Raw genomic sequence first — 55746 nt, forward strand, 5'->3', positions numbered from 1 at the left:
GACTCTGGATTGCTTCGCTACGCTCGCAATGGCGGAGTATGTTGCAGCAGCTTCGCGTCGAACGACTAGAGGAGTGGAGAAGTGACTTTCGTCGCGCGTCATGGGCTGTGGTCGGATGAGCAGAGGGACGCGGCGACGCGCATGCGCCGCATCGTCGAGGAAAAGAACCTCGAGGTCATTCGCCTCGCCTTTCCCGACCAGCACGGCATCTTGCGCGGCAAGACCATCATCGCCTCCGAAGCTCTCGCCTCGCTGGAGAGCGGCTGCTCCATCACCACCACCATGCTCGCCAAGGACACCTCGCATCGCACGGTGTTTCCGGTATTCACCTCAGGCGGCGGCTTCGGCATGAAGGAGATGGAGGGCGCGGCCGACGTGCTGATGGTCGCCGATCCCACCACCTTCCGCGTTTTGCCTTGGGCGCCGGCGACGGGCTGGGTGCTGTGCGATCTCTATTTTGGCGACGGCCGTCCGGTGCCGTTTGCAACCCGCGGACTCTATCGCAAGGTGCTCGATGAGTTCGGCATGCGCGGCTACGATTTCGTTGCGGGCCTCGAAGTCGAATTCCACATCTTTAGACTCGACGACCCGCACATGCGCCCGGAAGACGCAGGCCAGCCCGGCACGCCGCCTTCGGTGAGCCTGCTCAGCCACGGCTATCAATACCTCACCGAGCAGCGCTTCGATCAGATGGAACCGGTGCTGGAGATTTTGCGCCGCGACATCGTCGCGCTCGGATTGCCCTTGCGCTCGGTCGAGGTCGAGTTCGGGCCGAGCCAGTGCGAGTTCACCTTCGCGCCGAGGAAAGGACTCGAACCGGCCGATAACATGGTGCTGTTCCGCTCCGCCGTGAAGCAGATCGCGCGCCGGCATGGCTATCACGCCACCTTCATGTGCCGGCCGAAACTGCCGAACGTGTTCGCGAGCGGCTGGCATCTGCACCAGTCGATCGTCTCGCGCACGACCGGCGAGAACCAGTTCATGGCCAAAGAAACGGCAAGGAAAACGGCAAAGGACGACGGCGAGCCGCTTAGCGCGTTCGGCAAGGCGTACCTGGCCGGCCTGCTCGACCACGCCCGCGCCTCCACCGTGTTCACCACCCCGACCATCAACGGTTACAAGCGCTACCGCTCCTATTCGTTGGCGCCGGACCGCGCGATCTGGGGCCGCGACAATCGCGGCGTGATGATCCGCGTGCTCGGGGCGGCCGGCGATGCGGCGACGCGCCTGGAAAACCGCATCGGCGAACCCGCTGCCAATCCCTATCTCTACATGGCCTCGCAGATCCTGTCGGGCCTCGACGGCGTCGATCGCAAGCTCGATCCGGGCCCCTCCGCCGATACCCCCTACGAGACCAAGGCGCCGCTCCTGCCGAAATCGCTGCGCGATGCGGTTTCCGCACTCAAGGACGATCCGTTCTTCCGCGAAAAGCTCGGGCCTGAATTCGTCGACTATTACACCCACATCAAGAACACCGAGATCGATCGCTTCCTCGCCGAGGTGACCGACTGGGAGCACCGCGAATATTTCGAGGCGTTCTGATCCGTGGGCGCCGTCGTTCCGGGATAGCGCGAAGCACCAGACCCGGAACAGCGAGATTCCGGGGGTTCGGTCCTGCGGACCGCCTCCTGAATGACGGCAGGTCGCGCTCACACCGGCGTGAGGCCGTTTCGTCCCGCCGGTTCCGACGACATCGCAAACCCGCCCCACGAAGCCATTTTCCGATAGCGGCGAAAATCCCCGGAAAGAAAGCGGGCGCAGACTACTGCCCATGATGAACAATGGAGTTCGATCATGTTGAGTCAGTTGTTCAGTGTGATCTATCGCCTCTCCTGCCGGTCCACCCTGATCGAAATCGGCACGCACCGTCTGGCACGTTAGGCGCTGGCCGGCGCGATCAGGTAAGACGGACTGACCAGATGACGGGGATTCCCATGCGCAAGCTGATCCTGATCCGCGATGTCGCTGCTGGCGACGCAAGTGCATGCCGGCGGGTCGCGGAGCCTGAGCTTGGCGGCAACAAATCCGAACCAGCAGGCAGCCGAGCCGTCGGTCACATCGGCTGCACCGCAGGCTCCGGCAGCAACGCCGCCGGCAAATATCCAGACAGCGACCACCACGCCGACGACTACGACCGCGCCGGCCGCGACTGCGCCGGTTGCCACAGCACCTGCACAGTCAGCCGCAGCGCCGGTAACCAGCACGACCGAAGCGGCCAAGCCAAAGCGCCGCCAGCCCTCGGTCGAAGCGCGTGTGATCCGCGAATTGCATCGGCACGGGATTTATTGGTGAGAGCACCCGCCTTCTCCACCGTCATTGCGAGGAGCCCTTGCGACGAAGCAATCCAGACTGCCTCCTCGGAGATGGTCTGGATTGCTTCGCTGCGCTCGCAATGACGGGGAGAGAGCGGGGACTCAGATCCCCAAATATTTGTGCTGGAGATCCGGCGCGGCCATCAGCTCGTCGGAGGTGCCGCTCCACACCGTCTTGCCGCGCTCGATGATGTAGTGGCGGTCGCAGATGCGAGCGAGGTGATCGACATTCTTGTCGACCACCAGGATCGACTGTCCGCGGCTCTTGAGCAGCGACAGGCAATTCCAGATCTCCTCACGGATCAGCGGCGCGAGACCTTCGGTCGCTTCATCCAGAATCAGGAGTTTTGGATTCGTCATCAGCGCGCGGCCGATGGCGAGCATCTGCTGCTCGCCGCCGGAGAGCTGGTTGCCCATGTTGGCGGCACGCTCGGCGAGGCGCGGAAACAGCACGTAGATCGCGGCCAGCGTCCAGGGATTGGGGCTGCCGAAGCGATCGGCGGCGGCGGCCACGAGATTTTCGCGCACGGTGAGGTTCGGGAAGATCTGGCGTCCTTCAGGGACGAGGCCGACGCCGAGTTTTGCAATTCTGTACGACGGAAGCTGTCGCACCTCGGCGCCCGCAAAGCGGATCGCGCCTGATCGCGCCGGCGTCAGGCCCATAATCGAGCGGATCGTCGTAGTCTTGCCCATGCCGTTGCGGCCCATCAGCGAGACCATCTCGCCGGGCTTGATCGACAGCGACAGCCCGAACAGCACCTGGGAGAGGCCGTAGCAGGTTTCGATGCCGTCGACGTCGAGCAGCGTGTCAGCCATGATGCGTCACCACATGCTGATCGCCGAGATAGGCGCGCTTGACGTCCTCGTTCTGGCGGATCGCGGCCGGATCGCCGGAGGCGATGACACGGCCGTAGACCAGCACCGAAATGCGATCGGCGAGCGCGAACACCGCCGGCATGTCGTGCTCGACCAGCACGATCGAGACCTCTTTGCGCAGCTCCTGGAGCAGCTTCACCATGCGCTGGGATTCGGTGACCCCTAAGCCGGCCATCGGCTCGTCGAGCAGCAGGAGCTTTGGCTTGCTCGCGAGCGCAACCGCAAGCTCGAGCTCGCGGCGCTCGCCATGGCTCAGCCTGGACACCACGACATCGGCGCGATGCGACAGGCCGACGCGATCGAGCGCGGCATGCGCGGCATCGCGCAGGCCCCTCTCCTTGCGCGCGTTGGCGAAGAAGCGGAACGACGTGCCGGCATGCGCTTGGGCTGCCAGCGCGACATTGTCGGCGGCGGTGAAATCGAGCAGCAGCGAGGTGATCTGGAACGAACGGGCAAGGCCCAGCGCGCAGCGCCGATAGGCCGGCAGATAGGTGATGTCGCGCCCAGCCAGCGAGACGCTACCGGAATGCGGTTCGAGATGCCCGGTGAGCTGGCTGATCAGCGTGGTCTTGCCGGCACCGTTCGGGCCGATGATGGCGTGCAGCTCGCCGCTAGCGACGTCGAGCGAGACGTTGTCGGTCGCGATGATGCCGCCGAAGCGGCGCACCAGCTTTTCGACGCGGAGCAGGGGTTCAGCCACGGCCAGCCCTCCCGAGCGCACCCATGATGCCGCCGCGGCCGAACAGGACGATGAGCAGCAAGAGCGGGCCCATGATCAGCGCCCAGTATTCGGTGATCTGCGACAGGAACTCTTCCAGCAGCAGGAACACCACCGCTCCCATGATCGGGCCGAACAGCGTGCCCATGCCGCCCAGGATCACCATCACCATGAGATCGCCGGAGCGGGTCCAGTACATCACGGCCGGGCTGACGAAATCAGTGTTGTTGGCGAGCAGCGCGCCGGCAAGGCCGCACATCGTGCCGGATATGACGAAGCAAACCAGCTGGTAGCGCTTGGCCGGAAAGCCGATCGCCTGCATGCGCTGCTCGTTGGAGCGCAGACCCTGCACGACGAGGCCGAAGCGCGAATTGACGATGCGCCAGATCAGGAAGATGACGCCAAACAGGCAGGCGAGGCAGAGATAGTAGAACTGCGTGCGATTCGACAGGTCGACCAGCCCCGAGAAGTCGCTGCGCTTGTAGATGGTCAGGCCGTCATCACCACCGTAGCGCGCCAGGCCCGAGGCGACGTAATAGGCCATCTGCGCGAAGGCGAGCGTGATCATGATGAAATAGACGCCGCGGGTGCGCAAAGAGAGCGCGCCGATCACGAGCGCATAGATCGCGGAGGCAGCGAGCGCGACCGGAAACTGAATGAAACCGGAACCTACGCCTTCCTGCGCCAGCATGCCGACGGCGTAGCCGCCGATGCCGAGATAGGCGGCATGACCAAAGCTCATCATGCCGCCAAAGCCCATGATGAGGTTGAGGCTCGCGGCCGCCAGCGCCAGGATGATGATGCGGGTGAACAGCGTCAGGATGAAGATGTTGCCGGTCAGGTGCGAATAGAGCGGCAGCAGCACGAGGCCCACCAGCATCAGGGCCGTGACGGCCTTGCTCACAGTGAAAGCCTTCATCGACGACTGGCCGGAAACAGCCCCTCCGGCCGCACCACCAGCACGATCGCCATGAGGAGGTAGATCAGCATGGACGACAGCGCGGGCGCGGCGGTGGAGGCGGCGGCGCCGCTCAGCACCTGCCGCAGCAGGTTCGGCAGGAAGGCGCGGCCGAGCGTGTCGATCATGCCGACGAAGATCGCGGCGAGGAACGCGCCGCGGATCGAGCCGATGCCGCCGATCACGATAATGACGAAAGCGAGGATCAGGATGTTCTCGCCCATGCCGATCTGCACGGTGAGGATCGGCGCCTGCATCAATCCGGCAAGGCCCGCGAGTGCGGCGCCGAGGCCGAACACCAGCGTGTAGAGCAGCTTGATGTTGATGCCGAGCGCGCCGATCATCTCGCGGTTGGAGGCGCCGGCCCGGATCAGCATGCCGATGCGCGTGCGCATCACGCCGAGATAGAGCAACAGCGCCACCAGTAGCGCGACGACGATGATGGCGAGGCGGTAGGCGGGGTAGTGGATGCCGGGCAGGATCGGCACCGGCACGGTGAGCCAGGCCGGCAGCGGCAGCGCGAGGCCGGCCGGGCCCCAGATCAGCCGCACGGCTTCATTGAAGAACAGGATCAGGCCGAAGGTTGCGAGCACGTGGTCGAGATGGTCGCGGCCATAGAGATGCCGCAGCGCGCTCATCTCGAGCACGATGCCGAGCACCAGCGTCGCGCCCAGCGCCAGCAGCGCACCGAGCAGGAAGCTGCCGGTCCATGCCGCGAAGGTCGCGGCGAAATAGGCGCCCATCATGTAGAGCGAGCCGTGCGCGAGGTTGACGAGATCCATGATCCCGAACACCAGCGTCAGGCCGGCGGCGAGCAGAAACAGCAGCAGGCCGAACTGCAATCCGTTCAAGAACTGTTCGACGACGAGCAGCATCAAGACTCTTTCAGGCGCACGCGGTGTCGCGCCGATGTTCGAACACAGTCGCCATCAGTGAAAGAGCTCCCCCTGCCTGTTCAAGGCCGAAAAATGGGTAATGGCAGTATCGTTCCGAGGCAAGAGCGATTTGACACCAAACATGCACTTTGTTGCATCTCGGCGTGCGCGGCCGAAACCTGCTCGGCAATGCAAAAAGGTTGCCGCGCGGCATGGGGCAACCTGCCGCACCCAAACGATCACCCTCCCCCGGCAGGCCGAGGGAGGGTGCGAATATCGTCGAAATTCGGCGAGAAATGCGTCTAGTGCGACGTCATCTGCTGGGGAAAGTCGTCCGGTTCGGCGAGCACGCTGTTGGCCGTCGAGGCCTCGAGCGCGGCCATCCGGAACAGGTAGGCCAGCGTCGCCAATCCGGAATCGTCCGCCATCTGCGCCAGCTCGAGCGCCATGTCGGACATGTAGCCGAGGTTCTCGTCCTTGGTCTGCGCCATGATCTGGCTGTCCCGCATCAGGTTCGACATCTCAGGCGCTCTTTCGTTGCGCGGCAAGGCCGCGGAGGTTGGCACGGGCAATGCAGTCGATCCGCGGACCGTCCTGCTGGACGACGCTCGTCATTCCGATACGGTCACGCACGACATCGAGCGACTCCTGACGGACCTCGATCGTTGCCGCCATGGTCCAGGAATTTTCCACCAGCGCCGGCAATCCCAGCGGCGTCACGATGAATCCGATGTCGTTGAAGCGCGGCAACCACCACGTCTCCATGACGAGACAGAGACGCTCGATGCCCTGATCGAGACAGAACTCCTGCGCAGCCGCCATCAATTGTAGATTGAACGCGCCGTCGCGGCGCTCGCGCGACACGAAGAAGCGCGACCACTCCCAGACCAGCGGGTCCGACGGGCAACCACGCACCGCCGCGAGATGCGGGAAGACTTCGCTCATCATCGTCGGTCTGGTGGTGGGATACAGGCGGGAGCCGCCGAGCACCCGGCGGTTTTCGAGAGCCAGCAGGTAGACCGCGTCCTCATTGTCGTAGCTATCGATCTCGCGGCCGTCGGGCTTGCGTAGCGCCTCCCATTTCCGCTCCTCGACAAAAATCTCGTGACGAACCCGAAAATACTGTTCGAGAACGTCTTCGTAGAGATGCCGATTGACGGCAGAAATCACATGAATCATGAACTCCCCCATGGCTCGAAATGAGGGGGAGCCTCAGCGAAAAAGGCAAAGTCGACTATTGGGAAATTTCCCAGTAGGCGAGGATTTCAGGGATTGATGATTCTGTGGCGGATCGCGATCGCGACCGCATGCGTCCGGTTGACCGCACCGAGCTTGCGCGCGGCAGTTGCAAGATGCTCTTCCGCCGTGCGTTGCGTGATGTGCAGGATCTCGCCGATCTCCCAGGCGGACTTGCCTTGCGACGCCCAGGCAATCACCTCGCGCTCGCGTGGGGTCAGGCGCATCGACGGATGCGGCACCGGATCGAGCAGACGGCGAATGTGATCGAAGCCGTACATCCCGATCAAGTGCAGCGCCGGCTTGCTGCGCGCGTTGAGATCGAGGTGGACGCCACCGAGCGAGACGCCGGCCTCGTAGCCGGTCAAGCCGTGGATCGGCACGACGAAGCCGCGCGACATGCGGAAATCGGCGGCGCGCCGCATCACCTCCACCGCACCCGGCTCCAGCTCCGGATCGTACGGCGCCTCAGACCACTCGAAAGGGTTCACCGTCTGCCGGCATTTGCGGATCACGGGGTCGACACGGTCGTAGCTCTTTTGGATGTAGAGGTCGAACCACTCCGCCGGCCACTTCTTGGCGAGCACCATCTGGGAAAAGCGTTGATCGGGATTCGGCAAGCCCGTTACGATGATATGCTCGAAACCGTATCGGCCGAACGCGGTTGCAAGCGCGTCCATGGCGTCCGGAACCTTGGTATAGGCTCCCAGGCCTTCGATGAAGTCGAGCGCCTCCCGGCCATAGTCTACGGCGGACATCAGTGCATTTCCTGACTCTCGCCCTGCCGTATAGCACGTATTTGGGGGCTGCCTCAATTCGCTGCTCCCGTAGTTTGCCGGTGTTCCGTCCGCACTGAAGATTTAATCTACTTGTGGAAGAAGTGAGGTCAAGATACACCTGAACGCGTCCGTAGCGGGAAAACCACGATGCAAGACGAGGACATCGCCCTCAACAGCGTGCTCGGCCTGGAATTGAACCGCGTGTTTTTCGCCGTCCGCCAAACGGCAAACAAGCAGAAGATCATCGAGTTCGCGCGCGAGGTGCTGCAAAGCGAGCGCGCGGAGCTGGCGGACAGCCTCTTGCCCGAGGGCCCGGCAAGCTAGCCAACGCAGTTGCAGCAAACGACGCGTCCAGCGCGAGCGACGCCCTTGAACGTGCCGATTTTCGTCGAAACAGTTTGACCATTGCCTTCCCTTCTCCCCTTGTGGGAGAAGGTGGCGCGAAGCGCCGGATGAGGGGTTGTCTCCGCGCGTTCAAATGCGAGAGCTCGCAAGGCGGAGAGAACCCCTCACTCGTCTCGCCGCTTCGCGGCGAGCCACCCTCTCCCACAAGGGGAAAGGGAAGGCCCCCGCCACCACGATCATGCTTCGGATGCCCAGGACATGATGACGCTGCGCCAGGTTGAAGTGATCCGTGCCGTGATGGTGACGGGCACCATCGGTGGCGCGGCGAAGCTGCTCAACGTCTCGGCGCCGGGGATCAGCCGCCTCGTCAAATACACCGAGCGCTCACTCGGCATCCGCTTCTTCCAGCGCCAAAACGGGCGCTACTTCCCGACGCCGGAAGCCGAGAACATCTTCGAGCAGATCAACGGCGTCTACAAGAAGGTCGACGACCTCTCCGAGATCATCTCCAAGATCGGCCGCGGTGGATTGTCGGAGCTGCGCATCGGCTCGGTGCCGAGCATCTCGCAGGTGATGGTGCCGCGCGCGATCGAGCGCGTGCGTCGCCGCTATCCCGATCTCGGCATCGACATCAACATCCTCAAGCTCGAGGAAGCCATCGACTATCTGATGCTCGGCCGCGGCGAGTGCGTAGCGATGAGCTACCGGCTGGAGCATTCCGGGCTCGACTTCATGCCGCTCGCCTCGGGCGAGCTCTATTGCATCGTGCCGCCAGGTCACGAGCTCGCCGGCCGCAAGCAGGTCTCCGCCGCCGAGATCACCCGCTATCCGCTGATCGGCATCGATCCCAACGATCCCTACGGGCGGATCATGGCCGAGATCTTCGCGCGCAACCGGCTCGACTACAACATCACCATCCGCGCGCGCTTCGGCACCACGGTCTGCGCGCTGGTGAAGGCCGGGCTCGGCATCGCCATCATCGACCAGTTCACGGTGGCCCATGGCGGTTATCCCGGAATCGAGCTGTTGAAGATCACCGAGCCGACGCGGTTCGACACCTACATCGCAGTGAAGCGCGGCGCGCCGTTGTCGCTCCATGCCGAGTACTTCATCGACGCCCTGCGCGCTGAGATGCGCGCGGTCGAGCCGTCCCGCGGCAACAGCAAGGCCGGCCCGGCACGCGCGCGGAAGAAATAACATTATGTTAGGTTTGCCGGATAAAAGGGTAATTGTGTTACGCCAGGGAAAGACTATCGTCAGAGCTGGAATTGCGCGGATTTCCCCGCTAATGGCCGGGACCGGACGCTCCCAACGAGACGATAGCGAACCATGTCGAAGCGCGGATACGCCGCCAGCAAGAAGCTTCTCACCGGCCTGATCGGCGCGCCAATCGCGCATTCCGCGTCCCCCGCCATGCATGAGCGCGCCGCCGAGGCGCTCGGCCTGCGCGGCCACTACCAGCTCATTGAAGTGGCCGGCGCCGATGCGACCGGGCTCCGCATGATGCTCGAAGGAGTGCGGCGGCTCGGCTTTGCCGGCGTCAATGTCACTTACCCTTACAAGGAAGCCGTGGTCCCGCTGCTCGACGCGCTGGCGCCGGGCGCTGCCGCCATGGGTGCGGTCAACACCGTCGTCGTCAGGGACGGCCGGTTGACCGGCCACAACACCGACACCACCGGCTTTGCGCGCGCGGTGGCCCCGCTGCTGGCCCCGTCCGCCAATGCCGTCGCCGTGATCGGCGCCGGCGGCGTCGGCAAGGCGATCGCGTTTGCGCTGGCGAGCCTGGACGTGACCGACATCCGCATTTTTGACAGCGAACCTGCGCGCGCCGAGAAACTCGCCTCGCTGCTTGCCAAGCAGGGCGGCACGAGGATGGCCGGAAGCGTCGAGGATGCGCTCGATGGCGCAACCGGCCTCGTCAACGGCACGCCAGTCGGCATGCTGCCGAACCGCGACACGCCAGTGCCGGCGGCGCTGCTCAGGGCAGACCTGTGGGTTGCCGATGCCGTCTATTCGCCGCTGATCACGCCGCTGCTTGCCGCAGCGCGAGAGAAAGGCGCTCGGATCATGACCGGACGCGAGCTCGCGATCTTCCAGGCCGCCGACGCCTTCGAACTGTTCACGGGCCTTGCCCCATCGACCGAGATCATGGGAGAGGCTTTTGATACCGTGATGGCCGCGCGCAGCGCCGCCTATCAGGCAGCTTGAGACGAAGCGGCCGGGCACAAGGCCGCTTGCAAGATTTGAAACGGGAGGAGAGGACGATGAAATCAACGCTACTGGTGGGCGCGCTGCTCACCGCCATGACGGCAACGAGTGCCTTTGCCCAGGCGATCAAGCTCGCCGACGTCGCCGAGCTCTCGGGCGGCGGCGCCACCGTCGGCACCAATTGGAAGAACGGCATCGACCTCGCGATCGAGGAGATCAACGCCAAGGGCGGCGTGCTCGGCCGCAAGCTGGAGGTCACCCACGCCGACTCGCAGTCCAACCCCGGCGTCGCGCGCGCCCAGGTGCAGAAGGCGCTCGACGCCGAGCCCTATGTGCTGCTCGGCCCCGGCTATTCCGGCTCGGTCAAGGTCACCGCGCCGCTTGCCGCCGAAGCCGGCATCGCGCAGATCATGGGCGGCGAGGCCGCCGAGCTGACGCAAGCAGGCAACAAGTTCCTGTTCCGCACCTCGTTCGGCCAGCAATCCTCGATGCCGAAGGTCGCCAAATACATCCATGACGAGATGAAGGCGAAGTCGGTCGCGGTGGTCTGGGTCAACAATGATTTCGGCCGCGGCGGCCGCGACGTCATCGTGAAAGAACTCGACCGGCTCGGCTCCAAGGTGGTCGCCGACCTCTCGACCGAAGCGGGCCAGGCCGATTTCGCCGCCGACGTCGGCAAGATCAAGGCTGCCAATCCCGATGCCGTGTTCGTCTACCTGAACGAAGAAGAGAGCGCGCGCATCCTGAAAGAACTGAAGCGCCAGGGTGTCACCGCGCCGCTGATGGGCGAGACCACGCTGATCGGCCAGAAGGTGATCGAACTCGCCGGCGATGCCGCCAATGGCGCGCGCGGCCATGTCGGCCTCACCACCGACGCGCCGGTCGACCTCATCAAGGCGTTCCGCGAGAAGTTTTCCAAGAAGTACAATTACGTCCCCGATCACAACGGCCTGAAGGGCTATCTCGCCGTCTACATGGTGAAGGCCACCACCGAGAAGATGGGCAAAGTCGACCCGAAGAAGTTTGCCGACACGCTGCACGGTCTGACCATCAAGGCCGCGGACGAGCCGGGCATCCTGATGGACGTCACCTTCAGCGACACCGGCGACATCGACCGCCAGAGCTTCCTGGTCGAGGTGGTCGAAGGCAAGCAGGTGGTGAAGCAGGTGCTGCCGAAAGTGAAGTGAGGGACGTGGTCCTTCACCTCTCCCCGCACCCGTCTCGCCGAAGCTTTAGCGAAGGCGGATGCGGGGAGAGATGTCTCCTCTCCCTCTCCCCGCCCTTCGCGGGGAGAGGGTGGGGTGAGGGGTGCTCCGAGCAGACGGTGAGAAATGATCTTGCCGAGACGGTCCCTCACCCCGCCCTCTCCCCGTAAGAACGGGGAGAGGGAGACGACAGAGCGGGGCTAGGGACACGAGAGGAAACATGTCCAATCTGTTCGATCTTCTGGTCGCGGGACTCGCCACCGGCGCGATCTATGCGCTGGTCGCGGTCGGCTTCACGCTGCTGTGGCAGACCTCGCAGACCATCAATTTCGCGCAAGGCGAGTTCGTGATGCTGCCGGCGTTCCTGATGCTGGCGGTAATGCATGCCGGCGCGCCGTTCTGGCTCGCGATCATCCTCGGCATCCTCTTGTCGATGATCCTGCTCGGCCTCGCCTTCAAGATGCTGCTGGTCGATCCGATGATGCGCCACGGCGTGCTGCCGCTGGCGATCGCGACCATGGCGCTGGCGATCGGCATCAAGGAATCCGTCAAGCAGTTCTTCAGCGCCGAGGCCTCGCCCTTCCCGTCGATCGTGCCGACCGGCGACATCTCCATTCTCGGCCATGCGGTGTCGCTGCAAAGCATCGGCGTGCTCGTCGTCGCTATTCTCGCTGTCTTCGGACTGACGGCACTTCTCAACCGCACCTCGCTCGGCCACCAGATGCAGGCGGCAGCGCAAAACCCGACGGTGGCGCGCATCATCGGCGTTCCGGTCGAGCGCATGATCCTGCTGACCTTCCTGATCAACGCCTTCCTGGTGGCGCTGGCTTCGCTGCTGATCACGCCGATCTATCTCGCCAAATTCTCCTCTGGCGAAGTGCTGGGCCAGGCCGCCTTCATCGCCGCGATCGTCGGCGGCTTCAACCAGGTGCGCGGCGCGATCGCCGGCGGTCTCTTGATCGGCGTGCTCGACAATCTCGCGGCCGCCTATGTCTCGACGCAGTACCGCGCCGCCGTTCCGATGATTTTCCTGATCGCCGTCATCCTGTTCCGGCCGCAGGGCTTGCTCGGCCGCGCCGAGGAGCGCACCGTATGAGCGGCTTCGCCAAACCCCTGAAGATCGCGCTCGGCCTTGCTGTCATCGCTGCGCTGATTATCGTTCCCATGAACTTCAACCGCTACGGCCTGTTCATCCTGAGCCAATGGGCGGTGATGAGCATCGCCGCGATGGGCCTCAACCTCACGCTCGGCTATGCCGGCCAGGTCTCGCTGGCGCAGGGCGCGTTCGTCGGCATCGGCGCCTATGCGGCGGCGATCATGACCACCCATGGCTGGCCGCTGCCGGCGGCGATACTGGTCGCGATTGCCTCAAGCTTCGCGGTCGGCTGGGTGCTCGGCTATCCGGCGTTGCGCGTGCAGCATCACTACCTCGCCTTCGTCACGCTCGCCTTCTCCACCCTCGCCTTCCTGGTGTTCCGCAACGAGAGCTGGCTCACCGGCGGCATCTACGGCATCTCCAACATCCCGCGCCCGCACATCTTTGGGCTAGCGACCAACAAGCCGCTGCCGTTCTACTATGTCTGCCTCGGCTCGCTCGCGATCGTGTCGCTCGCAGTGTGGTGGCTGATCCGCTCGCCCTGGGGCCGCGCCTTCATGGCGCTGCGCGAAAACCCGCTGCGCGCGCAATCGCTCGGCGTCGACACCCGCCGCTACACGTTGATGGCGTTTGCGATCGGCTCGGCGCTTGGCGGCGTCGCCGGCGCACTCTATGCGCCGCTGACGCAATATATCGATCCCGTGCCGTTCAACCTGTCGCTCTCACTCGATCTGCTGATGATGGTGATCGTCGGCGGTGCCGGCTTCTATTTCGGCCCCTTCCTCGGCGCGATGATCGCCGTGCTGCTGCCGGAATGGCTGCGCTTCACGGAGGGCTATTATCTCATGCTCTACGCAGTCGCCGTCATGCTGCTACTGATCTGGTCGCCAACCGGCATTTTGGGAATTCTCGACCGCGCCATGGCGGCACGGCGGACCAAGGCAGCGTCCGCGCTGCGTGCCGTCGCAAAATCCCGCCTGGAGACGGTGCAATGAACGCGGTCCTCGAGGTTACGAATATCAAGAAGAACTTTGGCGGCATCAGCGCCGTCGACGGCGTCTCTTTCGATGTGCGCGAGGGCGAGATCCTCGGCCTGATCGGCCCGAATGGTTGCGGCAAGTCAACCCTGTTCAATTGCATCCTCGGCCAGCTCACGCCATCGGGCGGCGAGGTCAAGCTCGATGGCAAGCTGGTCACGGGATTGCGTCCCTCCGAGCTCAACAAGCTCGGGGTCAGCCGCACCTTCCAGCTGTTGCAGGTGTTCCCAAAGCTCTCGGTGCGCGAGAACCTGATCCTCGCGGGCCAGGAGCACCAGGGCAACATGGCCTCGCGACTGGTCGGCCGCTCCGATGCCGGGCTGACTGAGGCCGCCAACCAGATGATCGGCTTTTTCAAGCTCGACCATCTCGCGGACGAGCCGGCCGGCGGCCTCTCCTATGGCCAGCAGAAGCTGCTCGATGCCGCCATGGCCTTCATGGGCGGCCCGCGCCTCGTGCTGCTCGACGAGCCCGCCGGCGGCGTCAACCCGTCGATGCTGGCGGACCTCAAGGACCGCCTGGTCGCGATCAACCGCGAGAAGAACGCCACCTTCGTCGTGATCGAGCACAACATGGAATTCGTGATGTCGCTGTGCTCGCGCGTCATGGTGATGGCGGAGGGCAAGGTGCTGGCGATGGGACGGCCGGACGAGGTCCGGAAAAACCCCGCCGTGATCGAAGCCTATTTGGGTCATTGAAGGAGCGGACCATGAGCGACCCGATCCTCTCGGTTCACAATCTCGTCGGCGGCTACGGCAAGATGACGATTTTGAACGGCACGACCTTCGCCGTACCTCAAGCCACGATCACGACGATCATCGGCCCGAACGGCGCCGGCAAGTCGACCGTGTTCAAGGCGATCTTCGGCCTGCTCAAGCTGCGCGAGGGCAAGATCAGCTTTGCTGGCCGCGACGTCACGAACTTGAGCCAGCGCGCGCTGCTCAATGCCGGCATCTGCTACGTGCCGCAGGGCCGCAACATCTTTCCCGAGCTGTCCGTGCGCCACAATATCGAGCTCGGCGGCGTCGCTGCCGGGAAGGGCCTCGACCTGCCGAGGCGGATCGAGGCGGCACTCGACCTATTCCCGGCGCTGCGGCGGAAATCGACGCAGCAGGCCTCCACGCTCTCCGGCGGCGAGCAGAAACAGCTCGAGATCGCCCGCTCGCTGCTGCTCGAACCAAAGCTGGTGCTGATCGACGAGCCTTCGATCGGCCTGTCGCCGCTGATGGTGCAGCAGACCTTCGACATTCTCAAAAGCTTGCGCGACCGCGGCGTCACGATCCTGATGATCGAGCAGAATGCCCGCTCGGCGCTGGAGATTTCCGACATCGGCATCGTGCTCGAGCTCGGCCAGACCCGCATGATCGACGACGCCAAGCGCATTCTGAACGATCCCCGCATCGGCCAGCTCTTCCTGGGCGGTGCCATGGAAGAGAGCGCGGCATGAGCGCCAAGATACGCATCGCCGTTGCCGGCGCGGGCCTGATCGGCCGCCGCCATATCGAGCTGATCGAGGCATCGCCGGATTGCGTGCTGGCCGGCATTGCCGATCCTTCGCCGGCCGCTGGCGATTTTGCGCGGGCGCACAACACACCCTGGTATGCCGATCATCGCGCATTGCTGGAGCAGGAGAAGCCGGACGGGGTGATCATCGCCTCGCCGAACACGCTGCATCTGCCCATGGCGCTCGACTGCGCCGCGGCGGGCGTGCCGGCGCTGATCGAAAAGCCGGTGACCGACAGCGTCGCAGCGGCACGTCGCCTCTGTGAGGCGGTCAAGCGCAGCGGCGTGCCGATGCTGGTCGGTCACCACCGCCGCCACAATCCGATCATCAAGTCGGCCCGCGAGGCTGTCGCGACCGGCAAGCTCGGCCAGCTCACCGCCGTGGCCGGGCTGTGGCTGCTGAAGAAACCCGACGATTACTTCGAGGTCGCCTGGCGGCGCGAACAGGGCGGCGGGCCGCTGCTGATCAATCTGATCCACGACATCGACAATCTCCGCTTCGTCTGCGGCGAGATCGCCGAGGTGCAGGCGCTGACGTCAAACAAGGTGCGTGGCTTTGCGGTCGAAGACACCGCCGCGCTGCTGCTGCGCTTTGCCAATGGTGCGCTCGGAACGGTGACGGTCTCCGATGCAACGCCGGCACCCTGGAGCTGGGAGCTGACGGCGGGCGAGAACGCGGTCTATCCCAGACAGGACCAGCCCTGTTACGTCTTCGCAGGCACCAACGGCTCGCTGTCGGTGCCGACCATGGAGCTGTGGTCGTATTCAGAAAATCCCGGCTGGCACGCGCCCCTGGTTCGCGAGCCCGTCGCACTCTCCGCTTACGATCCGCTCGCCGAGCAGCTCAGACATTTCCAGGCCGTGATCGCGGGCCGCGAGCAACCGCTGATCTCGGTCGAAGATGCGATGGGCACGCTCGCGGTCGTGGAAGCCGTAAGCGAAGCCGCGCGCACGGGACGCACGGTATCGCCGGGCCGGATCATGGAGCAGGCAGCATGAACAAGCGCTCGATTGCAACGGTTTCCCTCTCCGGCGCACTGGACGAGAAGCTCCGCGCCATCGCAGCCGCCGGGTTCGACGCGGTCGAGATCTTCGAGAACGATCTGCTGTCGTTCGGCGCCAGCCCGCGCGAGGTCGCGCGCCTCTGCAAGGATCTCAATCTCGAGATCTGCGCGTTCCAGCCGTTCCGCGATTTCGAAGGCATGCCGGAGCCGCAGCGTTCGCGCAACTTTGCCCGCGCGGAGCGCAAGTTCGATTTGATGCAGGAGCTCGGCACCGATCTCCTGCTGATCTGCTCCAACGTTTCGCCCGCCTCGCTCGGCGGCATCGACCGCGCCGCGGACGATTTTCGCGAGCTCGGCGAGCGTGCGGCGAAGCGTGGCTTGCGCGTCGGCTACGAGGCGCTGGCCTGGGGACGCCATGTCAACGACTACCGCGATGCGTGGGAGATCGTGCGCCGCGCCGATCATGCCGCGATCGGCATCATCCTCGACAGTTTTCATGCGCTGGCTCCGGGATTTCCGACGCGCGCGATGGCCTCGATCCCCGGCGACAGGATTTTTCTGGTGCAGCTTGCGGACGCGCCAAAGCTCGAGCTCGACATCCTCTCCTGGAGCCGGCACTTCCGCTCCTTCCCCGGCCAGGGTGACCTGCCGGTCGGCGAGTTCATGGCGGCGGTCGCGGCGACCGGCTATGCCGGGCCGCTGTCGCTGGAGATCTTCAACGATCAGTTCCGCGCCGGTTCGGCGGCGCAGACCGCGATCGATGGCCTGCGCTCGCTGATCCTGCTCGAGGACCAGCTCGCACCAGATTGGCCAAAGCTCGCCCACGAGCCGCTGGCGCCGAAGGCCGGGAGCTACGGTACCGGCTTCGTCGAATTCGCCGTCAACGAGACCAAGGCGGGCGAGCTTGCCCGCCTGTTCGCGCAGCTCGGTTTCCGCAAGACCGGCAAGCACCGCAGCAAGGCGGTGGAGCGCTGGTCGCAGGGCAAGGTCGAGCTGGTGATCAATTGCGAGACCGACGGCTTCGCGCATTCGCATTACGTCACCCACGGGCCCGGCGTCTGTGCGATCGCGCTCGACGTCGACAATGCGGGCCTTGCCATGCAGCGCGCCGAAGCGCTCAAGGCGCGCACCTTCTATCAGCCGGTCGGGCCGGGCGAGCTGGAGATCCCGGCGATCCACGGCGTCGGAGGCAGCCTGCTCTATTTCCTGGATCAGGCCGGCAAGAACTGGGATACCGATTTCGAACCGGTCGCGAGCGAGACGAGCGCGGATGCACTGCTGGCGGTCGATCACATCGCGCAATCGATGCCCTATGACGAGATGCTGTCCTGGCTGTTGTTCTACACCGGCATTCTCGACCTGACGCGGCTGCCGCAGATGGAGATCGCCGATCCCAGGGGGCTGGTGCAGAGCCAGGCCATCATCAACGCAGACCAGAGCCTGCGCTTCGTGCTCAACGGTTCGTCCGCCAACCGCACACTGCCGTCGCGCTTCATCTCGGAGTTCTTCGGCTCCGGCGTGCAGCACGTCGCGTTCTCGTGCCGGGACATCTTTGCGACGGTCGCGGAGATGCGCAAGCGGGGCGCGGATTTCCTGGACATCCCTGACAATTACTACGACGACATCGAAGCCAAATACGACCTCGCGCCCGAGCTGATGGCGCAACTGCGCGCCAACCACATCCTCTACGACCGCGAGGGTAACGGCGAATTCTTCCAGGTCTATACCCACATCTTCGACGAGCGCTTCTTCTTCGAGATCGTCGAACGGCGAAACTATCAGGGCTTTGGCGCGGCCAATGCCGGCATCAGGCTCGCAGCGCAGGCCCGCGAAGTGCGCCCGTCGAGCGTGCCAAGAGCGTAGGTGTCTTCGCCTCTACCCGCCTGCGGGGAGAAGCCGACGCGCGTAGCGCGGCGGGTGAGGGGCACTCTCAGCGAGTCACCTGACAATCGGGGGCAACGCTCTTCCAACGCGTCATTGCGAGCGCAGCGAAAATCCAGAGTTTTTCCGCGGAGGGATTCTGGATTGCTTCGCGGAGCCTGTCATCGGGCCGCGCTTTGCGCGGACCCGTTGGCTCGCAATGACGGTGTGGGAAGCATCGAGGAATTCGACTGTCTCCGTCCCCGCGGAGGCTCCCCCTCACCCTACCCTCTCCCCGCAAGCGGGGAGAGGGAAAGAAGCAGCGGGGATGGGGAGAGGAAACAGATCAGCTCACTTCATCTTGCACTTGTCGTGGAAACGATCCTGATCGTGCTCGACGATGGTGGCGACGGTCTTCAGTGCGAGCTGGCCGTCGGCGTCCTTGACCACGTCCTGCAGGTAGAAGTTCTGGATTGGGATGTGGTTGTTGCCGTATTTGAACGGGCCGCGCACCGATTTGAAGTTCACCTTCTCCATTTCGGCCTTCATCGCGTCCTTCTTCGAGGTGTCGCCCTTCACGGCGACGACCGCGCTGTTGATCAGGTTCGCGGCATCATAGGACTGCGCGCCGTAGAAGGTCGGGCGCAGGCCGGTATACTTCTTGCGGTAGTCGGCGACGAATTTCTTGTTCTCGTCGTTGGGCAGATCGTTGACCCATTGCTGAGCGCCGGGCACGCCGAGCGCGTTGTCCTTCTGCAGCGGCAGCGACAATTCGTCGATCGTGAAGGCGGTGTAGAGCGGAATCTGCGCTTTGATGCCGGCCTGGGCGTATTGATTGAGGAACTGGACGCCGGCCGCGCCCGGATAGAACACGAAGATCGATTCGGCCTTGGAGTTCTTGGCCTTGGTGAGCTCGGCGGAGAAGTCGAGCTGGCTCGGCCACACCGTGTATTCCTCACCCACGACCTGACCCTTGAAGGTGCTCTTGACGCCGGCCAGCATGTCCTTGCCAGCGGCGTAGTTCGGGCCGATCAGGAACACCGACTTGACGCCTTTCTGGTTCATATAGGTGCCGACCGCCTGCGGGGTCTGGTCGTTCTGCCAGGAGGTCGAGAACACGTAGGGCGAGCACAGCTCGCCCGCGAGCTGCGAGGGACCGGCATTGGCCGAGATCAGGAAGGTCTGCGAATCGACCGCGGTCTTGAGCGAGGCCAGCAGCACGTTCGACCAGATGTAGCCGACGATGAAATCGACCTTGTCGGATTGCACCAGCTTCTCGGTCTTCTGCTTGCCGACATCCGGCTTCTGCCCGTCGTCCTCGTAGATCACCTCGACCGGCTTGCCGCCCATCTTGCGGCCGAGATGGTCGAGCGCGAGCTCGAAGGAATTGCGCATGTCATTGCCGATTACGGCGGTCGGGCCGCTGAAGGTCGAGACGAAGCCGATCTTGATGGTGTCGCCGGCGAATGCCGGATTTGCCAGCACCAGCGCCGCTGCGCCCGCCAGCCAGAATGCCGTCCTCATAACCACTCCCATCCTTGATTATCGATCCCGGAAACGGGGTGATCGCCGCACCGGGCCAGTCTTTATTGAACGCAAAATCTGTCGAGCCGCCAATGGCTCAGCGTCCGTCCCTGCACCATATTTCGCCAGAATTGGGGATGGCAAGAAATATAATTCTACTCACTTCGGCCAAGGCATGGTCAAGGCTGCGGCACTTTTTCGCGGCGGATCGATACACCAGGCCTATGCGGCGATTGATGACGGCTATTGGACCGCGGCGCCCAATCCGCACTTAAATGAGAAGGTAGAGCAGCGAGATTCGAGGGGCACATCATGACCACGACACCGCACCGCGTCGTCATCGTCGGAGCCGGCTTTGGCGGGCTGGAGACGACCTACCGGCTCGCGGGCGCGCCGGTCGAGATCACGCTGATCGACCGTCGCAACCATCATCTGTTCCAGCCGCTGCTCTACCAGGTCGCGACTGCTTCGCTCGCGACCAGCGAGATCGCCTGGCCGGTCCGCCATCTGATGCGGGGCCGGCGCGAGGTGACGACGCTGTTTGCGACGGTGAGCGGCGTCGACACCGACAGGCGCTGCGTGCTGATCGACGACGGCAGCGAGGTGCCTTACGACACCCTCGTGCTCGCCACCGGCGCCCGGCACGCCTATTTCGGCCATGACGAATGGGAGCAGTTCGCGCCCGGCCTGAAGACGTTAGAGGACGCGACCACGCTGCGCCGGCACATCCTGGTGGCATTCGAGCGCGCCGAGCGCGAGACGGATCCGGAGAGGCGCGCGGCGCGGCTGACCTTCGTCATCGTCGGCGCCGGCCCGACCGGCGTCGAGCTCGCCGGCACCATCGCCGAGATGGCGCACCACACTCTGCCCGGCGATTTCCGCAACATCGACACGACGAAGGCGCGCGTCGTGCTGATCGAAGCCGGCCCGCGCGTGCTCGCGGGCTTTGCCGACGACCTCTCGGCTTACGCGCAGGCCTCGCTGGAGAAAATCGGCGTCGAGGTGGTGCTGGGGCAACCCGTGACCGAGATCGACCGCGACGGCGTGGTGTTCGGCGGCACGCGGCTCAACGCCAAGACCAGGATCTGGGCCGCCGGCGTGCGCGCTTCGCCCGCTGCCGAATGGCTGGGCGCACCAAGCGATCGCGCCGGGCGCGTGCAGGTCGAGTCCGACCTGACGATTCCGGGCCATCCCGAGATCTTTGCGATCGGCGACACCGTCAACATCAACGCCTGGGAGGGCAAGCCGGTGCCCGGCATCGCGCCCGCGGCCAAGCAGCAAGGCCGCCATGTCGCCGAGACCATCAGAGCGCGGCTGCGTGGCGAGACGAAGGGCGCCTTCCGCTACAAGCACGCCGGCAGCCTCGCGCAGATCGGCAAGCGGCTCGCGGTGATCGACTTCGGCCGCATCAAGCTGCGCGGCACCATCGCGTGGTGGATCTGGGGCATCGCCCACATCTACTTCCTGATCGGCCTCCGCCACCGCCTCAGCGTCGCGCTCAGCTGGCTCTGGATCTACTCCCGCGACCAGCGGGCGGCGCGGCTGATCACGCAGGGGAGCAGCAAGGTGGTTGGGTGATCTTCTCCCTCTCCCCGCTTACGGGAGAGGGTCGGAGTGAGGGGGGAGTCTCCGCGGGGACGGTGAGAGTTGAATCCTTCGATGTTCCCCCATCGTCATTGCGAGCGCAGCGAAGCAATCCAGCATCCCTCCGCGGGAAGACTCTGGATTGCTTCGCTGCGCTCGCAATGACCTGCTGAAAGATCGTCGTTCCCAGAGACACCTGTCTCGCGGCGACTCCCCTCACCCGCCGCGCTACGCGCGTCGGCCTCTCCCCGCAGCGGGGAGAGGCGAAGGAGACCGCGCTCGCGGCTACAATCACCTCACCAGCTCGCAGCCGCCCTCGGCCAGCGGGCGGAACGCCTGGTCCGCTGGGATGGTCGAGACCAGCTTGTAATAGTCATACGGATATTTCGACTCCTCCGGCTTCTTCACCTCGAACAGGTACATCGGATGCACTACGCGGCCGTCCTGGCGGATGATGGTGTCGCCGAACAGCTTGTCCTTGCCCCTAAACTTCTTCATCTCGGGCACGACGTTCTTGGCATTGTCGCTGCCGGTGGCGGCGACGGCGTTGAGATAAGCGAGCATGGAGGCGTAGACGCCGGCCTGGTTGCCGCTCGGCATCTTGCCGTTCATGCCCGGACGCGCCGCGAAGCGTTTTGCAAACGCGCGGGTGTCATCGTTCATGTCCCAGTAAAAAGCTTCCATGAGCTGGAGCCCTTGCGCGACCTTGATGCCCATGCCGTGAACGTCGTTGATGAAGAGCAGGAAGGCGACCAGCTTCTGGCCGCTCTGCTGGATGCCGAACTCGGCGGCCTGCTTCACAGCGTTGATGGTGTCGCCACCGGCATTGGCAAGGCCGATCACCTGCGCTTTCGAGCTTTGCGCCTGCAACAGGAAGGACGCAAAATCGGAGGTGCCGAGCGGATGCTTGGATGAGCCGATCACCTTGCCGCCATGCGCACCGATGTATTTCTGCGCTTCCGACTCGATGCCCTTGCCCAGCGCGAAATCGACCGTGAGGAAATACCACTCCTTGCCGCCGCGCGACACCATCGCCGCTGCCGTGGTGTTACCAGTCGCCCAGGTGTCGTTGACCCACTGGATAGTGTTGGGCGAGCAGGCCTTGCCGGTGAGATCGGAGCTTGCGGTCGAGGACGCCAGGAACGTCATGCGGCTGTCGCGCAAGAGCGTGTTGATGGAGAGCCCGACGGCCGAGTTCGGCACGTCGACAATAGCGTCGACGCCTTCGACATCGAGCCATTTGCGCGCGATGGCGCTGCCGACATCGGCCTTGTTCTGGTGATCGGCATAGACGATCTCGACCTTGATGCCTTTGCCGCCGCCGTTGAAGTCTTCCGCCGCCATGCGCGCGGCCTCGACCGAGCCCATGCCGTTGGTGTCCTGGAAGATGCCGGAGATGTCGTTGAGCACGCCGATGCGCACGACATTGTCGGATATCTCGGCGCTTGCCGCGCCGGTCACCAGGCTCGCAGCCAGTGCGAGCGCCCACTTCAGATGCTTCATTGTTTCCCTCCCCTGTTGGATGTGTTGCCGCGCCGATCGTTGCCGGCGCGATTCAAGCTTCAGACCTGCCGCTCCGGCAGCTTCACGACGAGCCCGTCGAGCGCGGGCGTGACGTGGATCTGACAGGACAGCCGGCTGTTCGGCAGCCTCTCGCTCGCGGTGCCATCGAGCAGCGCATCCTCGTCGTCCGCCATATCAGGCAGGCGCGTCAGCCAGCTCTCGTCGACATAGACGTGACAGGTCGCACACATGGCGTTGCCGCCGCATTCGGCCAGAATGCCGTCGAGGCCGTGGCGGGTCGCGGCCTGCATGGCGCTCTCGCCATCGCCGGTCTCGACGCGGTCGAACTTGCCGTCCGGATGGATGAAGGTGATGGCGGGCATAAAACTCCTCGTCAGGCCGGGGTGATGGTGACAGGCAGGCTATCGAGCCCGCGCAGCGTGTTGTTGAAGCGGCGTTTTGGATCGCCCGTGATCTCGATCTTCGCGATGCGTCGGGCCAGCGCCATCAGCATCACCTCGCCTTCGAGGCGGGCGACGAGCTGGCCGACGCACATATGGATGCCGGAGCCGAAGCCGACATGGCCGGAGGTGCGGCGGGTGATGTCGTAGCTGTCGGGCTTGTCCCAACGCCGCGGATCGCGGTTGGCGGCGGCGAGGAACATCAGCACTTTCTCACCCTCGCCGATCTTCGCGCCGGAGAGCTCGACTTCCCGCGTCGTGGTGCGGAAGAAGGTCTGCACCGGGCTTTCGAAGCGCACGGCCTCCTCGAAAGCGGCGCGCGCGAGCGAGAGATCCTCGCGCAGGCGCTGCCATTGATCCGGGAAGCGCGCGAGGCAATAGACTGCGGCGCCGATGCCGTTGACCGTAGTGTCGAGGCCGGCCGACAGCAGCGAGCGCACCAAGAGCGGCGCTTCGGTCGCGGAGATCTCGCCGTCGTCGACGCGGGCGTGGATGCAGGCGCCGAATCCGCCGGGCGCCAGATTCTCGCGCTGGCACTGCTCGGCGACATAGGCCTGGTGCGGCGCCGAGCGTTCGATCGCCTCCTGGCGCAACTGGTTGGGCGGGCCGAAGGCGTTGAACACCACGCTCGCATAGGGAATCAGATGCTCGCGTCCCTCCGGCTTCAGCCCGAGCGCATCCGGAAAGATCGAGAGCGGATAGGCCTCGGCAAGATCCGCGATCGCATCGAAGCTGCGCTTCTCCAGCAGCGCATCGACCCGCGCCTCGGCCGCCGCGACAAAGCGGTCGCGCACCTGCTTCATCACGGTCGGCGACAGCACTTTCGACAGCACGGCGCGGGTGCGGGTGTGCGCGGGCGGATCGGCCTCCAGGATCAGGCTCGGCGGCCGCCACGGCGTCTCCTTCTTGAAATCACTGAGGCCGACGCCACGGCTGGAGCAGAACGTGGCGGGATCGTTCAGCACGGCATGGACCTCGGCATAGCGCGCCACGCCGTACACGTTCCATTTGTCGAGATAGACGACCGGGCCTGCCTCCCGCAGCAATTCATGCGTGGGATAGGGATCGGCGAAAAAATCCATCGCGAAGGGATCGACGTCGAGATGCGGGACGGCGGCGACGCCAGCTGATACGGAGGAGCCGGATGCGGTCATGGAAGACCTCCCTCATTTTGATCTTGTGAAAGGGCGGCGCATGCCCTTAGGTCTCTCGGCCCGCCGCGAGCCAGAAGCCCGACATGCCGCCGTCTTCGACCAGAGTCCGCCAAAAGCCTGCGCCCAACGATGCGGGCCCGACGCTCGATCTCGATCGTTACGTCCCGGCGTTCGTCACCTTCATCGCCAACAAGCTCTCGAACAGCGCGACCGCGTTCTATCAGCGCCAGTTTGGCGTCAACGTCACGGAATGGCGGATCATGTCGCTGCTGGCGATCGAGCCCGGCATCCCGGCCTCGCGCATCTGCCACGTCATCGGCTTCGACAAGGGGCCGGTGAGTCGGACGCTCGCCGGGCTCGAAAAGCGCGGGCTGGTGTCGATCCGCACCGACCCGAACGATGGCCGCACCCATTCGATCTCGCTCACGGCGAAGGGCCGCGCCACCCACGACAAGGTCATCGTCGCCGCGCTCGAACGCGAGCGGCGCCTGTTGTCCTGCCTTAGCAAGGACGAGCGCGAGGTGCTGATCGACCTGCTCCGCCGGCTGCACGAAAATCTCGGCGCGGTGACCGGCGGCACCGAGCCCTGACAGGCCGCGCGCCGGCTGTCCACTCTCCTCGTGTCCAGGCATGCGTCGGCACTTGCCGACGGCACCAGTCCGGCCGCGCATTGTTTCCTCCGAGATCGGACGCGGCGGTTCCTCCGCCGTCGTCCTTGTCCAGGAAACGGTTCGCACAAATTAGTTGCTTAGGCAACAAAAGAATCGGCAGGATAATGCGGCAGAACGGTTGGCCTATTGGGCGAGGGATCTCCTGTTCTAAAGAGCAACCTCAATCCAGCTTCGCCTCCATCCCCCGCTTTACCGCGGGCCGCGCCATCAGCGCATCGTACCAGCGCTTGACGTTGGGGAAGTCGGCGAGATCGACCTTGTGGCGCGGGTGGCGCCAGGCCCAGCCCAGGATGGCGAAATCGGCAACCGAGAGCTCGCCGGCGACGAAGTCGCGGCCCTCCAGCCGGCGGTCGAGCACGCCATAGAGCCGGCGCGTCTCCGCCATGAAGCGCTTCAGGCCATAGGCGCGGTCCTGTTCGTTCTCGAGCGCGATGAAATGATGCACCTGGCCGGGCATCGGGCCGAAGCCGCCCATCTGCCACATCAGCCATTCGTAGACGGGGATGCGCGCGGCAAGCGATTTCGGCAGGAATTTTCCGGTCTTTTCGCCGAGATAGAGCAGGATCGCGCCGGATTCGAAGATGCTGACGGGCTTGCCGTCGGGACCCTCGGGATCGACGATCGCGGGGATCTTGTTATTGGGGGAAAGCTTGAGGAACTCCGGGGCCATCTGCTCGCCCTTGGTAATGTTCACCGGGATCACCTTGTAGGGCAGCCCCATCTCCTCCAGCGCGACCGAGATCTTGCGGCCGTTCGGTGTGTTCCAGGTGTGCAGTTCGATGGTCATGCCTTGCTTCCCTTCCCCCTGACAGGTTCGGCCCTCACCTACTCCAGAAGGTTGCACCCCCACAACCGGCGGGCCGTGATGGCCGATCCCTGTTGACGGGAGACGCCCCCTCTGGAATGTCGCGGCGGTCGCGGATAAATTCCGCCTCCTTCAAAAACGCTGTTCGAGGGACCGTCGTGTCGAAATCAGCCTCCCGCGCCCGCCTGTTCGAAATCATCCGCCGGCGCTCCTTTGGCCGCGGCGAGGTGACGCTCGCGTCGGGCCGCAAGAGCGATTTCTACTTCAACCTCAAGCCGACCATGCTCGACCCCGAGGGCGCGACGCTGCTCGCCGAGCTCACTTACGAGGCGCTGAAAGACGACAAGCTCGATTTCATCGGCGGGCTCGAGATGGGCGCGGTGCCGCTCGCCGGCGCGCTGGCGCAGATCTCCTGGATCAAGGGCCATCCGATCGCGGCGTTCTTCGTGCGCAAGAAACCGAAGGAGCACGGCGCCAAGCTCGCGATCGAGGGCTTGCCCAAGGGCGAGACCTTGGCGGGCAAGCGCGTCGTGATCGTCGAGGATGTCACCACCACTGGCGGCTCGGCGATGAAGGCGGTGGAATCCGTGCGCGAGACCGGCGCCAATGTGGTGCTGGTGCTGACCATGGTCGACCGCGAGGAAGGCGCCACCGACACCTTCGGCGCGGCCGGCCTGCCGTTCCGCTCGCTCTACAAGGCGTCGGAATTCTTGAAGGCTTGAGGCCGCGAAACAGCCCTGGCCGTTACGCTCGGGCGTGGCCCGGAAGCAACGATCTGTCGGAAGCTGTGCCCGGCCTCAAAGAGGTCACGGCCTCGACTTGAAACCGCCTCCGCTCAACTGCTCATTTACCATCCCGCATTATGGTGAATCATGTGCCAAGACCTCGCTGGTCTCGGCCAGGTTCAGTAGCGTCCGTGGAGTGAGCGTTGCGTACAATCTCGTCCCATGCGCGCCGCCGGCGTCGCGCGATGCTTGTGGCCGCCAGCCTTGCAGCACCGCTGCTCGCGGCCCCGGCTCCGGTTTCGGCCGAAGGCCTGTTCGACTTCTTCTTCGGCGGCCTGCAGCAGCAGCGCCCGCAGCGCGAGGTGCCGCAGCAGGCGAGCTCCTACACCGATCCCTTCACCGGCCAGCAGAATGCCGCAACCCCGCAATATGCGCCGCCGACCCGTTCGGCGGCGGCCGGCGGCTCCGGTCCGGCCTTCTGCGTGCGCAGCTGCGACGGCAAATATTTTCCGCTGATGCGCGGGCTCGTCTCGCCGGCGCAGATGTGTCAGGCGTTCTGCCCTGCCAGCGCGACGAAAGTCTATTTCGGCTCCTCGATCGAGGGCGCCGCGTCGCAGACCGGCGAGCGCTACGCCGACAGTGAGAACGCGTTCGCCTATCGCAAGGCGCTGCGCGCCGACTGCACCTGCAACGGGCGCGAGCCAGTTGGCCTCGCCCCGGTCGACCTCGCGCTGGATTCATCGCTGAAGGCCGGCGACGTGATTGCGACCGCCGACGGCCTCGTTGCCTATACCGGCATCCGTGTCGGCAACGACCAAGCTGCGGACTTCACTCCGGTTGCCTCCTATCCCGGCCTCACCGCGCAGGTCCGCGCGCGGCTCGGCGAGATGAAGGTGGCCCCGGTGCGCGCCGAGACCGTGGCGGCGGATGCGCCAGCCGCGGAGATCGTGCGCGAGGCGTTGCCCGACGTGACCGTGCCGAAGACGCAGAAGCCGGCGAAGCGGGCGGGATTGGATTAGTCGCGCCCGCCTACAACAAAGCCGTCATTGCGAGGAGCTCGCGACAAAATTGCAAAGCAATTTTGCGCTGATGCGACGAAGCAATGACGGAGATTGTTGCGCTACCTCCCAATGATCACCCCGATCACGTTCGGCGCCGCCAGATATTTCTCCTCGATCGCCGCGCGCGCAGCGGCACGGTTTTCCGGCGTCAGGAGGCCGCGCTTCTCGGCCAGGATCATCCAGCAAAAGCCCCACCAATCGGTCAGCATGCCCTGATCGTCGACGAGGTCATAACCCTGCGCGGCCGCGAAGATGCGCGCTTGCGCTTCGTCCAGCGTATCGAGGAACAGATGGTCGTCAGTCGAAAACAGCTCATCGCTGATGTCGTCGATGGTGTAACCCCAGATCGACTGGCACACCGCGTTGAACTCGCGGTCGAACTGGTCGTCATCGATCCTCTGACGCCGCGCCGCCCGATGCAGTCGCGACAGCGACCGCGCGAAATCGGCGATCCGGGTGAGGGCAAATTGATCGAAGGCAATGGTGGACATGTAGTCCTCGCGAAGTCTGAAGGACGCTAGATATTGTGTCGGCGAGATGCCGAATCACAATGATATATCAAAGACTTGCTAAAGTGTTCTTAATTTGTTCCGATGCTCCGGCGCTCTTGTTGAGAACGTCGTCCTGGCGAAAGCCAGGACCCATTACCCCGGTCGGCGTTGTCTTTGCGAGCTGGAGCCATGAGCACAGGCAGCTACGTCTATATCCTCGCAAGTCGTCATCACGGTACGATTTACGTCGGCGTCACCAACGACGTACGCGCGCGGTTTGAGTTGCGTCGCTCGGGGCGAGGCTCCAAGTTCGTGCACAGATGCAAGGTAGTCCGGCTCGTCCATGTCGAGGCCCTTGCGACACCGCAAGAAGCGATCGCACGCGAGAAGCAACTGAAGTTCTGGAAGCGCGACTGGAAGATCAAGTTGATCGAGCAGGAAAATCCGGATTGGAATGACCGGGCGGGCCTCATCTAGCAGTTGGGGTAATGGGTCCTGGCTTTCGCCAGGACGACGCGCGGAAGCAGACTCGCCTCGCCCCAACGCCCTCAATTCACCGCCGACATCAGCCTGTCTCCGCACGCACTCGCATAAAACTTGCCGCCGCATTGGCGCTTGATGGCGGCACAGCGGGCTGCTGGCGTTGCGTTTTGCGGGAGCGAGACGGCGCAGCTGAGGCCGTCGGCGCTGCGGCCCATTTTGCTGGCGGCGGAGGCGGCGGTGGAGACGCTGATGCAGACAATGAGCAGGGTCGCAGTGGCGATTTCGATCAGCAGTCTCATCAGAGGTCTCATGGGTCTCCTCCACAGTGATGGCTGAATTGGCCGCCATTGTAGCAGCAAATCCGTGTTTCTCCGTGCTGGTCCGGGTTCCCAAATCGGCCCGTTCCTTGCATAAATTTGCATCAACGCAGTGCACGACCGCGCCAGCGATGGTTCCGGTGCAGGGGCATGACGCGTAGGGTGAGTGGTGTTCGTTCGACCAGGAAGTGACGACCTTGCAAGATCAATCGTTCCAGCCAAATTATCCCGCCCCCGGCCAGCCCATCGACGAGCTCGCGCTGGCTGAGATCAAGGGTGCGATCCTGGCGAAGCTGCGCCTTGCCATCGGCAAGGACGCGGGCATGGCGACCAGGCACGATTGGTACCAGGCCGCGGCGCTCGCGCTGCGCGACCGCATCGTGCATCGCTGGCTCACGGCGGAGAAGCGCAGCTACGACGCCGGGCGCAAGCGCGTCTATTATCTCTCGCTCGAATTCCTGATCGGCCGCCTCTTCACCGACGCGCTCAACAACATGGGACTCCTGAAGATCTTCGAGCTCGCGCTCGGCGATCTCGGCGTGTCTCTGCCAGAGCTGCGCAAATGCGAGCCGGACGCGGCGCTCGGCAATGGCGGCTTGGGGCGGCTCGCCGCCTGCTTCATGGAAAGCATGGCGACGCTGTCGATCCCCGCGATCGGCTATGGCATCCGCTACGATTACGGCCTGTTCCGCCAGATCATCAATCAGGGCTGGCAGCAGGAATATCCGGACGAATGGCTGAGCTTCGGCAACCCCTGGGAATTGCAGCGGCCGGAGGTCATCTACGACGTGAATTTCGGCGGCGGCGTCGAGCATGTCGACGACAAGGGCCGTGACCGCGCCATCTGGCACCCGGGCGAGACCGTGCAGGCGATCGCCTATGACACGCCGATCGTCGGCTGGCGCGGCCAGCACGTCAATGCGCTCCGCCTGTGGTCGGCGCGCTCGCCCGATCCGCTCAGGCTGGATGCCTTCAACAAGGGCGACTATGTCAGCGCCAGCGCCGAGCAGGCGCGCGCGGAAGCGATCTGCAAATTCCTCTATCCGAACGACGAGAGCCCGGCGGGCCGCGAGCTGCGGCTGCGCCAGGAATATTTCTTCGTCTCCGCCTCGCTCCAGGATCTGGTGAAACGGCATCTCGCCTCCGACGGCCAGCTCCGCAGCCTCGCCGGCAAGGTCGCGGTGCAGCTCAACGATACGCATCCGAGCCTCGCCGTCACCGAACTGATGCGCATCCTTGTCGACCTGCACAATTTCCGCTGGGACGAGGCCTGGAAGATCACGGTCGCCACACTCTCCTACACCAATCACACGCTGCTGCCCGAAGCGCTCGAGACCTGGCCGGTCGAGCTGTTCGAGCGGCTGTTGCCGCGGCATCTGGAGATCATCTACCGCATCAACGTGCAGCATCTGGCGCTCGCGGAGGCGCGCTGCCCCGGCGACATCGACTTCCGCGCTTCGGTCTCGCTGATCGACGAGAGGAGCGGCCGCCGCGTGCGCATGGGCCAGCTCGCCTTCGTTGGCTCGCACCGCATCAACGGCGTCTCGGCGATGCATTCCGACCTGATGCGCGAGACCGTGTTCCACGATCTCAACCATCTCTATCCCGGCCGCATCACCAACAAGACCAACGGCATCACCTTCCGCCGCTGGCTGATGCTGGCGAACCCGAAGCTGACCGATCTGTTGCGCGAGACCTGCGGCGATGCCGTGCTCGACGATCCCACCCAGCTCAGCCTGATCGAAGCCCGCGCCAGCGACGTCGAATTCCAGAAGAAATTCCGCGCCGTCAAGCACGCCAACAAGGCGGCGCTGGCGCGGCTGATCGGCGAGCGGCTCGGCATCAAGGTCGACCCGAGCGCACTGTTCGACGTGCAGATCAAGCGCATCCACGAGTATAAGCGCCAGCTCCTCAACGTCATCGAGACCGTCGCGCTGTACCAGGCGATCAAGGACGATCCCAACGGCAATTGGGTGCCGCGGGTGAAGATTTTCGCGGGCAAGGCGGCGGCGAGCTATCGCTACGCCAAGCTGATCATCAAGCTGATCAACGACGTCGCCGAGGCCGTCAACAACGATCCTGCGATCGGCGGCAAGCTCAAGGTCGCCTTCCTGCCCGACTACAATGTCAGCCTGGCCGAAGTGATCATTCCCGCAGCCGACCTGTCCGAGCAGATCTCGACCGCCGGCATGGAAGCTTCCGGCACCGGCAACATGAAGCTGGCGCTGAACGGCGCCATCACCATCGGCACGCTCGACGGCGCCAATATCGAGATCCGCGACCATGTCGGCGCCGAGAACATCGCGATCTTCGGACTGGAAGCCGGCGACGTGATGATCCGGCGCAAGCAGGGTCTGGATGCATCCGACGTCATCCGCAATTCGCCGAAGCTCCAGCGTGCCATCAATGCGATCGGGACCGGCGAATTCTCAAACGGCGATCCCGGCCGCTTCGAATCCATCGCGCATGCGCTGCGCCATCTCGACCATTACATGGTCAGCGCCGATTTCGATTCCTATTACGAGGCGCAGCGCGCGATCGATGCGCGCTGGCAGGTGGCGCCGGCCTGGACGCGCGCGTCCATCCTCAACGTCGCGCGCATGGCGTGGTTCTCGTCCGACCGCACCATCCGCGAATACGCCGAGGAGATCTGGAACGTGCCGGTCAATCCGACCACGCCGCTGCTGCCAGATCTGCGCGACGTCGCAGGCTGATTTTCCGCAGCGTGAAATCGGCCTTACCTGCGAGGTTATTGCACCTTGCAAGGCGGATGATGATATGATTGTCGTCATCCCCAAGCTGGCGTCAGTGATACGGACACCCTAGCTTCAAACACCGTCATTGCGAGCGCAGCGAAGCAATCCAGATTCTTTCCGCGGGGACAGTCTGGACTGCTTCGCTGCGCTCGCAATGACCGTCGGGGAGACACCGAGGAACACAATGCACGCCAAGCTCCCGCATCCTTTCGACGACGCCACCCGCATCACCGCCGGTGACTCCAGCTGGCAGGGGCACACCAGCGACGATTACTGGGCCTTTGTCGGTCCGTTCGGCGGCGCCACCGCCGCGACCATTTTGCGCGCGCTGATTGATCATCCCGAACGTGCCGGCGATCCGCTCGCGCTCACCGTCAATTACTGCGCACCGATCGCGAAGGGGCCGTTCGATCTCGATTTACGGCTGGTGAAGGCCAACCGCTCCAGCCAGCATTGGAGCGTCGAGATCAGCCAAGGCGGCGGCGAGGTCGCAACGCTCGCCACCGCCGTATTCGCCGAGCGTCGGCCGTCCTGGGAGCACGGGGTGGCGAAGTGCCCGGACGCCAAGCCGTTCGAACAGACGCTGCCATTCCCGAAGATCGCGGCGTCCTGGGCCAACCAGTATGAATTCCGCTTCGTCGAGGGCGAGATGCGGATCGGCCCGCCGCAAACCGAGCCCGCCAGCACCTATTCGAAGATCTGGATCAGCGACCGCACGCCGCGCAAGCTCGACATGCTGTCGCTGATGTCGATGTCGGACGCCTTCTTCGGCCGCATCTTCCATGCGCGGCGCGAACTGGTGCCATTCGGCACGGTGTCGCTGACGACGTATTTCCACACCGATGCCGAAGAGCTGGCGGCTGAAGACATCACGCGCGTGCTGGCGACGGCCGATGCGAAGATCTTCCACAAGAGCTATGGCGACCAGAACGGCGAGCTGTGGTCACCGAACGGACGACTGCTCGCGACCACGACGCAGATCGCGTATTTCAAGGCGTGAGCTGCTCCCGCAGGCTCGTCATTGCGAGCGAAGCGAAGCAATCCAGACTGCCTCCGCGGAAGGATTCTGAATTGCTTCGCTGCGCTCGCAATGGCGGTGGAGAGATATCGCGGAAAACAAAAAGGGCGGCCTTGCGGCCGCCCTTTTGCATTCCAAGCGCTGCGATCCTACTCCGCCGCTAGCTTCACGTCCGGCGCGGCGGCGCGCACTTCAGCGTCGACCTGGGCTTCGAACTTGGCGAAGTTCTTCTGGAACATGCCGACCAGCGCACGCGCGGTCTTGTCGAACTCGTCCTTGTCCTTCCAAGTGTTGACCGGGTTGAGGATCTCAGCCGGCACGCCCGGCAGGGCGGTCGGGACCGCGAAGCCGAAATATTTGTCGGTGCGGAATTCGACGTTGCGAAGCGAGCCGTCGAGCGCAGCGGTGAGCAGCGCGCGCGTCACCTTGATCGGCATGCGGGAGCCGACACCATACTTGCCGCCGGTCCAGCCGGTGTTGACCAGCCAGCAGTCGACATTGTGCCGGGCGATGAGCTCGCGCAGCATATTGCCGTAGACGCTAGGGTCGAGCGGCAGGAAGGGCGAGCCGAAGCAGGTCGAGAATTCCGGTTGCGGCTCGTTGCCGAGACCGCGCTCGGTGCCGGCGACCTTGGCGGTGTAGCCGGACAGGAAGTGATACATCGCCTGCGCCGGCGAGAGCTTTGCGATCGGCGGCAGCACGCCGAAGGCGTCGGCGGCAAGCATCACCACGTTCTTCGGCTGCGGCGCGCGGCCGGTGCGCGATGCGTTCGGGATGAAGTCGAGCGGGTACGCCGAGCGCGTGTTCTCGGTCTTGGAGCCGTCGTCGAAATCGACGACGCGGGTGTCCTTGTCCAGCACGCAATTCTCGAGCACCGCGCCGAAGCGCGTCGATGCAGCAAAGATCTCGGGCTCGGCTTCCTTCGACAGCTTGATGCACTTGGCATAGCAGCCGCCTTCGAAATTGAACACGCCGTTCGGGCCCCAGCCGTGCTCGTCGTCACCGATCAGGGTGCGGTTGGGATCGGCCGACAGCGTGGTCTTGCCGGTGCCTGATAGCCCGAAGAAGATCGCGGTGTCGTCGTTGGCGCCGACATTGGCCGAGCAGTGCATCGGCATCACGCCGCGCTCGGGCAGATAGTAGTTCAGCGTGGTGAACACCGACTTCTTCATCTCGCCGGCGTAGTAGGAGCCGCCGATCAGGACGATCTTGCGGGCGAAATCAATCGCGACGACGTTCTCCGAGCGCACGCCATGGCGCTTCGGATCGGCGCGGAAGCTCGGCATGTCGATGATGGTGAGCTCCGGCGTGAAGCTCGACAGCTCGACGGCCTCGGGGCGGATCAGCAGCGTGCGGATGAACAGCGAGTGCCAGGCGAGCTCGGTGAAGACGCGCGTCTTGATCCGGTAGGCCGGATCGGCGCCGCCATAGAGATCCTGCGCGAACAGCGTCTTGCCTTCGGCGTGCTTGAGGAAATCCTGATGGAGCGTCTCGAACTGCTCCGCGGTGATCGACTGGTTGCCGGCCCACCACATCTTCTTGTCGGTGGTGGCATCACGCACCGTGAACTTGTCCTTCGGGCTGCGGCCGGTGAACTCGCCGGTGTCGGCGCAGAGCGCACCGTCGGCGGACAGCACCGCCTCGCCTGCTGAGAGCGAGTATTGATAGAGTTGTGGCGCACCGAGGTTCCAGTGAACCTGCTTGAGATTCTTTAAGCCGAATTTGTCGGCGCCGAAGGCACCGTTGCGCACGCCCGTCTCTTGCACGAAAAAATCCTCCTAGAACCCGCGACACTTAGCGCGACCAAACTTTGGCGCCATCGCGGTCACCGTGAATATAGGCCATTTAGCCTCGGTTGGGCGACCTAAGTTGGGCGACCTAATACTGATGAACGCTGGCGTTGCCAAGCTGATCCCGTAGGATTTGGTTTATTCAAAGACCGCGCCAAACGTCGCGCATGTCAGCTCTGAGCAGGCGCATTCAAAAACTTCGAATGATCGCGCAACCAAATGCGCATTTGCGCGTTACTTGAGGTTATTGCGACGCACAATGCCCGACGTGGCTTCCTATCGTACCTCACCTTCGCCGATGAGTGCGAACGGCCCCCACATCGCAGGGTAGGCGTTGCGCGGTGACGAGGCGTCATCGAGATAGCTTAACATCGCGCGGCGCAAGGCTTCGGCGCGACCGATCTTCGGTTCGTTCTTGAGCAGCTCGAACGTCGAGGTGGTCAAGCGCGTGGCAGCTTCCGAATCCACCGCCCAATGCGAGACCAGGAGCGCGCGGGCACCGGCATAAAAGAACGAGCGCGCCAATCCCGACAGGGCTTCGGCGCCCGGCTTGTCGCCCGCGATGGTGTTGCAGGCCGACAGCACAACCCAATCCGCATTGAGCTTGAGCTGGGCCACTTCGCTCGCGGTGAGCAGGCCGTCGTCGAGCTCCGATGGCTGATCGGGAATGGAGAGTGCAAGCGAGGGCTCACCCACTCCCTTGATGTCTCCCGCGACGAGGCCGTGGGTGGCAAAGTAGATGATGCCATATTGAGCAAGCGCTGCACGCTTGAGCGTCGTTTCGCTGGCGTCGCGACCGAGATGGATGTCGGCATCGGTCGCGCCGACATCCCTCGCCACCGCGTTCAGCTCGTCCGCAGTATCCGGCAGTTGCGGCAGCGCCTGCGCCAGCCGCGCACGATCGACGCCGGCACCACGCCAGAAGTCGGTATAGGCGATGGTCGCAATGCTGCGCGCCGCCACCTTGCCGCTTGGGGCACGATGCTCGGCCGGCCCCTCCAGCGCAGGGTTGAACACGGGATCGCCGAAGCCGGTCATCGGCTTGATGCCTTGATCCCTGCGCGCAAAAGCGCGCAGCGATTTCAGGCTGATCACCGACGGCAGCACCGAGACGGCCTGGCGCCGCAACAGCCAGGCGGCGCTGCGATAGCCTTCGAGCCTGTCCGGGATCGCCGCTTGCGGCTTCTCCGTGACCAGCAGATGAAACGGCAACGCGGTCAGCGCCGCCGACGGCACGACCAGCAAATTGCGTTTGTCTTTCGTCAGCGCCTCGGACCGAGCAGCGCGACATAGAGCTCGTTCGCGAGCGCAAGGTCGAACAACCCGACTTTGCCGGAGGCATCGTGCGCCTTGCCGACGTCCAATCCCCGGCGGAAGGCGGACACTTTCTGCGCCAGCGTATCAGCGCCGAGCGGGATCTCCTTCCAGTCGACGCCCTCGCGGGTAATCGCGATGACGTAGCTTTGCTTGTCGACGACAGAATAGAGCACCATCGACTCGTCGACCGACAGCAATGCCTGGATGTCCTTCACCGCCAGCGGCAGCGGGTTGGAGAGTGAAGAATAGTCGGGAAACTCGACGGCGAGGGTCTTCTGCAATCCGCTGCGCTCGCTCGCGATTGCCGCAATCCGCGCGCGGCTGCGCTGTTCGGCCGCGCGGTCGCGTTGAGCGGAAGGCTTCGACACCGCAGCGATGATCGCCTTGTCGAGCGCGTCGGACTCGGCCGCGAGATCCTGATCTTTGCGCACGAGCTCGGCGAGCCGATCGCTGCCGGCGGCCAACCGCACCGCGAGCTTGTTCACGGCGGAGGCGGCAGAGGATTGCGTGCCGCGCTGGATCGCCGCGAGCGCCTCGTCCAGTGCCTTGTCGTCCGGCAGGAGATGCTGCTGCCGCGCGGAAAACAGGATCGGCAACACGACGCGCAACTGCGCACGATTGTTGGCGAGCGTCTTTTCTGCGAGCGGCAAGGCGTCGGCAGTCCGCCCGGACATCTGGAGGAAATAGGCGAAATTGCTGGTCGAGATTGCGACGTCAGGGTGATCGGCGCCGAATGCGCGCTCGCGGATCGCCAGCGCGCGGCGATACAGCGGCTCGGCCTCGGCATAGCGCTGCTGGTGCTGATAGAGACCCGCGAGATTGTTCAGCGAGCGGGCGACGTCGGGATGCTCCGGCCCCCACACCTTCTCGCGGATCGCGAGCGAACGCTTGATCGGCGCTTCGGCATCAGCATCGCGATTGAGGTCGCGATCGACCTGACCGATGTTGTTCAGGACTGTCGCAACCGCGGGATGCTCGGGCCCGGCGGCTTTCTGGTAGACCGCAAGCGCCCGCTGGAACAGCGGCTCGGCGTCGGCAAACTGCTCCTGCTTGACATAGAGCGTGGCCAGATTGTTGAGGGCCTGGCCGACATCGGGATGCTCACGCGGCAAGCTCTTTTCGCGCACGGCGAGCGCGCGCTTGAACAGCGGCTCGGCCTCGGCGAAGCGACCCTGCCGCTGATATAGCGCGGCGAGATTGGTCAGTTCGGCCGCGACCAATGGAGTGTCGAGGCCGAGCGACTTTTCCATCAATGCGATCGCGCGCTTGTAGAGCGGCTCGGCCAGATCGTCGCTCCCCTGGCCGGCATGGACCTGACCGAGATTGTTGAGCGCAGCGGCGAGCTCGCGGCCGTTGTCGCTCTTCTCGAGGCTCGCAACCATCGCCTGCGCGAGCGGGAGCGCCTCCGAATACTTGCCGGCACTCATAAGCGCGTTGACCCTGGCGCCCTGCGCCGCGAGATTGCCCTTCTGGGCAAGGGCAGCCGTGGACAGCGATGCGCTCGCCGCGAGCGCGAGACCTGCGATCAGCGCCACTCGATTCCATCTTGCCATGAACACTCTCGCTGCCGCCGTCGGACCGATCACGGTCTTGGGTCGCAGCGATGAGCGGCGACGTTCAAAGCGTTGCGCCCTGGTCCATCTTCTTGCGCGCCTCACCAGCGAGGCGGACCAGCATCTTGCGCAGTGCCGTGCCATCCGTCACCCGCTCCGGGAAGTCCAGCCGCAGCGCGGTCTGCTCCATTTGCATATCGAGGCCTTCCGGATCGCAGCCGGTGCAGCGCCAGTCGCCCTTGGCGGCGCCGAGGAGCCTTGTGGCATAGAGGTTCATGGCGTCGCGATGGTCGGCATTCATGTGCTCGACGGCGCCCTGTTCCGCCGCCAGCAGATCCTCGGCGCCGGTGAGGTCCGTGAGGAACTGCTCGGGCTTGAGGTCGACGATCCGGCCGAAGCCGGCGACCAGATGGGTTCCCGTGGGCCGGATCCGCAAGAAGGAGAAATCCTTAAACGAAACAAAGCCCTCCGCCGACGGATGGGCATTGAGATACCGTCGCTGGAGCAACTCCTTGTCGGTGCCGGCCTGTTCCGCCCGGCCGGACAGCATGATCCGGGCCCCTTCCAGGGGATCGCCGGCCACGCGCTCGTCCAGCATCAGCGAGATCCGGCTGTCCGCGCGGATGTTCCGGGTATGCACGGCGAGGCGCGAGATCAGCAGGATCGGCGAGCCATCGGGATGGCTCGCCAGATTGACCAGGGAACAATAGGGATCGCCGCTACCGGCCATCAGGGTTGCCAGCGCCCCCTGCCGCGACCGTCGCAGCAGCGATTTGGCGAGTTTCGCGGGGTCGAAATCCGGGGTCGGTTGCATCGGCTTTCTCGGGGTCAGGAGGTTGCAAGGGAGGCCTTTTTTCGGGTAAACGGGGCCAGGTTATGGGTCGAGACGCGGCGGATCTGCCGCGTTTCGTGGAACTTGGTCACACTTCAGCCTAGCTTGCATTGCTCGGTGACAAGGTTCGTATGCCGAGTTCGGCACCCATTGTATGCGGCGCATCACTGGATTGCTCGCCGTTTCAAGCCACGACCCAAACGGAAAGCAGAAAGCAGAGGCTCATGCCCACAATCGCTTTGGTCGACGACGACCGCAACATTCTCACATCCGTCTCGATCGCGCTGGAAGCCGAAGGCTACCGCATCATGACCTACACCGACGGTGCCTCCGCGCTTGACGGTTTTCGCACCACCCAGCCCGATCTCGCCATCCTCGACATCAAGATGCCGCGCATGGACGGCATGGAGACGCTGCGTCGTCTCCGGCAGAAATCCGATCTGCCGGTGATCTTCCTGACCTCCAAGGACGAAGAGATCGACGAGCTGTTCGGCCTCAAGATGGGCGCCGACGACTTCATTCGCAAACCGTTCTCGCAGCGCCTTTTGGTCGAGCGCGTCAAGGCGGTGCTGCGCCGCTCGGCGCCGAAGGACCCGACCGTCGCGCCGAAGGAGAACGACGCCAAGGCGCTCGACCGCGGCCTTTTGCGCATGGATCCGGAACGGCATACCTGCACCTGGAAGAACGAGCCGGTGACGCTGACCGTCACCGAATTCCTGATCCTCCAGGCGCTGGCGACCCGGCCCGGCGTGGTGAAGAGCCGCAACGCGCTGATGGATGCGGCCTACGACGACCAGGTCTATGTCGACGACCGCACCATCGACAGCCACATCAAGCGACTCCGCAAGAAGTTCAAGGTGGTCGACAACGAGTTCGAGATGATCGAGACGCTCTACGGCGTCGGCTACCGCTTCAAGGAAGCCTGAGGCGGCAGGCAGCTTCACCAAAGACGAGAGCATCGCCGGTTCTGATTCCATCGGGACCGGGATCGCTCTAGGATGCGGGGACCTTCTCAACGAGCTGTCCTAACGCGGGCGTAAGCATTGCTTGACCGAACGCAGCCTGATCCAAACCAGAGCGCCGAGGATGTCGCATCCCACGGCGTTCCGGCGCACGTTGCCGAAGACAAGCCGCAGGGTTGGCGGCCGCTGAACTGGTTGAAGCGCGCCGGCCAGTTCTTCTTCGCGCTGTCCTTCTCGAGCCTGACCCGCCGCATCGTCTCGCTCAACCTCGCCGGCCTCGTCGCGCTGGTCGCCAGCATCCTCTATCTATCGCAATTCCGCGCCGGCCTGATCGACGCGCGGGCGCAGAGCCTCCTGGTGCAGGCCGAGATCATCGCCGGCGCCATCGCGGCCTCTGCGACCGTGCAGACCAATGCCATCACCATCGATCCCGACCGGCTGCTCGATCTGAAGCCGGGCGAGACCTATGGCGGCTCGGACGAATATTCGCCGCTGGACTTCCCGATCAATCCGGAGCGCGTGGCGCCGGTGCTGCGCACGCTGATCTCGCCGACCAAGACGCGCGCGCGCATCTACGATCCGAACGGCAGCCTGCTGGTCGACAGTCGCAATCTCGAAAACGTACTGCGCTACAACCTGCCGCCACCGGCGGAGAAGCCCGGCATCGTCGAGCGCGGCATGGTCGCGGTGCGGACCTGGCTGAACCGCGGCGACCTGCCGCTCTACCGCGAGCTCGGGCCCGAGAATGGCAATGGCTACGCGGAGGTGGGTGACGCACTCCAGGGCCAGAAGCGCTCGATGGTGCGGGTCAATGCGCGCGGCGAGGTGATCGTCTCGGTCGCGGTCCCCGTGCTGCGCTCGCGTGCCATCCACGGCGCCTTGATGCTGTCGACCCAGGGCGACGACATCGACCAGATGGTCACCGCCGAGCGCCTCGCCATCCTGAAGGTCGGCGGTGTTGCCGCAACGGTCATGATCATGCTGTCGCTGCTGCTTGCCAGCACGATCGCAGGTCCGGTGCGCCGGCTCGCCGACAGCGCCGAGCGCGTCCGCCGCCGCATCAAGGCCCGCATCGAGATCCCCGATTTCACCCGCCGCCGCGACGAGATCGGCCACCTCTCCGGCGCGCTGCGCGACATGACCAGCGCGCTCTACAGCCGCATCGAGGCGATCGAGATGTTCGCCGCCGACGTCGCCCATGAACTGAAGAACCCGCTGACCTCGCTGCGCTCGGCGGTCGAGACGCTGCCGCTGGCGCGCAACGAGACCAGCCGCGCACGTCTGCTCGAGGTGATCGAGCATGACGTCAAGCGGCTCGACCGTCTGATCTCGGACATCTCGGACGCCAGCCGCCTCGATGCCGAATTGCAGCGCCAGGATGCGATCCCGGTCGACTTGCGCCGCCTGCTGACGACGCTTGCGTCCGTCGCCAACGAGACCAAGCTCGGCCACGACGTCGCGGTCGAGACCCGCTTCGAGGGCCGCGGCCCGACCGACACGTTCGCCGTGACCGGCCACGATTCGCGGCTCGGACAGGTCGTCTCCAACCTGCTGTCCAACGCGCAATCGTTCTCGGAAGCCGGCAGCAAGGTGCGCCTCGCCTGCCGCCGCGTGCGCGGCGAGATCGAGATCGTGGTCGACGACGAGGGCCCCGGCATCCGCGACGACGCGCTGGAGCGCATCTTCGAGCGCTTCTACACCGACCGTCCGCATCAGGGCTTTGGCCAGAACTCCGGCCTCGGATTGTCGATCTCCAAGCAGATCGTCGATGCCCATGGCGGGCGCATCTGGGCCGAGAACCGCGCAGGCCCGCTCGATGCCGACGGCGCGCCGACGGTCACGGGCGCGCGCTTCGTGGTGAGGCTGCCGGCGCTATGAGCGACGGCGGCCCCAGCGTGCACGCCTCCGCCGTCAAGGTCGGAAATTTTGCCGTGCTGATCCGCGGTCCCTCGGGCTCCGGCAAGTCGCGCCTTGCCTTCGATTTGATCATGGCCGGCCGGTCGGGCCTGGTCGAAAGGGCCGTTCTGGTCGGAGATGACCGTGTCCATCTGGCGACAGTCGGCCATGAAATTGAAGTCCGCCCCGCTCCGGTATTGGCTGGCCTGATCGAGATCCGGGGCTTGGGAATCCGCCGCTGCGACTTCGTGGAGCATGCGACGGTCGGCCTCGTGGTCGATCTGGACGCGGCGGATGCCGAGCGCCTGCCTGCGACAGAATCGCTGAAAACCAGCATTTCTGGTGTCGAAATACCGCGAATCCCTGTTAGCCGCGGCTATTCGCCCCTCCCATTGGTTGTTGCGGCCTTGACCACTACCAAGAGTTCATCTTCCGTTAAGCCCTCAGCCGATTGTTTGAAGGGAAATGGTAACCATATGAACCCCACTATCGCGACCGAATAGACCGGCGCAGCTCCCCTCATCCATCCGTCTAGATTCAGGGAGATACGCAACATCCCCTCTTGCGCAGGGGCTCTGGATGGTCAAAGTGGCGCGTTCGTGCGGCGCACCAAAAGCGCCCGCGAGGAGTTTTCCGATGATTGGTCTAGTACTTGTGACCCACGGGCGCCTTGCCGACGAATTCAAGGCAGCGCTTGAGCATGTCATGGGCCCACAAAAGCAAATCGAAGCGATCACGATCGGTGCCGAAGATGATTCCGATCTCTGCCGAAGCGACATCATCGAGGCGGTTAACCGCGTCGATTCCGGCGACGGCGTCGCGATCCTTACCGACATGTTCGGCGGCACGCCGTCGAACCTCGCAATATCCTGCATGAGCCGGCCCAAGGTCGAAGTGCTCGCGGGCATCAACCTGCCCATGCTGGTGAAGCTCGCCAAGGTGCGCGAGGAGCGTCCGCTGCCCGACGCGATCGCGATGGCCCAGGAAGCCGGCCGCAAATACGTCACCATCGCCAGCCGCGTGCTCGCCGGCAAATGAGCGACGACGCGCCGCAAGCCGCAACGGGCGTGCCCGCGGGGGCGATCTCCAAAGAGCTTCTGATCATCAACAAGCGCGGCCTGCACGCCCGCGCCTCGGCGAAGTTCGTCCAGGCGGTCGAGCGCTTCAACGCGCAAGTGTGGGTGACGCGCGGCGGCGAGACCGTCGGCGGCACCTCGATCATGGGCCTGATGATGCTGGCCGCGGGTCCCGGCACGACCATCACGGTCGCGGCTGCCGGCGACGAAGCCGAAGCGGCACTCACTGCGATCACCGAGCTGGTTGAAAGCAAGTTCAACGAGGAAGGGGTTTAGGCCCTTCTCTCGCACGCGCCGTGTTGCGCTCCCTCGCCCCGTTCTTACGGGGAGAGGATTGGGGTGAGGGGCCTCCCTCCGCGCATGAGATCGTTGTGAGACTTGTACCCCCTCCCCCGGATCGCAAGAGCGATCCGACCTCTCCCCGCAAGCGGGGAGAGGTAAAGAGAGCTCACTTCCCCGGCGGCACGATGTAGATGTTCCAGCTCATCGCCGGACCGGCCTTGCCGTGGGTGAAGCGACGCGTGGTCATCACCATGCGCTCGGCGTTCGGCGCGACCTCTGAGACCCACTTCTCGAACTTGGGCAGACGTTCGTCGGTCGGATCGAACACGCCGATGAAGCCGTAGGTCCTGACGTCCTCGAGCGAGGTCAGCCCGGACGCCCAGGCTTCGTTCGGCGTGAACGGGCTGGGGTGATCGGGGCTGTAGAACACCATCGGCTGAATCGTCTCCATCGTCCCGGCGACGACCGCCCAGCGCGAGGCAAAGCGCGCGTGCCATTCCTGCGTCAGCTCGCGCGCCAGCTCCGAGCGCGCGCCATAGGTCGCCGTGTTGCCGGCATTGGCCGCCATCTCGCGTGCGGCGATCCAGGGCGAGGCGGCGAGCGTGGCGACGCTGAGCACGAGCCAGATCGCGGCGATGTTGAACAGCACCGAGCTCTGCACTCGCAATGCAGGGATCGCGACCAGCGCCAAGGGCACCAGGAAGAACAGCGAGATGCCCCAATCGGTCTTCATGTAGATGCTGAACACCAGCGCGCCGAGCGGCGGGCCGAACGCGACGATGATCTGGATGATCCAGACGTTCAGCGCCTGCGAGAGGTTGACGCTCGGATTGGTCCCGCGCGCCCAGGCTCGCGTGATGATGCGCAAGGGCGCGCGCATGAGCAGCGTGAGCCACGGCGGCACCAGCGCCATGGCGAGCGCTGCGAGCGCGACCGGCAGGGCCAGCAACGCGAAATTATGCAGGAAGTAGCCGGCGACGAGCTGATGCACCTGGCTGCTGTCCTGGAGGCTGTAGGTGTCGCCGGCATAGGTCAGCGGCACGAAATGCGCATCCGCCAGCCAGACGATATGTGGGATCATCGCCACCACCATCGTCGCGATCGCAACCCATGGCGCCGGCGACGACAGGAAGCGCAACCGCTCGGGATGGATCAGCGCGGCAAGGCCGATGGCGCCGATCATGGTCAGCACCCAATATTTGGTCATGAGCGCCAGCGCGCCGGCCAGCCCGAGCAAGACTCCGGATGGCCAGCTCCGCTTCGCGAAGGCGTTGAGATAAGCGAGCACGAGCAGCGGCAGCGTGACGAGCTGGAGCAGATCCGGGTTGTACTTGAAACCCTTGAAATTGAAGATCGGGTAGAGCGCGATCATCACCACGACCAGGAACGCACGCCGCGCGTCGACCACGCGCAACGCAACCAGCCAGCAGATCACCATGCCGGCACTGACGGTCGCCATCGCTAGCGCATAGGTCGCCCAGTCCGCCGCCGGGAACAGCTTGAACCAGAGACCGGCGATCCAGCCCGACAGCGGCGGATGCTTGCCATAACCCCAGAGGAATTTCTGGCCCCAGCCATAGGCTTCTGCGACGTCCATGTGAACGTCCTGCGCCGCCTTGAGATTGATCAGGATGAAGGTCCAGAGCACCGCATGCAGGATGGCGAGCTGGATCACCAGCCACAGACGGGCCTCGGGACGGATCGCGCAGGCGACCAGCCAGGCCCGGAAGCGATGGTAACTCACCCGGGTTTTCTGACGCGCCCTGGCGGTCGGGAGGGATGTGGTTGACATGGGGCGCTTGGGTAGCGCGTTTTGCGCGCGAGTGAAATCAGCTTGGCGTGAACGAACGCCCGCTCCGCCCGGAAAATCGTCGCGTTCACCGGGCCAGCAGTTCCGGGCGATATTCAAAGTGCATGGTGTCGTAGTGATACCATTTGCCGCCCCAGATGAAGCCATGACGTTCGAAGATGTCGACGATCTCTTGCGGCATCCTGTTCTTGTACGGAATCGACTTTCCCCGGCCGGACCAAAGCCAGTAATCGGAATATCGCAGGTTCAGGTCGATCGCGGCGGCATAGCCATGCATGCTCATCTTGCCTGTGTCGGCGACGGGCCGACACGACAGCACGCCGGCAATCGGAAAGGCGGCAGCCTTCAGCGCCGGCTCGAGCTTGTCGATTTCCGCCGACACCTCCCTGAGCCGATCGGCGACGCCGTTGATCCGCGTTACCTTAATCGCCTTGCCCCATGATCGCGGCAGCCAGACGATGGTGACGAGATTGCGCTGGACTGCGCCGGCATGGCAGTCGCCATACATCTTCCTGAAGAACGCTTCGTTCCTGAACCGTCCGGGATCGGCGTTCACTCCCGGGGCTGCGGAAACGCCAACCGGATAGGACAAACGGAGCTGGTCGATGATCGAGGCATCGCGCAGGCGCTGATCAAACGACTTGTCGTCGATGCCGTCGTCGACCGGCATTGCGGTGCCATCGCGCCAGACAATTTGCTTGCCGTCGTGACCGGACAGAGCTTCGGGATAGGCGCGAACCAGCCGATCGAGAAGCTCGGCTCTGGTCTGGGCCTTCGCCGAGGCAGAGGCAAGCACGAGAATGACAACGACGTGTGCTGCCCGCAGCGCGATCATCGGCGCTTGCCGGCCTGATCGAGCAGCGCGACATTCGCCTCCTCGATCGAATTGAGCTTGGGATTCCATGTATTGGGCGAATACCATGAGAAGCGCTCAAAGCGGGCCTTGAGATCTGCCGCTTCGAAATATCGTCCGCGTCGCGCAAAGATCTCGTTGCGCGCGATACGGAGTTCGTCGTTCGAAAGCCCACGCAGATCAGCGGACGTGAGCAGACGTCGATCGGAATCGGGAAAGATGAAGCCGCTCTGAGACGGGCCGCCGGATTCATAGCGTTCGATCAAGGCGACATTTGCCTTCTCGACGGCGCTGAGCTGAGGGTCCCAGGTCCGGGGTACGTACCAGGCGAACTTGCTGAACCTTGCCGTCAGATCTGGCGCGCTGAAGTAGCGCCCTCGCCGTGCAAAGATCTCGTTGCGCGCAAGGCGCAGCTCATCCTTGCTCAGCGTCCTCAGATCGGCATCGGCAAGCAGCCGGCTATCGGAATCCGGAAACAGGAAATCCGACTGCGTCCTCGTCACCGGAGCGGAAGACGGAAGGTTTGAGGTGGGCGCTGTGACCGTCGCCGGCACGTCGACTGCCGCCACCTGCCCTGCCGCTGCGCCCGAAAAGTAGAATGAGCCGTCGATCGGCGAGGTGGAAACCCAGGGCTGCTGGGCGCTGCCGGTCGCACGCTTGACGATGAGCCCCACCTGATTGAACGTCTGCAGCACGTCGAGCCCGGGTCGCTGCATCGTTTCGACCAGCGCCCGCGTGTAGGGACTATGCCCGTCGGCGCCGTCGAGCGCGACGTTTCCAGGCTGGGTGGCGTAGGAGAGCAGCGTTCCCTCCGGAGCGCGGATCTGCGCCAGGCCGCCGTCGGAGCCACGCAGCCCACGCCCGCCAAACGGATTGTTCCTGCAAGCATCGAGGATGACGATGTTCAGCTTGGTTCCTGCTCCATCCATCTGGCGAAGCACCAGTGCGGCATCGACCATCTGGAAATCCACGTCGGTTTCGCGCGTCGGATTCGCCGTGATCGGCACGAGATAGTTCGCCCCGCGAACCTGGATGCCGTGCCCGGCGTAGTAAAACAAGGCGACGTCGGCGCCGATCAATTGATTGCCGAAGCGCTGGACCGCGTTGTCGAAGCCCGCCTTGTCCAGCTCGATCTGGGCACCCCCGCCGACCAGAGTGAAGCCGAGCCGCTGCAACGTATCGGCCACCAGCTGCGCGTCGTTCGCCGGGTTCTCCAGCCGCGGCACGCTCCGGTAAGCGGAGTTGCCGATGACGAGGGCGACGCGCTTTTCAGCGGCGGCCGGGAAGGCGAAACATGCGGCAAACAACAAGGCAGAAAGAATCTTCTTCCAATACATGGCCCGCTTCCATGACAGAAAGCTGGAGGAATAACAGAGCGCGCCCCTGAAATCGATGGCCGCGGAGCTCGGGAACGACCGCAGCCGCTAGAACGGGGGCGGCCTGCGACACCGCCCCGATGCCGAAACCGAAATATTGCCCCATCCGAGCGGTTCAGCCGAGCACAGGGCTGCCGAGCGCGTCGCCCCCTGCTGCCGCGGAGGTCAAGTGAATGGTTGCCGCACGGGGATGTGAGTGGTATCCCGCGCCCATGACGACCGTCCCCATTTCCAACATCCGCAATTTCTCCATCGTCGCCCATATCGACCATGGCAAATCGACGCTGGCCGACCGCCTGATCCAGATGACCGGCGGCCTGTCCGACCGCGAGATGGCGGGCAAGGAGCAGGTGCTCGATTCCATGGACATCGAGCGCGAGCGCGGTATCACCATCAAGGCGCAGACGGTGCGCCTCGCCTACCGCGCCAAGGACGGCAAGGATTACATCTTCAACCTGATGGACACGCCCGGCCATGTCGACTTCGCCTACGAGGTCTCGCGGTCGCTGGCGGCCTGCGAGGGTTCCCTCTTGGTGGTCGACGCCAGCCAGGGCGTCGAAGCGCAGACGCTCGCCAACGTCTACCAGGCGCTCGACAACAATCACGAGATCGTCCCGGTCCTGAACAAGGTCGACCTGCCCGCCGCCGAGCCCGAGAAGATCAAGCAGCAGATCGAGGACGTCATCGGCATCGACGCCTCCGACGCGGTGATGATCTCGGCCAAGACCGGCCTCGGCGTCCCCGACGTGCTGGAGGCGATCGTCACCCGCCTGCCGCCACCAAAGGGCGATCGCGACGCGACGTTGAAGGCGCTACTGGTCGACAGCTGGTATGACGTCTATCTCGGCGTCGTCGTGCTGGTGCGGATCGTCGACGGCACCATGAAGAAGGGCCAGCGCGTCCGCATGATGGGCACGGGCGCGGCCTATGACGTCGAGCGCGTCGGCTTCTTCACGCCGAAGATGCAGCAGGTCGACGAGCTCGGCCCCGGCGAGATCGGCTTCATCACCGCCGCGATCAAGGAGGTCGCCGACACCCGCGTCGGCGACACCATCACCGACGACAGGAAGCCGGTCGCCGACATGCTGCCGGGCTTCAAGCCGGCGATCCCGGTGGTGTTCTGCGGCCTGTTCCCGGTCGATGCCGACGACTTCGAGACGCTGCGCGCCGCGATGGGCAAGCTGCGGCTGAACGATGCCAGCTTCTCCTTCGAGATGGAGACCTCGGCCGCACTCGGCTTCGGCTTCCGCTGCGGCTTCCTCGGCCTGTTGCACCTCGAGATCATCCAGGAGCGGCTGTCGCGCGAATTCGACCTCAACCTGATCGCGACCGCGCCGAGCGTCATCTACAAGATGAAGCTCACCGACGGCACCGAGCTTGAGATCCACAATCCCGTCGACATGCCCGACGTGGTCAAGATCGCCGAGATCGACGAGCCCTGGATCGAGGCGACGATCCTCACTCCGGACGAATATCTCGGCAGCGTCTTAAAACTGTGCCAGGACCGCCGTGGCTCGCAGAAGGAGCTCACTTACGTCGGCTCCCGCGCCATGGTGAAATACGATCTGCCGCTCAACGAGGTCGTGTTCGATTTCTACGACCGCCTGAAGTCGGTCTCCAAGGGCTACGCCTCGTTCGACTATCACCTCACCGACTACAAGCCGGCCGATCTCGTCAAGATGCAGATCCTGGTCAATGCCGAGCCGGTCGATGCGCTCTCTATGCTGGTGCATCGCACCCGCGCCGAAGGGCGCGGCCGCGCCATGGTCGAGAAGATGAAGGAGCTGATCCCGCCGCACATGTTCCAGATCCCGATCCAGGCGGCGATCGGCGGCAAGGTGATCGCGCGCGAGACCGTCCGCGCGCTGCGCAAGGACGTCACCGCAAAGTGCTACGGCGGCGACATCACGCGTAAGCGCAAGCTTCTGGAGAAGCAGAAGGAAGGCAAGAAGAAGATGCGGCAGTTCGGCAAGGTCGACATCCCGCAGGAAGCTTTCATTGCCGCGCTGAAGGTGGATAGCTGAGGCGGGGCGGGCCCGTTTCAAGCGTAGCGAGATTGGTCGGTCCGGGGACGTTTGGGGCCCGAAAACAAAATTATCGAAAAACAACCCCATGCACAGTAGCCGGGGTCTTGTTTGGATTGCGCTTTTTCGATTTTACGAAATTCGTTTGACCCGTCGGGCAAAACAGGGGCATGATGGCATCATCGAACCCGTGCTTGCAGTCCTGTATCTATTCCGGACCTCTTTGCGCGATCCTCGCTCCATCGGTGATCCGGTCGCTCGGGTGCAGCACGACGCGGTCCCCAGCGGTCAGGCCTAGTCGAATCTCGGCCATGCGGCTGTTGCGGTGGCCGATCTGAACGAGAGTCGTTTTTGCACGATCGTTCTCGTCGGCAAAAACGGCCCACTGATCGCCTTTCCGGAACAAGGCGCTCACCGGCACGGTCAAAGCATCCTGAGTACTCCAGGTGGTGACGTGGACGATGACCCGATAATCATGTCCGAGTGAGGCCCACGCCTCAGGCGGGTCGCTGAAATCGATGGTCACGCGGACTCGCTGCTCCTCGATGCCCAGCGCCGAGACTTTCAGGAAGCCGGCTGGGTCTACCCGGACCACCTTGCCCTTAATCGGCTTCCCGCCCCAGCCGTCGATGCGGACCGGCGCGCCGACCTTGATCTGGACCGCGTCGGTTGAGAGCAGGTCGGCCACGACTTCGAGATCGAGCGGGTTGCCGATATCGACCAGCGGCGTCCCGGGTAGGACCGTCGCCTCGCTGTCCTGGATGACCTTCAGCACCCGTCCGCTTGCCGGCGCGAGCACCCGGACGCAGCAGACCGGCTCCGCCGACGGCGTGGCATTGGCCGGGTCCATCAGCCGCGCCGCCAGGCTGGTCCGCACCGCGCGACGCATGTCGACCTGGGCCTTGGCGCTGGCCAGGGCGGCCTCATTGGTGGCGACCTCGAACTTCGCCTTGTCGAAGGCCTGGGCGGAGATGGTCTGTGTCCGCGACAGTGCCTGCGCCCGCTGGAATTCGGTCCTTGAAAAGTCCAGCGCGGCTTCGATCCGCTTCACCTCTGCCTCCTGCTGCTGGATCGCCGCATCCGCGGCCAAGACTTCGGCTTGGAGCTGATCCCGCGAGCGCACGTCGATGAAACCCGGAAGCGTCGGCTGCATCAGGGCGATGACGGTCTGATTGGCGACGACCTCGTCGCCGACGTGAAGCGAAGGTCCCTGCTCGCCGAGCGGATGCGAAATCCTCAAGACCTTTCCCGCGATGGGCGCCGAGACCGTGTAAACATGGCGGACATGGGTTTTTCCGTCGTCATCCGCCGTGACTTCGATCGGCCCTTTCGAGACGGTCGCAAGATCCACCAGAACCGGGCGGGGCCAGGCGAACCAGGCCAGGCCTCCCGCGACCGCTGCCAGGACCGCAGCACCGATGATACGTTTGGTCCACTTTGCCGGCATGGCTAGTCTCGCGTTTTGAGGACCGCGACGAGGTCCAGTTTGTCGATGCGTTCGCGGATAACGACTGCGGAGGCGGCGGCCGCCAACACCACGACCGAGGTGGCGATGACGTAGGTCGAATGTTCGACGACGAGACGCACGCGCATCAGTTCGCCGGCCAGGTTCGTCTTCATGACCCAAGCGAGGGCGTAGCCCATCACCCATCCCGGCGGCTGGGCGATCAGGGTGAGGATGGCGAGCTCCAGCAGCAGGATGCGCAGCACCTCGACGCGCGTGAAGCCGAGCACGCGCAGGCTGGCCAGCTCGCGCGCGCGTTCGGACAGCGAGATGCGGGCGTTGTTGTAGACCACGCCGAAGGCGATCACGGCGGCGAGGCCGGTGTAGATGCTCGCCATCGTGGTGACGAGCAGCGCCACGGTCTTGCGGAAGTTCGCCAGCGAGACGCGCTGCAGCGCCACGCCGCCGACCGTCGGCATGGACTTCACGGCGGCGTAGAAGTCCTCCGTCCGGGTCTCGTCGAGGCTGAGATTGACGCTGGTCACGACGGGCGGCTCGCGCATCAGCTTGCGCAGTGCCGCGATCTCCATCATGCCCCTGATGCCGAAATAGTCCTCGACGGTGGCGACGACCGGCACCGTGACGGTTCGCCGGGCTCCCTCCAGCAGATCGATCTCGACACTATCGCCGGGCCCGACGCCGAGGATGTGGGCGAGCATGCCGGAGATGGCGAGGCCCGTCTCCGGGAGCACGACCGGCCGAAGCTCGACGTCGATGATACGCCGGAGGTCGGCGTCGGCCGGCCGGCCGCTGATGACGATGCGGCGTTCGACGTTGCCGTGGCGAATCCGGACCGGCACCTCGCGGAACGGCTCGGCGGCAAGAACGCCTGGTAGCCGGTTCACCTGCTCCACGACATTCGCGATCCGCTTCTCGGCAAAGCCGACGGTTACGTCCTGCCGGTCGGCGAGGAAATAGGTCACGTCGGTCAGGTGCTCCATGCTGTCCCGCGTGAACAGCGAGACCACAAGGATCGCAGTCGCCAGCGCCATGCCGAGCGCGGTGAAGAAGGCCCGCACCGGATGCCGGGCAATGTTGCGGATCATCATCAGCGTCGGCTGTGACAGGATCTGCTCGAGCTGGATGCGCGCCGGCAGCAGCCGCCGATAGACCGGCGGGGCCGGCGGTTGCATGGCGACGGCAGGAGGCAGCTTCACCACCCCGCGTAGCGCGCGGAACGCGCCGATCGCGGCGGCAGCCGCGCTGAGCGCGCCCGCAGTGACATGGAGGTCCGGCGCCTTTGCGAACACCAGGAACGGGAAGTGGAAGAAGTCGCCGAACAGCGCGGTGATGCGCAAGCCGAGCCAGGTGCCGGCGACGCCGCCCAGGAGGATTCCGATCACGACGATCAGCGCCACGAACTTGAAATAGTGCAGCACGATGCTGCTGTCGGCATAGCCGAGCGCCTTCAGCAGACCGATCTGCTCGCGCTCGAGCGCGACCAGCCGGGTCAGAGTGAGATTGACCAGGAATGCGGCGACCAGCAGGAAGATCGGCGGCAGCGTGCGGCTCATGTTGTTGAGCATGTCGAGCTCATGATCGAGCCAGGCGTGCGAGATCTGGTCCTTGCGGCCATGAGCAGCCTGCCCGCCATAGGGGTCGAGCAAGGTGTCGAGCCGCGAGATCACCTCGCGCTCCGAGGTGCCGGGCTGCAGCTTCACCGAGACCGCCGAAAAAGCGCCGTCGAGATCGTAGACGCCGGCGAGCGCCTTCTCCGACATCCAGACGATCGCGTAGCGACGGTCATCCGGCATCAGATCGCCCGGCCCGACGGTGTAGACGAACTCGGGGGACAGCGCGGTGCCGACGATGACGAGCTCGCGCTTCTTGCCGTTCAGGATGGCCGAGAACCGCGCCCCCTCGGAGAAGCCGTGAGCCCGTGCAAACGGCTCGTTCACGACGACCTCTTCGGTCCGTCCGGCCTCAGGAAGACGTCCGGAACGCATGTAGAGTCGATTGAGGTGCGGCTCGCCGTTATCGGGCAGCGAGACGAACTGGGCGCTGGCGGGCTCGGAGAAGCCGGGAATATCCAGCAGCGCCAGCTTGGCGATGCGGGTGTCGACGACGGCGACACCGGGGATCTCGCCGATCCTGGCGGCGAGCGCCTTGGGCGCGCGCTTCGCTTGCGCGAACACGTCGGCGAAGCCATAGCGTTCGTAATAGGCGATCCGGGTCTCTTCCAGGGAACGATGGGAGCCGACCGCAAGCACCAGCGTCGCAACGCCGCCTCCAACGACCAAGGCGACGGCGAGCACCTGAGCCCAGAGCCGCCTGACGTCGCGAAACAATTTGATGTCGAGCGCTGTCATGTCGTCACCAGGTGAGCTCGGCGGCTTGCCGCCGGCTCGCGTTCTTCTGGATCCGGGAGATCCGACCGTCGGCGAAGAACAGCACCCGGTCGGCGACCTCCTGGATGCTGGCATTGTGGGTGATGATGACCGTGGTGGTGCCGAGCTGCCGGTTGACCCCGAGCAGCGCTTCGATGACGCGGATGCCGGTTTTCGAATCCAGCGCCCCGGTCGGCTCGTCGCACAGCAGGACCGCCGGTCGTTTCGCGACCGCGCGGGCAATGGCGACGCGCTGCTGCTCGCCGCCGGATAGCTGGGCAGGGAAGTGATGCATCCGCTCCTCGAGCCCGACGAGAGCCAGCGCGTCGGCTGGCCGCATCGGGTTCCTCGCAACCTCGGTGACCAGCGCAACGTTTTCATACGCGGTGAGGCTCGGCACCAGATTGTAGAACTGGAAGACGAAGCCGACATGGTCGCGGCGATACTTCGTCAGCTCGCGATCCTCGAGATCCGTCAGGTCAAGGTCGCGGAAGAACAGCCTGCCGCCGGTCGGTCGGTCGAGGCCGCCCATGATGTTGAGCAAAGTCGTCTTGCCGCTTCCGGAGGGGCCGAGCAGCACGACCACCTCCTTCTCGGCGATTTCGAGATCCACGTCGTTGAGGGCATGCACCACCACCTCGCCCGAGACGTAGGTCTTGGTCAGCGCTTTCGCGGTGAAGACTGGCACGCCCATCGACGTCCTTTCAAGCCAGTGCCGTTCGCGGGCATCTCCTCGCGCGAGGGTCAGCCGTGACGATAGCCGCCGGAAGAGCCCTGACCGGATTGCCGGTTGAGATGGGGAAAGAACGCCGGCACCTGCGCAGCGTACCGCGCATAGGTCTCGCCGAACTGGGCCCGGGCCTCGTGCTCCTCGTCTCTGGCAAGCTTCACATACATGACGGTCAGCACCGGAAACATCGCCAGCGTCAGAAGCGTTGGCCACTGCAACAGGAAGCCGAACATCACCAGCACGAAGCCGACATATTGCGGGTGCCGGACGTAGTTGTAGGGGCCGGTGGTGGCTAAGCTGCGGGTCTGCTGCGCGTCGTAGAGCACTTTCCAGGCGGCGGAGATCAGGACGAACCCGGCGCCGATGAAGATGAAACTGAGAATGTGGAAGGGTCCGGCGTGCGGATTCGTCTTCCAACCGAACATCATCTCGAGCAGGTGGCCGGCATCATGCGAGAACCAATCGACATTCGGGTAGTGCGACTGCAGCCAGCCCGACAGAAAGTAGATGGTGAGCGGGAAGCCGTACATTTCGACGAACAGCGCCACCAGAAACGCGCTGAAGGCGCCGAAGGAGCGCCAGTCGCGGGAGGTCTGCGGCTTGAAGAAGCTGTAGGCGAACAGGATGAACACCGCCGAGTTGACGATGACGAGGCTCCAGAGGCCGTAGGTGGGCGCGGCGTCGTGCATCACGCGCTCCTCGAATCGTTCGGCCGGCCGCTGCCGTGATGGTGAGCATGTCCGCCGTGCATGAAGAGATGCATCAGCGGACAGGCGAGAAGCGGGAGCCAAATCAGGAGCCCGAGCACGTGAGCCCTGTGCTCGGTGAACAGGAGCGCAGCGGCGATGGCCAGAAATCCGATCAGGACCAGGCTGGCCTTTGCTTTGACGGACATGCCCTCCTGCGGGGGCGCTCGATACCCGGAATGGTCCTGCACTGACATTGGCGCGCTCCTATGATTTATAGAGCATAGGAGCACCGCTGCTACCCTTGTTGACGCAGATCAACCGCTCTCAAACTGCGGCGACAGAGCTACGAAGCTCATTCCTTGACCTTGCTCAAAGCCGATGCGCCGCGGAGGCCTACCATGAAAGCTCCCGCAATCCGGAGCACCGAACATGATCACCAAGAAATTCGTCGCCGCCATTGGCATCGTTTCCCTGCTGGCCGTTCCTGCGGTGGCTCAAACCACGGACAAAGAGAAGAATGGCCATCACTACAGCGGCGGGCCGAAGACCGAAGTCCCGCATCACATGGGCAGCAAGAAGGAGACCACCGGCGCCTCGACGAAGTCCTCATCGGGCGGTCATCATTACACCGGCGGACCCAGCACCTCGACGCCTCACCACATGGGCGACAAGAAGTAAGACCATCGTTTCGGGGGCGTGAGCCCGAATCCACTTCTCCACCTTGCTTGCCGCACGACGGATTCCGGGCTCGCGCTTCGCGCGCCCCGGAATGACGGCGAGCGCTGCCAAGAGACGATCAACAGCGGCAATATCTGAAGCAACGTTTTTTAACGGGGATCGTGGTGCTTCCAATAGTAGCATTCCTCGTCCACGCACTGTTCGAACAGCTGGCCGGATAGGACGGGATGAGCTCTTGCCAAACCCATCGCTCAATTTGGCGGAGGCAGAATCGAGATGAGCTCGATCCGATTTGTGAGGATGAAGCTTGATGGGTTTCGCTTCGCTCTACCCATCCTACGAGCTGGCTGCCACAAAGCTTGTCTCCAACGGCCTTGGCAATAAGCACCGCGGCGAATAATCTAGCCGCGCTTATGCTGAAACAGGCGTTTATCTTTTTATTATTCTGGGGGAGATCTCAATGAAGCTCGCTCATATTTTGGCGTCGATTGCGCTGGTCACAATCGTCGTGGTGAATCCTGTCGCTCTCGCACAAGAGCCTCCAAAGCTGAAAGTGACTCCATTGCAGAAGGAGCCGCTGACGGGGCAATCGGACAAGGAAGTTATCTCCCTGATCGTCGAGTGGCCGCCTGGCTCTGGCACCGGCCTCCATACCCATCCCGGCGACGAATACACGACCGTGCTCGAAGGCGAGGTCATCGGTCGAAAAGAGGGCAGTGAGGCCAAGACCTATACGGCGGGACAATCCTATCACAATGAACCCGGCGTCGTTCACGAAGCAAACAACAAGGGAAGCGTTCCTGCAAAAACATTCAACGTCTTCGTGGTTGAGAAGGGAAAACCAGTAACTGAACCAGTGAAGCGGTAGAGATTCTCGAATCTGCGATTTCCGTTCTTGGACCTCTATCGTTGGCACCTCTGCCTTCAGTTGGTCCAAGGCGCTTTCCGAGGTCGCACGCATGAAACGGCGCGAATTCATTACGGCCTTTGGCGCTGCGGCAATGACTTTGCCATTGCCCGCTCAGGCGCAGAAATTGGCAATGCCGGTGATCGGCTCTCTCAATCGCCCGAGCCCCGGGTCGGAGACGTTCGGAGAGGCGTTTCGCCGCGGCCTCAAGCAAATGGGATTTGTTGAAGGCCAGAACGTTTCCATCGCGGGACGTTGGCCCAACGCCAATGAAGAACTGCGAGACGCCGCAGCCGACTTGGTTCGTAAGCGCGTCGCTCTCATCTTTACCGCCGACAATGGCGGGGCATTGGCCGCCAAAGCGACGACCTCGGAAATCCCTATCGTGTTCGTGGTGGGCCTCGATCCAGTCGCTATGGGCCTGGCTGCCTCCATCAATCGCCCGGCCGGTAATGCCACTGGGGTTGCGTTCCAGGTGAGCGCGCTGGAGCCGAAGCGGTTCGAATTGCTGCATGCTCTACTACCCCACGCGTCTTTGGTGGGGGTGCTGGTCAATCCGGACAATCCAAATGCGG

General features: G+C 64.1%; 52 protein-coding genes and 1 pseudogene (1 of these 53 only partly in view). 28 read left to right on the top strand and 25 right to left on the bottom strand.

Translation table 11 applies throughout. The features are described from left to right. The first annotated feature begins 81 nt into the window (after positions 1-81). Positions 82-1542, top strand: a complete 1461-nt coding sequence (locus XH85_RS43875) for a glutamine synthetase family protein (protein ID WP_128936906.1) — start codon at positions 82-84, stop codon at positions 1540-1542. 392 nt (positions 1543-1934) lie between these two features. Then, entirely contained in the window at positions 1935-2396 is a 462-nt protein-coding gene (locus XH85_RS43880) for a hypothetical protein (protein ID WP_245473875.1), read from the top strand. Positions 2397-2414: 18 nt separating this feature from the next. Here the strand turns inward: XH85_RS43880 and XH85_RS43885 are convergent, their stop codons facing one another. From XH85_RS43885 to XH85_RS43915, 7 genes are all read right to left on the bottom strand, one after another. Beyond that, a complete protein-coding gene (locus XH85_RS43885) occupies positions 2415-3128 on the bottom strand; it encodes an ABC transporter ATP-binding protein (protein WP_128936907.1) in 714 nt (237 codons plus the stop codon). Beyond that, positions 3121-3888 (bottom strand): ABC transporter ATP-binding protein, encoded by a 768-nt coding sequence (locus tag XH85_RS43890; RefSeq protein ID WP_128936908.1) that lies wholly within the window; start codon positions 3886-3888, stop codon positions 3121-3123. The genes XH85_RS43885 and XH85_RS43890 overlap by 8 nt, the downstream gene beginning before the upstream one ends. After that, complete coding sequence (locus XH85_RS43895) at positions 3881-4825, bottom strand: branched-chain amino acid ABC transporter permease (protein ID WP_128936909.1); 945 nt, start codon at positions 4823-4825, stop codon at positions 3881-3883. Before XH85_RS43895 ends, XH85_RS43890 begins: the two co-directional genes overlap by 8 nt. Next, positions 4822-5739 carry a branched-chain amino acid ABC transporter permease gene (locus XH85_RS43900; protein WP_091884876.1) on the bottom strand — a complete coding sequence of 306 codons (918 nt, stop codon included), beginning with the start codon at positions 5737-5739 and terminating at the stop codon, positions 4822-4824. The genes XH85_RS43895 and XH85_RS43900 overlap by 4 nt, the downstream gene beginning before the upstream one ends. 302 nt (positions 5740-6041) lie before the next feature. Then, the gene (locus XH85_RS43905; protein WP_091884873.1) at positions 6042-6260 is read right to left on the bottom strand and encodes a hypothetical protein; all 219 of its coding nucleotides are present in this window, start codon (positions 6258-6260) and stop codon (positions 6042-6044) included. Between the two features lies 1 nt (position 6261). Next, positions 6262-6918 (bottom strand): acyl-homoserine-lactone synthase, encoded by a 657-nt coding sequence (locus tag XH85_RS43910; protein WP_164934754.1) that lies wholly within the window; start codon positions 6916-6918, stop codon positions 6262-6264. A gap of 86 nt (positions 6919-7004) precedes the next feature. Next, on the bottom strand, positions 7005-7733 hold the full coding sequence (locus tag XH85_RS43915) for a helix-turn-helix transcriptional regulator (RefSeq protein ID WP_128936911.1): 729 nt from the start codon (positions 7731-7733) through the stop codon (positions 7005-7007). A 168-nt stretch (positions 7734-7901) separates the two neighbouring features. Here XH85_RS43915 and XH85_RS43920 point away from each other — a divergent pair, with 168 nt between their 5' ends. The 10 genes from XH85_RS43920 (at position 7902) to XH85_RS43965 (ending at position 18015) form a co-directional block, all read left to right on the top strand. Continuing rightward, on the top strand, positions 7902-8078 hold the full coding sequence (locus XH85_RS43920) for a hypothetical protein (protein ID WP_091884862.1): 177 nt from the start codon (positions 7902-7904) through the stop codon (positions 8076-8078). 279 nt (positions 8079-8357) lie between these two features. Beyond that, complete coding sequence (locus tag XH85_RS43925) at positions 8358-9296, top strand: LysR family transcriptional regulator (protein ID WP_091884859.1); 939 nt, start codon at positions 8358-8360, stop codon at positions 9294-9296. A gap of 132 nt (positions 9297-9428) precedes the next feature. Beyond that, complete coding sequence (locus XH85_RS43930; protein WP_128936912.1) at positions 9429-10307, top strand: shikimate dehydrogenase; 879 nt, start codon at positions 9429-9431, stop codon at positions 10305-10307. Between the two features lie 56 nt (positions 10308-10363). Further along, positions 10364-11494 carry an ABC transporter substrate-binding protein gene (locus XH85_RS43935; RefSeq protein ID WP_128936913.1) on the top strand — a complete coding sequence of 377 codons (1131 nt, stop codon included), beginning with the start codon at positions 10364-10366 and terminating at the stop codon, positions 11492-11494. A gap of 238 nt (positions 11495-11732) precedes the next feature. Then, entirely contained in the window at positions 11733-12608 is an 876-nt protein-coding gene (locus XH85_RS43940; protein ID WP_128936914.1) for a branched-chain amino acid ABC transporter permease, read from the top strand. Further along, the gene (locus tag XH85_RS43945) at positions 12605-13603 is read left to right on the top strand and encodes a branched-chain amino acid ABC transporter permease (RefSeq protein WP_128936915.1); all 999 of its coding nucleotides are present in this window, start codon (positions 12605-12607) and stop codon (positions 13601-13603) included. Before XH85_RS43940 ends, XH85_RS43945 begins: the two co-directional genes overlap by 4 nt. Beyond that, on the top strand, positions 13600-14343 hold the full coding sequence (locus tag XH85_RS43950; protein ID WP_128936916.1) for an ABC transporter ATP-binding protein: 744 nt from the start codon (positions 13600-13602) through the stop codon (positions 14341-14343). The genes XH85_RS43945 and XH85_RS43950 overlap by 4 nt, the downstream gene beginning before the upstream one ends. An 11-nt stretch (positions 14344-14354) precedes the next feature. Further along, positions 14355-15092 carry an ABC transporter ATP-binding protein gene (locus XH85_RS43955; RefSeq protein WP_128936917.1) on the top strand — a complete coding sequence of 246 codons (738 nt, stop codon included), beginning with the start codon at positions 14355-14357 and terminating at the stop codon, positions 15090-15092. Next, positions 15089-16147: a Gfo/Idh/MocA family protein gene (locus XH85_RS43960; protein ID WP_128936918.1), complete on the top strand. Its 1059-nt coding sequence runs from the start codon at positions 15089-15091 to the stop codon at positions 16145-16147. Before XH85_RS43955 ends, XH85_RS43960 begins: the two co-directional genes overlap by 4 nt. After that, positions 16144-18015 carry a bifunctional sugar phosphate isomerase/epimerase/4-hydroxyphenylpyruvate dioxygenase family protein gene (locus XH85_RS43965; RefSeq protein ID WP_128936919.1) on the top strand — a complete coding sequence of 624 codons (1872 nt, stop codon included), beginning with the start codon at positions 16144-16146 and terminating at the stop codon, positions 18013-18015. Before XH85_RS43960 ends, XH85_RS43965 begins: the two co-directional genes overlap by 4 nt. Before the next feature lie 348 nt (positions 18016-18363). Here the strand turns inward: XH85_RS43965 and XH85_RS43970 are convergent, their stop codons facing one another. Continuing rightward, positions 18364-19536, bottom strand: coding sequence for an ABC transporter substrate-binding protein (locus XH85_RS43970; RefSeq protein WP_128936920.1), 1173 nt, complete (start codon positions 19534-19536; stop codon positions 18364-18366). Between the two features lie 312 nt (positions 19537-19848). On the opposite strand from XH85_RS43970, the gene XH85_RS43975 reads away from it, so the two are divergent. Continuing rightward, a complete protein-coding gene (locus tag XH85_RS43975) occupies positions 19849-21114 on the top strand; it encodes an NAD(P)/FAD-dependent oxidoreductase (RefSeq protein WP_128936921.1) in 1266 nt (421 codons plus the stop codon). A gap of 297 nt (positions 21115-21411) precedes the next feature. Here XH85_RS43975 and XH85_RS43980 read toward each other — a convergent pair whose 3' ends face one another. From XH85_RS43980 to XH85_RS43990, 3 genes are read right to left on the bottom strand one after another with little or no spacing between them, the layout of a single operon-like run. After that, positions 21412-22623 carry an ABC transporter substrate-binding protein gene (locus XH85_RS43980; protein WP_128936922.1) on the bottom strand — a complete coding sequence of 404 codons (1212 nt, stop codon included), beginning with the start codon at positions 22621-22623 and terminating at the stop codon, positions 21412-21414. Between the two features lie 59 nt (positions 22624-22682). Then, positions 22683-23006 carry a 2Fe-2S iron-sulfur cluster-binding protein gene (locus tag XH85_RS43985; protein ID WP_128936923.1) on the bottom strand — a complete coding sequence of 108 codons (324 nt, stop codon included), beginning with the start codon at positions 23004-23006 and terminating at the stop codon, positions 22683-22685. An 11-nt stretch (positions 23007-23017) separates the two neighbouring features. After that, a complete protein-coding gene (locus XH85_RS43990) occupies positions 23018-24238 on the bottom strand; it encodes a cytochrome P450 (protein WP_128936924.1) in 1221 nt (406 codons plus the stop codon). 83 nt (positions 24239-24321) lie between these two features. Here XH85_RS43990 and XH85_RS43995 point away from each other — a divergent pair, with 83 nt between their 5' ends. Beyond that, a complete protein-coding gene (locus tag XH85_RS43995) occupies positions 24322-24828 on the top strand; it encodes a MarR family winged helix-turn-helix transcriptional regulator (RefSeq protein ID WP_128936925.1) in 507 nt (168 codons plus the stop codon). 241 nt (positions 24829-25069) lie between these two features. Here XH85_RS43995 and XH85_RS44000 read toward each other — a convergent pair whose 3' ends face one another. Continuing rightward, a complete protein-coding gene (locus XH85_RS44000; RefSeq protein ID WP_128936926.1) occupies positions 25070-25696 on the bottom strand; it encodes a glutathione S-transferase family protein in 627 nt (208 codons plus the stop codon). Between the two features lie 176 nt (positions 25697-25872). Here XH85_RS44000 and pyrE point away from each other — a divergent pair, with 176 nt between their 5' ends. Together pyrE and XH85_RS44010 are read left to right on the top strand one after the other, a co-directional pair. After that, positions 25873-26436, top strand: coding sequence for an orotate phosphoribosyltransferase (gene pyrE, locus XH85_RS44005; RefSeq protein ID WP_091885388.1), 564 nt, complete (start codon positions 25873-25875; stop codon positions 26434-26436). Between the two features lie 248 nt (positions 26437-26684). Then, positions 26685-27458 carry a DUF2865 domain-containing protein gene (locus tag XH85_RS44010; protein ID WP_128936927.1) on the top strand — a complete coding sequence of 258 codons (774 nt, stop codon included), beginning with the start codon at positions 26685-26687 and terminating at the stop codon, positions 27456-27458. A 101-nt stretch (positions 27459-27559) separates the two neighbouring features. On the opposite strand, the gene XH85_RS44015 is transcribed toward XH85_RS44010, so the two are convergent. Continuing rightward, positions 27560-27991: a hypothetical protein gene (locus XH85_RS44015; protein ID WP_128936928.1), complete on the bottom strand. Its 432-nt coding sequence runs from the start codon at positions 27989-27991 to the stop codon at positions 27560-27562. A gap of 189 nt (positions 27992-28180) precedes the next feature. Here XH85_RS44015 and XH85_RS44020 point away from each other — a divergent pair, with 189 nt between their 5' ends. After that, complete coding sequence (locus XH85_RS44020) at positions 28181-28468, top strand: GIY-YIG nuclease family protein (RefSeq protein WP_128936929.1); 288 nt, start codon at positions 28181-28183, stop codon at positions 28466-28468. Between the two features lie 71 nt (positions 28469-28539). On the opposite strand, the gene XH85_RS44025 is transcribed toward XH85_RS44020, so the two are convergent. Beyond that, the gene (locus XH85_RS44025) at positions 28540-28773 is read right to left on the bottom strand and encodes a hypothetical protein (RefSeq protein ID WP_245473876.1); all 234 of its coding nucleotides are present in this window, start codon (positions 28771-28773) and stop codon (positions 28540-28542) included. 215 nt (positions 28774-28988) lie between these two features. Between XH85_RS44025 and XH85_RS44030 the strand changes: the two genes are divergently transcribed. Both XH85_RS44030 and XH85_RS44035 read left to right on the top strand, forming a co-directional pair. Next, entirely contained in the window at positions 28989-31505 is a 2517-nt protein-coding gene (locus XH85_RS44030; protein ID WP_164939676.1) for a glycogen/starch/alpha-glucan phosphorylase, read from the top strand. 226 nt (positions 31506-31731) lie between these two features. Then, positions 31732-32547, top strand: a complete 816-nt coding sequence (locus XH85_RS44035; protein ID WP_128936932.1) for an acyl-CoA thioesterase — start codon at positions 31732-31734, stop codon at positions 32545-32547. 167 nt (positions 32548-32714) lie between these two features. Here XH85_RS44035 and XH85_RS44040 read toward each other — a convergent pair whose 3' ends face one another. The 3 genes and pseudogenes from XH85_RS44040 to XH85_RS44050 all read right to left on the bottom strand — a co-directional run bounded on the left by XH85_RS44040 (position 32715) and on the right by XH85_RS44050 (position 38039). Then, positions 32715-34331 carry a phosphoenolpyruvate carboxykinase gene (locus tag XH85_RS44040; RefSeq protein ID WP_128936933.1) on the bottom strand — a complete coding sequence of 539 codons (1617 nt, stop codon included), beginning with the start codon at positions 34329-34331 and terminating at the stop codon, positions 32715-32717. 300 nt (positions 34332-34631) lie between these two features. Further along, positions 34632-37225: pseudogene (locus tag XH85_RS44045) on the bottom strand (CHAT domain-containing tetratricopeptide repeat protein). 64 nt (positions 37226-37289) lie between these two features. Continuing rightward, entirely contained in the window at positions 37290-38039 is a 750-nt protein-coding gene (locus XH85_RS44050) for a HugZ family pyridoxamine 5'-phosphate oxidase (RefSeq protein WP_128936934.1), read from the bottom strand. A 242-nt stretch (positions 38040-38281) separates the two neighbouring features. Between XH85_RS44050 and XH85_RS44055 the strand changes: the two genes are divergently transcribed. From XH85_RS44055 to XH85_RS44075, 5 genes are all read left to right on the top strand, one after another. Beyond that, positions 38282-38983, top strand: a complete 702-nt coding sequence (locus XH85_RS44055; protein WP_008542552.1) for a response regulator transcription factor — start codon at positions 38282-38284, stop codon at positions 38981-38983. Between the two features lie 117 nt (positions 38984-39100). Then, positions 39101-40897: a sensor histidine kinase gene (locus XH85_RS44060; protein ID WP_128936935.1), complete on the top strand. Its 1797-nt coding sequence runs from the start codon at positions 39101-39103 to the stop codon at positions 40895-40897. Continuing rightward, the gene (locus XH85_RS44065; protein WP_128936936.1) at positions 40894-41418 is read left to right on the top strand and encodes an HPr kinase/phosphorylase; all 525 of its coding nucleotides are present in this window, start codon (positions 40894-40896) and stop codon (positions 41416-41418) included. Before XH85_RS44060 ends, XH85_RS44065 begins: the two co-directional genes overlap by 4 nt. 133 nt (positions 41419-41551) lie before the next feature. Beyond that, complete coding sequence (locus XH85_RS44070) at positions 41552-41953, top strand: PTS sugar transporter subunit IIA (RefSeq protein WP_007597752.1); 402 nt, start codon at positions 41552-41554, stop codon at positions 41951-41953. After that, on the top strand, positions 41950-42267 hold the full coding sequence (locus tag XH85_RS44075) for an HPr family phosphocarrier protein (protein WP_091884753.1): 318 nt from the start codon (positions 41950-41952) through the stop codon (positions 42265-42267). Before XH85_RS44070 ends, XH85_RS44075 begins: the two co-directional genes overlap by 4 nt. Positions 42268-42439: 172 nt before the next feature. On the opposite strand, the gene XH85_RS44080 is transcribed toward XH85_RS44075, so the two are convergent. The 3 genes from XH85_RS44080 to XH85_RS44090 form a co-directional block, all read right to left on the bottom strand. Then, on the bottom strand, positions 42440-44065 hold the full coding sequence (locus XH85_RS44080) for a glycosyltransferase family 39 protein (protein WP_128936937.1): 1626 nt from the start codon (positions 44063-44065) through the stop codon (positions 42440-42442). 85 nt (positions 44066-44150) lie between these two features. Next, entirely contained in the window at positions 44151-44918 is a 768-nt protein-coding gene (locus XH85_RS47215) for a M15 family metallopeptidase (RefSeq protein WP_128936938.1), read from the bottom strand. Next, positions 44915-46273: a caspase family protein gene (locus tag XH85_RS44090; protein WP_128936939.1), complete on the bottom strand. Its 1359-nt coding sequence runs from the start codon at positions 46271-46273 to the stop codon at positions 44915-44917. The genes XH85_RS47215 and XH85_RS44090 overlap by 4 nt, the downstream gene beginning before the upstream one ends. A gap of 251 nt (positions 46274-46524) precedes the next feature. On the opposite strand from XH85_RS44090, the gene lepA reads away from it, so the two are divergent. Next, positions 46525-48336 carry a translation elongation factor 4 gene (lepA, locus tag XH85_RS44095; RefSeq protein ID WP_128936940.1) on the top strand — a complete coding sequence of 604 codons (1812 nt, stop codon included), beginning with the start codon at positions 46525-46527 and terminating at the stop codon, positions 48334-48336. Between the two features lie 208 nt (positions 48337-48544). On the opposite strand, the gene XH85_RS44100 is transcribed toward lepA, so the two are convergent. From XH85_RS44100 to XH85_RS44120, 5 genes are read right to left on the bottom strand one after another with little or no spacing between them, the layout of a single operon-like run. Further along, a complete protein-coding gene (locus XH85_RS44100; protein ID WP_128936941.1) occupies positions 48545-49783 on the bottom strand; it encodes an efflux RND transporter periplasmic adaptor subunit in 1239 nt (412 codons plus the stop codon). Positions 49784-49785: 2 nt separating this feature from the next. After that, positions 49786-52149: an ABC transporter permease gene (locus XH85_RS44105; protein ID WP_128936942.1), complete on the bottom strand. Its 2364-nt coding sequence runs from the start codon at positions 52147-52149 to the stop codon at positions 49786-49788. A 4-nt stretch (positions 52150-52153) separates the two neighbouring features. Further along, entirely contained in the window at positions 52154-52861 is a 708-nt protein-coding gene (locus XH85_RS44110; protein WP_128936943.1) for an ABC transporter ATP-binding protein, read from the bottom strand. Positions 52862-52911: 50 nt separating this feature from the next. Further along, complete coding sequence (locus XH85_RS44115) at positions 52912-53586, bottom strand: methyltransferase family protein (protein WP_164939675.1); 675 nt, start codon at positions 53584-53586, stop codon at positions 52912-52914. After that, positions 53586-53840 carry a DUF2933 domain-containing protein gene (locus tag XH85_RS44120; RefSeq protein ID WP_128936945.1) on the bottom strand — a complete coding sequence of 85 codons (255 nt, stop codon included), beginning with the start codon at positions 53838-53840 and terminating at the stop codon, positions 53586-53588. The genes XH85_RS44115 and XH85_RS44120 overlap by 1 nt, the downstream gene beginning before the upstream one ends. Positions 53841-54015: 175 nt before the next feature. Between XH85_RS44120 and XH85_RS44125 the strand changes: the two genes are divergently transcribed. The 3 genes from XH85_RS44125 to XH85_RS44135 form a co-directional block, all read left to right on the top strand. Then, a complete protein-coding gene (locus XH85_RS44125) occupies positions 54016-54264 on the top strand; it encodes a hypothetical protein (RefSeq protein ID WP_128936946.1) in 249 nt (82 codons plus the stop codon). 460 nt (positions 54265-54724) lie between these two features. Further along, a complete protein-coding gene (locus tag XH85_RS44130; protein ID WP_128936947.1) occupies positions 54725-55132 on the top strand; it encodes a cupin domain-containing protein in 408 nt (135 codons plus the stop codon). Positions 55133-55223: 91 nt separating this feature from the next. Next, positions 55224-55746, top strand: the 5' portion of a protein-coding gene (locus XH85_RS44135) for an ABC transporter substrate-binding protein (RefSeq protein WP_128936948.1). 446 nt of this gene lie beyond the right edge of the window; the window shows 523 of its 969 coding nt (coding positions 1-523); its start codon is at positions 55224-55226; its stop codon lies beyond the right edge, outside the window.

Origin of the sequence: Bradyrhizobium zhanjiangense (assembly GCF_004114935.1) — a bacterium.
Classification (GTDB): domain Bacteria; phylum Pseudomonadota; class Alphaproteobacteria; order Rhizobiales; family Xanthobacteraceae; genus Bradyrhizobium; species Bradyrhizobium zhanjiangense.

What these genes read in the sequence shown, in the direction of transcription:
- XH85_RS43880 (WP_245473875.1), top strand. Translation starts at nt 1,935, where the DNA reads ATGCGCAAGCTGATCCTGATCCGCGATGTCGCTGCTGGCGACGCAAGT.
- XH85_RS43885 (WP_128936907.1), bottom strand. Translation starts at nt 3,128, where the DNA reads ATGGCTGACACGCTGCTCGACGTCGACGGCATCGAAACCTGCTACGGC.
- XH85_RS43895 (WP_128936909.1), bottom strand. Translation starts at nt 4,825, where the DNA reads ATGAAGGCTTTCACTGTGAGCAAGGCCGTCACGGCCCTGATGCTGGTG.
- XH85_RS43900 (WP_091884876.1), bottom strand. Translation starts at nt 5,739, where the DNA reads ATGCTGCTCGTCGTCGAACAGTTCTTGAACGGATTGCAGTTCGGCCTG.
- XH85_RS43905 (WP_091884873.1), bottom strand. Translation starts at nt 6,260, where the DNA reads ATGTCGAACCTGATGCGGGACAGCCAGATCATGGCGCAGACCAAGGAC.
- XH85_RS43910 (WP_164934754.1), bottom strand. Translation starts at nt 6,918, where the DNA reads ATGATTCATGTGATTTCTGCCGTCAATCGGCATCTCTACGAAGACGTT.
- XH85_RS43915 (WP_128936911.1), bottom strand. Translation starts at nt 7,733, where the DNA reads ATGTCCGCCGTAGACTATGGCCGGGAGGCGCTCGACTTCATCGAAGGC.
- XH85_RS43920 (WP_091884862.1), top strand. Translation starts at nt 7,902, where the DNA reads ATGCAAGACGAGGACATCGCCCTCAACAGCGTGCTCGGCCTGGAATTG.
- XH85_RS43925 (WP_091884859.1), top strand. Translation starts at nt 8,358, where the DNA reads ATGATGACGCTGCGCCAGGTTGAAGTGATCCGTGCCGTGATGGTGACG.
- XH85_RS43930 (WP_128936912.1), top strand. Translation starts at nt 9,429, where the DNA reads ATGTCGAAGCGCGGATACGCCGCCAGCAAGAAGCTTCTCACCGGCCTG.
- XH85_RS43935 (WP_128936913.1), top strand. Translation starts at nt 10,364, where the DNA reads ATGAAATCAACGCTACTGGTGGGCGCGCTGCTCACCGCCATGACGGCA.
- XH85_RS43940 (WP_128936914.1), top strand. Translation starts at nt 11,733, where the DNA reads ATGTCCAATCTGTTCGATCTTCTGGTCGCGGGACTCGCCACCGGCGCG.
- XH85_RS43945 (WP_128936915.1), top strand. Translation starts at nt 12,605, where the DNA reads ATGAGCGGCTTCGCCAAACCCCTGAAGATCGCGCTCGGCCTTGCTGTC.
- XH85_RS43950 (WP_128936916.1), top strand. Translation starts at nt 13,600, where the DNA reads ATGAACGCGGTCCTCGAGGTTACGAATATCAAGAAGAACTTTGGCGGC.
- XH85_RS43955 (WP_128936917.1), top strand. Translation starts at nt 14,355, where the DNA reads ATGAGCGACCCGATCCTCTCGGTTCACAATCTCGTCGGCGGCTACGGC.
- XH85_RS43960 (WP_128936918.1), top strand. Translation starts at nt 15,089, where the DNA reads ATGAGCGCCAAGATACGCATCGCCGTTGCCGGCGCGGGCCTGATCGGC.
- XH85_RS43965 (WP_128936919.1), top strand. Translation starts at nt 16,144, where the DNA reads ATGAACAAGCGCTCGATTGCAACGGTTTCCCTCTCCGGCGCACTGGAC.
- XH85_RS43970 (WP_128936920.1), bottom strand. Translation starts at nt 19,536, where the DNA reads ATGAGGACGGCATTCTGGCTGGCGGGCGCAGCGGCGCTGGTGCTGGCA.
- XH85_RS43975 (WP_128936921.1), top strand. Translation starts at nt 19,849, where the DNA reads ATGACCACGACACCGCACCGCGTCGTCATCGTCGGAGCCGGCTTTGGC.
- XH85_RS43980 (WP_128936922.1), bottom strand. Translation starts at nt 22,623, where the DNA reads ATGAAGCATCTGAAGTGGGCGCTCGCACTGGCTGCGAGCCTGGTGACC.
- XH85_RS43985 (WP_128936923.1), bottom strand. Translation starts at nt 23,006, where the DNA reads ATGCCCGCCATCACCTTCATCCATCCGGACGGCAAGTTCGACCGCGTC.
- XH85_RS43990 (WP_128936924.1), bottom strand. Translation starts at nt 24,238, where the DNA reads ATGACCGCATCCGGCTCCTCCGTATCAGCTGGCGTCGCCGCCGTCCCG.
- XH85_RS43995 (WP_128936925.1), top strand. Translation starts at nt 24,322, where the DNA reads ATGCCGCCGTCTTCGACCAGAGTCCGCCAAAAGCCTGCGCCCAACGAT.
- XH85_RS44000 (WP_128936926.1), bottom strand. Translation starts at nt 25,696, where the DNA reads ATGACCATCGAACTGCACACCTGGAACACACCGAACGGCCGCAAGATC.
- XH85_RS44010 (WP_128936927.1), top strand. Translation starts at nt 26,685, where the DNA reads ATGCTTGTGGCCGCCAGCCTTGCAGCACCGCTGCTCGCGGCCCCGGCT.
- XH85_RS44015 (WP_128936928.1), bottom strand. Translation starts at nt 27,991, where the DNA reads ATGTCCACCATTGCCTTCGATCAATTTGCCCTCACCCGGATCGCCGAT.
- XH85_RS44020 (WP_128936929.1), top strand. Translation starts at nt 28,181, where the DNA reads ATGAGCACAGGCAGCTACGTCTATATCCTCGCAAGTCGTCATCACGGT.
- XH85_RS44025 (WP_245473876.1), bottom strand. Translation starts at nt 28,773, where the DNA reads ATGAGACTGCTGATCGAAATCGCCACTGCGACCCTGCTCATTGTCTGC.
- XH85_RS44035 (WP_128936932.1), top strand. Translation starts at nt 31,732, where the DNA reads ATGCACGCCAAGCTCCCGCATCCTTTCGACGACGCCACCCGCATCACC.
- XH85_RS44050 (WP_128936934.1), bottom strand. Translation starts at nt 38,039, where the DNA reads ATGCAACCGACCCCGGATTTCGACCCCGCGAAACTCGCCAAATCGCTG.
- XH85_RS44055 (WP_008542552.1), top strand. Translation starts at nt 38,282, where the DNA reads ATGCCCACAATCGCTTTGGTCGACGACGACCGCAACATTCTCACATCC.
- XH85_RS44065 (WP_128936936.1), top strand. Translation starts at nt 40,894, where the DNA reads ATGAGCGACGGCGGCCCCAGCGTGCACGCCTCCGCCGTCAAGGTCGGA.
- XH85_RS44070 (WP_007597752.1), top strand. Translation starts at nt 41,552, where the DNA reads ATGATTGGTCTAGTACTTGTGACCCACGGGCGCCTTGCCGACGAATTC.
- XH85_RS44075 (WP_091884753.1), top strand. Translation starts at nt 41,950, where the DNA reads ATGAGCGACGACGCGCCGCAAGCCGCAACGGGCGTGCCCGCGGGGGCG.
- XH85_RS44080 (WP_128936937.1), bottom strand. Translation starts at nt 44,065, where the DNA reads ATGTCAACCACATCCCTCCCGACCGCCAGGGCGCGTCAGAAAACCCGG.
- XH85_RS47215 (WP_128936938.1), bottom strand. Translation starts at nt 44,918, where the DNA reads ATGATCGCGCTGCGGGCAGCACACGTCGTTGTCATTCTCGTGCTTGCC.
- XH85_RS44090 (WP_128936939.1), bottom strand. Translation starts at nt 46,273, where the DNA reads ATGTATTGGAAGAAGATTCTTTCTGCCTTGTTGTTTGCCGCATGTTTC.
- lepA (WP_128936940.1), top strand. Translation starts at nt 46,525, where the DNA reads ATGACGACCGTCCCCATTTCCAACATCCGCAATTTCTCCATCGTCGCC.
- XH85_RS44100 (WP_128936941.1), bottom strand. Translation starts at nt 49,783, where the DNA reads ATGCCGGCAAAGTGGACCAAACGTATCATCGGTGCTGCGGTCCTGGCA.
- XH85_RS44105 (WP_128936942.1), bottom strand. Translation starts at nt 52,149, where the DNA reads ATGACAGCGCTCGACATCAAATTGTTTCGCGACGTCAGGCGGCTCTGG.
- XH85_RS44110 (WP_128936943.1), bottom strand. Translation starts at nt 52,861, where the DNA reads ATGGGCGTGCCAGTCTTCACCGCGAAAGCGCTGACCAAGACCTACGTC.
- XH85_RS44115 (WP_164939675.1), bottom strand. Translation starts at nt 53,586, where the DNA reads ATGCACGACGCCGCGCCCACCTACGGCCTCTGGAGCCTCGTCATCGTC.
- XH85_RS44120 (WP_128936945.1), bottom strand. Translation starts at nt 53,840, where the DNA reads ATGTCAGTGCAGGACCATTCCGGGTATCGAGCGCCCCCGCAGGAGGGC.
- XH85_RS44125 (WP_128936946.1), top strand. Translation starts at nt 54,016, where the DNA reads ATGATCACCAAGAAATTCGTCGCCGCCATTGGCATCGTTTCCCTGCTG.
- XH85_RS44130 (WP_128936947.1), top strand. Translation starts at nt 54,725, where the DNA reads ATGAAGCTCGCTCATATTTTGGCGTCGATTGCGCTGGTCACAATCGTC.